The organism is Streptomyces chiangmaiensis, from assembly GCF_036281785.1.
GTDB lineage: Bacteria > Actinomycetota > Actinomycetes > Streptomycetales > Streptomycetaceae > Streptomyces > Streptomyces chiangmaiensis.
In genome coordinates this window covers 1-51868 of sequence record NZ_JAYWVC010000035.1, presented here as the reverse complement: position 1 = coordinate 51868, position 51868 = coordinate 1, and the positions used below count along the sequence as shown (strand labels likewise).

Here is a 51868-nt window from a genome sequence, read left to right as displayed (position 1 = left end):
TACGGTTCGCACGGGATCGCTTAGCTGATCAGCAGACGCTCCTCGCACCGCACGGGCCGCACCGGCTCCCGGTGGGAGTGATGCCGCGCTGTACCTCACCATGCCGGATCAGACAATGGTCAGCGTCCGGTACGTCCGCGTCATCGAACTCTTCCCCGTGTAGAGGTCGATACGGCCGCGCTCGAGGACAAAGGTCCCCGCCGGGTCGTTGGTCCAGAAGCCGAGGTCCTCCGTGCCGAGCCGGAACGTCACTGTGGTGCTTGCGCCCGGCTCCAGGGTGACCCGCTCGAAGCCGCGCAGCCGGCGCACCGGCTGTGTGATGCTCGCCGTCACGTCGTGGACGTAGAGCTGCACGACCTCGTCGCCCGTACGTGCACCGGTGTTGGTGACCGTCACCCGCACGTTGACCGTCTCGCCGCGTTCCAGCGTGTCCCGGGCGACGGTGTCGCGGCTCAGCTCCGGCTCCGAGACGGTGAACGTCGTGTAGCCGAGGCCGTGTCCGAAGGGGAAGCGCGGCCCGTGCTCGAGGTCCAGATACTTGGAGACGAACCTCTCGTCCGGCCGGGTGGGGTCGTAGGGGCGGCCCGTGTTCTCGTGGTTGTAGTAGACGGGGATCTGGCCCACGGCACGCGGAAACGTCACCGGCAGTCTGCCGCCCGGGTCGACCGCGCCGAAGAGCACGTCGGCCACCGCGTGACCGGCCTCGAGGCCGGGATGCCAGGCCTCCAGCACGGCGGCCGCGGACTCCAGCCAGTCGCCCAGCACAAGCGGCCGGCCGTTGACCAGGACCACCACAAAGGGCGTGCCGGTCGCGGCGACGGCAGCGATCAGCTCCTCCTGACCGGGCGGCAGCCCGATGTCGCTGCGCACGGCCGCCTCTCCGCTCAGTTCGGGGTCCTCGCCGACCACCACGACCGCGACGTCCGAGGTCCGCGCGGCGGCGGCCGCCTCGGCCGGGATCTGTCCGGCGTGCCTGACCTCGGCGCCGGGCGCCGCTTCGCGTACGCCGTCCAGGATGCTGACGGAGGGGAACCGGTGCGCGCCGGGACCTGCCCAAGTGCCGTGCAGGGCCGTGGAGTCGGCGAAGGGGCCGACTACGGCGATCGAGGCGACGGAGGGGCTCAGCGGCAGTAGCGAGTCCTCGTTCCGGAGCAGGACCATGGACCGGCCGGCGGTCTCTCGCGCCGTGGCGCGTGCGGGGGCGGTCGGTCCGGCGATCGCCGCCGACTCGTCGGTGTACGGGGCGTCGAACAGACCCAGGGCGAACTTCAGCCGCAGGATGCGTGCCACCGCGTCGTCGAGGCGCTCCATCGTGAGCCGGCCGTCGGCGAGCAGCGCCTCGCCGTGGTCGGCGACGTTCGTCGACACCATCTCCATGTCGAGGCCGGCGGTCAGCGCGAGCCCGCCCGCGTCAGCGCCGTCCGCCGCGAAGCCGTGCGCGATCAGCTCCTCGACGCCCGTGTAGTCGCTGACCACGAAACCCTCGAAGCCCCACTCGCCCTTGAGGATCTCGTTCATCGTGTGGGTGTTGCCGTGCGCGGGGACTCCACCAACCGTGTTGAACGAGGCCATGAAGGTGGCGACCCCGGCGTCTGCCGCCGCCTTGAACGGCGGCAGATAGAGGTTGCGCAGCCGCTGCTCGGAGACGTCGACCGTGTTGTAGTCGCGGCCGCCCTCGGCGCCCCCGTAGGCGACGAAGTGCTTGGCGCAGGCCGCGATCCGGTCGCCGCGCTGCAACTCACCGCCGTCCGGCGCGCCTTGGTAGCCACGTACCTTGGCCGCCGCGAACGCGGCGGTGAGATAAGGGTCCTCGCCGCAGCCTTCGGCGATGCGGCCCCAGCGCGGCTCGTGGCTGACGTCGACCATGGGCGAGAAGGTCCAGTGCACGCCGTTGGAACGGGCTTCCCGCGCGGACACCTCGGCGTCCCGGCGCGCCACCGACGGGTCGAAGCTCGACGCCTGAGCGAGCGGAATCGGGAAGGCGGTCCAGAAGCCGTGAATCACGTCCAGGCCGAAGAGCAGCGGGATGCCGAGGCGGGACTCCTCGACGGCGATGCGCTGCAGGTCATTGCTGTGCCGGGCGCCGTGGATGTTGAGCACCGAGCCGAGCAGTCCGGCACGGGCCGCGGCCTCCGCCCGCGCGGTCTGGCCGCCGCCCGGACCGGTTTCGCCGGTCCACGCCAACTGCTGGACCTGGCCCAGTTTCTCCCGGACCGTCATACGGCCGAGCAGGTCCTTCACCTTGTCTTCGTACGCTCGCGTCACGTCGTGACCTCTTCGTCGGTGTGTGAGGTTGCCGTTGGCCGTGTACCGGTCGCCGTATCCGCCGTCCGAGCATTCGGTGTTCTGCGCGGCCTGAATGTAAGCGCATTCAGAGGGGGTGGGCAAGGGTCTGGACCGACCTGGCTGAAACCGGTTTCCGAACCCGCCCGCGCACCGTACGCTCGCGCACGTAGCCCCTCACACCGCCCTCAGGGAAGGACCCCTGCCACGATGACGTCCACCCGCCCGGCCTCCGAGTGGCTGGCCGACGCCGTCCTCTACCAGATCTATCCGCAGAGCTTCGCCGACTCCGACGGCGACGGCATCGGCGACCTCGCCGGCATCGAGGCCAAACTGGACCATCTCGCCTGGCTCGGCGTCGACACCGTCTGGCTCAACCCGTGCTTCACCTCACCGTTTCGGGACGCGGGGTACGACGTCGCCGACTACCTCACCGTCGCCCCGCGCTACGGCACCAACGACGACCTCGCCCGGCTCGCCGACGCGGCCGGGCACCGGGGCATCCGCGTCCTGCTCGACCTGGTGGCCGGGCACACCTCCGACCGGCACCCCTGGTTCACCGCGTCGGCCGACGATCCGACCGACGACCGCTACATCTGGGCCGAGCCACATCATCTGGCCGAACCGGCCGCGGCCCCGGCCGGCTTCGTGGCCTCGCCGGGCACGCGGCCGGGCTTCTACCTGCCGAACTTCTTCGACTCCCAGCCCGCCCTCAACTTCGGCTACGCCCGGACGAACGAGGCCGAGCCCTGGCGGCTCCCCGTCGACGCCGACGGCCCGCGCGCCAACCGGCAGGCGCTGCGCAAGATCATGGACCACTGGCTGGGCCTCGGTCTGTCCGGCTTCCGCGTCGACATGGCGGCCTCCCTGGTCAAGGACGACCCCGGACAGGCGCAGACCGTGGCGCTATGGCGGGAACTGCGCACCTGGCTGGACGCCCGGCACCCGCACGCCGCCCTTCTCGCCGAGTGGGGGGACCCGGCGACCTCCGTCTCCGCGGGCTTCCACGCCGACTTCCTCCTCCAGTTCGGCCCGAAGGGCGACGGCCTCGCGCTGCGCTCGCTGTGGAACAACTCCGCGGGTACGGTGAACGAGCAGTGGGAGCCACACGCTGCCTACTTCGACGCCGACGGCAAGGGCTCCCCGCGCACATTCATCGAGGACTGGCGTGCGGCGGCCGACGCCGTGGGCGACGCGGGATTCGTCGCCGTCCCCAGCGCCAACCACGACTTCTCCCGACTGGCCTGCGGCCCGCGCACCACCGAACAACTCCCCGCCGCCTTCGTGTTCCTGCTCACCTGGCCCACGCTGCCGGCCATCTACTACGGCGACGAGATCGGCATGCGGTACGTGCCCGGCCTGCCGAACCAGGAGGGCAGCCGCCTCGGCCCCCGCTACAACCGTGCGGGCTCCCGCACCCCCATGCAGTGGGACGACACCCCGAACGCGGGCTTCTCCACCGCCCCTGCCGACCGCCTCTACCTCCCCCTCGACCCGGACCCCGGTCGCCCGACGGTCGCCGCCCAGCGCGCCGACGGCGGTTCCCTGCTGTACCTGGTGCGCCGCCTGATCGCGCTGCGCAAGGCCACCCCGGAGCTCGGCGCCGCGGGCGGCACGGAGGTCCTGCATGCCGGCTACCCGTTGGTGTACGTCCGTGGCAGGCGCTATCTCGTGGTGGTCAACCCGGGCCGGGACGGTGCCGAGGCCGGCGCCACCGTGGCCGAGGCCGTTCCCCTGGTGGCGCACGGCGTCAGCGTGGAGGGCGGACGGATCCGGGCCGAGGGTTTCGGGTACGGCGTCTTCGAACTCTGACCGGACGCGATGCCGGCGGTGGTCACCGGCCCGGCGCGGCCGCAGCTCGCGTCCGGTGTCACCGTCACCGGCAACCCCCCTCCCACAGGCGTCCGTTCACGGTCCGCCATCCGCACCTGGTCGGAACAGAGCGTCGGCTCGGGCCTGTCGACCGTCAGCGCGTCTCGGCGAGGGCGTCATGGAGTCGGGGAAGACCAGTCCGAGCACCACGGTCGCCCGGCCGGCGAGTCCGCGCGCACCGCCGCTGGGCACGTAGCAAGGCTCCCGCCCGGCGGCCAGGACCCGTTTCGGGTGGCGGCGCGCACGGCGTCCGGGTTGCGGCAGGTGCGGGAGACCGTCGCAATGGAGGCACCCGCCTGCTCGGCGACGGCGTACACCGAGGGAGCGCTCATGATGCTGCCGTGTTCCCCCTCGATCCGCCCCCCCGCAGTGCGGGTGCCCAGGACCGGAGGCTTGGTCGGAGGAAGTGAGGGGGAGGAACGTCAGCGGTCACACGGAGGGCACGGCGTCCCCGGTGAGCTCGTGCCGCTCCCACACGGCCAGCGCCGCACCGAGCAGGCCGGAGCGGTCGCCGAGCAGGGCGCGGCGCACCGGGGGTGGATCCGGGCGTGCGTGGTGTGCGGCGTAGGTGTCCTGGGCTGTGTCGTGCAACAGCCCACCGGCGGTGCCGAGTCCGCCGCCGAGCAGAACCGCGTCGGGGTCGAGCAGTGCCACCGCCCAGGCCAGTACGGTGCCGAGGGCCCGGCCGGCCGAGGTGAGCACGGCGGCCGCGGTACCGTCGCCGGCGGCGGCCCGCGACGCCACCTCGCGAGCCCCGGTGACGGGGGCACCGGTGGCGGACGCGTACCGGGCGGCGATGCCTGCGCCGGAGACGTACTCCTCCAGAGTCGGCGTACGCCCGCCGCTCGGTGCGGCGGAGAAGTCCGGGTCGACGGAGGCGGGTACCTCCCAGGCCCCCAGCGCCAGGGCCTCGCCTCGTCGCCCCGCCCACACCTGTCCGTTCTGCACGAACGCGGCGGACAGCCCGGTGCCCAGGGAGACGTACAGGAACGAGCCGAGCCCGCGCCCGGCGCCGAGCCGGGCCTCGGCCAGTGCGCCGCAGCGGACGTCCGACTCCACCGTCACCGGCCGCCCCGGGGCAAGCGGGGCGAGCAGCCGAGCGGGCTGGACCGCCCAGTCGAGGACCTCGCGGCTGGTCAAGCGGCCCGAGTCGGCGACGTATTCGGGGAACCCGGCGCCGATGGCGACGACCGGCGCGCCGAGGGTGGCGGCCGCCTCGGTCATCTCCCGCGCGACTGCGACCGTGCCGGCGAGCCCCGGATCCCGCCCGCCGTCCCCTCGCACCGCCGGGTGCGCGGCCGAGTGCAGGACGATGCCGTCCGCGGCCACCAGACCGGCGGCGAGCGTGGTGCCCCCGATGTCGAGGGCCACGACCACCGGCGCACTCACGGCTGCCAGCCGTCCGGCACTCGCCCGGCGCCCGCCCAGAAGCGGGCCCCCCGGCCGTCGACGTCCACCAGTTGGTACGCCGTGCCCTTCGGCAGATAGGCGGCGTCGTCCGGGCCGACGCGGTGCCACGCCGGGCCGTCGTGCTCGGGCAGATGCAGGTGGAGGGCGCCGTCCGTGACGTACAGGACGGTTTCGTCGGATGTGGTGTGCACCTGGCCCGAGTGCGCGGGGGACAGCCGGCCGTGGGTGACGGTCAGATACTCGGTGTCGACCGCCGTCCCCGCCAGATGGCCTCCGTCGTCCTCCGGCAGCCAGTGCAGCCGGTCCGCCTCGCGAACCACGTGGATCCGCGCGGCGGCCTCCCGGTCCGGCGCGGCGGCCGGCCACCGCCCGTCCCAACGGGCGTCTCGGTAACGGGTTTCGGCGAGCAGCGGCTTGTTGCGTGCGTACGGCGAGGCGGTGTTGCGTGACGGCGGAGGAGCGAAGAACTCCAGTACGCGGACGGGCTCATGGCGTGGGTTCACCGCGTGGTTCCAGGTGTCCCGGCGGAAAAAGCCGACCTCACCGGCCGTCAGCGGGCGGACCTCGCCGTGCTCGGGGTCGACGAGTACGAGTTCCCCTTCGAGCACGACGTAGGCCACGTCGGCCGCGAACACGGTGGGGTTCAGTGCCGAGTGCACGTACCGCCCGCGCGGGGTGAGCGTGAACTGCAGCACGTGCAGGTCTGCGGAGGACACGTACACCAGGTCGCTGACGTGCCCGGAGCCACCCGGGTCGCCCCACAGATGGCGCACCGCGTCCTGCTGCCGGATCACCGTCGGGTGGTCGTAGGTGGGGCGGGGCGTCGGCCGGCGGGCGGCTTCACTCATCGGATCTCCTCTCTCGGTCCGGTCGTCTCCCCGCTCAGAACTCCGCCACGACCTTCCCGCCCTCCAGGAAGCGGTCGACCGCGCCCTGCGGCGTGGCCGCGTCGTCCTTGGCGGTGATGATCTCCTTGGAATACTGCGCGATGTAGACGCGCCGGTGCCGGTCGGTGAGGTTCGGGCCGCTACGGTGCATCACGACGCTGGAGAAAACGACGATCGAGCCCGCCGGCGCCGTCATCGGGACGCCCGGGTCGGAACCGAAGTAGCAGACGCGGTCGTTGGTCGCGGGGTCTGTGATGTGCTTGACGTACGACTTGATGCCGGAGCGCGAGTACGGCAGCAGATAGACCGGGCCGTTGTCGAGGGTGACGTCGTCGAGCGCGATCCACACCGTCACATACGGCTCGTGGTCCTCGTGCACATAGCCCGAGTCCTGGTGCCAGGCGAAGGCGGTCTCCGGATCACCTGCCTTGATGACGTACTGCTCCCAGAACAGATACGCGTCCTCGCCGAGTGTGGCCCGGCAGATCTGGGCGGCGGTGTCGCTGAAGAGGAACTGCTGCAGCTCCGGCCGGTGCTGGTAGATCATGTTGCTGAAGTAGCGCTTGCCGCGGTGGTTGATGCCGATCCGATCCGTCCCCAACCTGTCCATCTCCGCGTCCAGGCGGTCGATCGAGTACTGCGCGCCGCCGCGCAGCAGATCCAACTGCTCGTCGGTAAGTGCCCGTTCGAGGACGAAGTAGCCCTCGTCCCGGTACTGCCGACGCAGTTCGGGCGTCACCAGATCGCTGCGTACGGCGTCGGTCGCTGCCATGGGGCCTCCTCGGGCATGAGGGCATGCGGAGATACGGGTTCGCGCTGCGTACGGGAGTGATCCCGACGCCTTCGACGCTAGGTCGGCGGGCGGCCGGCGCGGAATGTACGCGTGCGGCACGGACATGAACGTTCTGGCGCCGGTACAGTCCCCGGCATGGGTATCCGCAAGGTCGTCGCGGTCTCCGAGGGGCCCGTGACCCGGCTCGGTCAGGTGGTCCTGGCGGGCGAGGTGGAGGACGACGAACCGATCATGCCGTCGTCCCTGCGCATCATGGACCAGTACGTTCTCACCGTGCTGCTGGCCGGCGAGGGCGGCTACCGGGACGCCGAAGGGCGCGACGAGCGGCTGCTGCCCGGCGCGCACACGATCGTGCCGCCCGGTGTCCCGCACTGGTACGGAACCGACCCGGGCGAGCGCTGGACCGAGCTGTTCGTCGTGTTCGCCGGCCCGCTCTTCGACGCGGCGGCCGGGCCGATGGGGCTGTCGGTCGCCGGGCCGCGCTACCCCCGTCCCGTGCCGCCGATCGAGGCGCTGCGCGGCGTGCTGCGCACCCCGCCGCGCTCCCAGCGGGCGGCGGAGCACCAACTCCTTGCGCTCGCCGACTGGTTGCTGGACGCGGCCGACGGCGGCCAGGCCCGCTCCGGCGCCGGTTGCGACTACAGTCCCGAGGTCGCGCACGCGGTGAGCCGGCTGTCCGACGACCTCACAAGGAGTGTCGAACTGCGGGCCGTCGCTGCGGAGTCGGGGCTGACGTACGACACGTTCCGCCGCCGCTTCACCGCTGAGGTCGGCCAGACACCCTCCGCCTTCCGCAGCGCGCGCCGCCTGCAGACGGCGGCGACGCTCCTGCGGCATACGGACATGACGCACCGTGAGATCGCCCGCACCCTGGGCTTCGCCGACGAGTTCCACTTCTCCCGCCGTTTCCGCGCGCACTTCGGCATGCCGCCGCGCAAGTACCGCGCCTCCTGAGGCGGCAGCGGACGGCCTGGTTGACAGCTGACCCGCGGGTGCTGTGAGGTGATCCTGAAACCGGTTTCACGTGCCATGGCTCTCCCGACCGACCCGCCCGACGACGACGCCTGGAGGACCGATGACTATCGGCATCGAGCATCTGACCAGTAGAGCGGCCGCCGCCCCCCACCTTCCGCCGCCCGCCGGACTCACCCTCACCCCGGGTGCCGGACATGTGCTTTTACGCTGGCAGCCCGTGGACGGCGCCGTCGGCTATCTCGTGCACCGCGCCCCCGCCGGAGCGGCGCGCGAGGCACTGAGACCGGTGGACCACCTCGGCGGCGACGTCCTCGCCATCCCCGACACGTGGTACGTCGACACCACGGGCGAACCGGGCGTCCGCTACGACTACGCTGTAGCGTCGGTCCGCTCCGTAACCGACCACGGCGAACCTGGCGTCCTCGTGACGGGCGGCCCGGCCGAGCCCGACGGCGCCGTCCCCCGCGTCGAGTTGATCGTGGACACCACGGCTGACGGCCCGCCGCTGCCCCGCCCCTGGGAGCCGATGATCGGCAGCGAACGGCTCAGCCAGCTGCTGTGTACCGACACCTCCGGCGGCCGCGTGATCGGCACCGAACTGGAGGCGGCACTGCGCCGCATGCACGACGAGATCGGCGTACGGACGGTGCGCGCCCACGCGATCCTCCACGACGACCTCGGGGTCTACCGTGAGATCGACGGCGAGCCCGTGCACGACTTCACCCGCGTAGACGAGGTGTACGACCGTATCCTCGCGACGGGTCTCCGCCCCTGTGTCGAACTCGGCTTCATGCCACGGGACCTGGCGAGCGATCCCGACAGGACCGTGTTCGAGTACGGCGCGATCGTCTCGCCGCCCAGGGACTGGGGCCGCTGGTCCGACCTGATCACCGCCCTGGTGCGGCACCTGATGGACCGCTACGGCAAACAGGAGGTGCTGGGCTGGGACTTCGAGGTGTGGAACGAGGCCAACCTAGGCGTCTTCTGGTCCGGCACGCGCGAGACATGGATGCGCCTGTACGACGTGACCGCCGCCGCCGTGAAGGCAGCCGACCCGCGCCTCGCCGTGGGTGGCCCGTCCTCGGCCGCCGCCGGCTGGGTGGACGAACTCCTGGAGCACACCGCCCGTTCCGGCGCGCCGGTCGACTTCGTCACCACCCACACGTACGGCAACGCGCCTGTCGATCTGCGCCCCACGCTGCGGCGCCACGGCAGCTCGGCGCGCGTGCTGTGGACCGAGTGGGGCGTCACCCCGTCCCACTTCCATCCCGTCAACGACACCGTCTCCTCGGCCACGTTCCTGCTGCACGGGATGCGCTCGGCGGCGGGCCGCGTGGACGCCCTGTCGTACTGGGTGGCCAGCGACCACTTCGAGGAGCTCGGCCGGCCACCGCGGCTGCTGCACGGCGGGTTCGGGCTCATCACGGTGGGCGGCATCGCCAAGGCCCGCTACCACGCCCTGTCCCTGCTCTCCCGCCTCGGCGGCACGCAACTCTCCGTGACCGCGCGGGGCGACGGCGCCGACGGTCTCGTCCAGGCGTGGGCCTCACGGCACGACGACGGCTCGCTCGTCGTCCTGCTCTGGAACCACACGCTCGACCAGGGCAAGGCGGAGGGCGACGCCGCCCTGGCCCGCAGGGCCCGGCTGCGCCTCGACGGCGTCGGCGCGGACGCCACCGCGACGCTCACCCGCCTGGACGCCGAGCACGGCGACGTCACGACCCTGGCCCGTCACCTCGGCGTGGGCAACTGGCCCACCGAGGAGCAGTGGGAGCGACTGCGGGCCGCGGACCGGCTGACGGCCGAGCCCGCCGCGCTGGAACATGCCGGGGGCGCGGCTCACCTCACCTTCGAACTGCCGCAGCCGTCCGCGGTGTTGGTCGAGGTGAGCCCCTGACGCCGACCCCGCTCACACCCCGGCCGGGTCGGACCGCGAACGGCCGCCCGGCCGGGGGATGGCCGCGAGCAGCGTCCGGGTGTACGGGTCCTTCGTCTCGCCTATCACCGTGCGCGTGGGACCCCGCTCGACCATGACGCCCTCGTTGAGCACCAGCACCTCGTCGGCGAGCAGCCGCGCGCTGAGCAGGTCGTGCGTGATGTAGAGCATCGCGATGCCGCGCTCGCGCACCAGGCGGCCGAGCAGTTCGATGATCTCGGCGCGGATCGACACGTCGAGCATCGAGATCGGCTCGTCGGCGACGAGCACCTCCGGCTCGGGCGCCAACGCCCTTGCGATGACGACCCGTTGGCGCTGTCCGCCAGACAGCTGGCCGGGGAGCTTGTCCAGATACTGCTCGGCGGGGCTCATGCCCACCGTCTCAAGGAGCTCGGCGGCGCGCCGGCGGGCCTGCTCGCCGTCCAGGCCGAGATGGTTGCGCAGCGGACGGCCGAGCGCGTAGGCGACGGTCCTGGTCGGGTTGAGCGCGGCGAACGGGTCCTGGAAGACCAGCTGCACATGCCGCCGGTAGCGGCGCAGGCCGCGGCGCCGCAGGGTGTCCACGCGACCGCCCTTGAAGACCACGCTTCCGGTGGTGGGCCGTTCCACCCCGGTGACCAGCCGGGCCAGGGTGGTCTTGCCGGAGCCGCTCTGGCCGACGAGGGCGCTGACCCGCCCCGGCCGCAGCGCGAACGACACGTCGTCCACGGCCCGCACCGCCGTGGTGCGCAGCCCCTGCCGCGTGCGGTACGTCTTGCCCGCGTGCTCCACGACCAGCACCGGCTCGGCGTCGTCATCACTGCGGTCGCGCCCGGCGGAGACCGCAGAGGCGGCGGAGAACTCCGGCACCACTGGGGCCCCGAACGCCTCGTCTTGGACGCGCAGACAGCGGGCCTCGCCGCGTGCGACGGGCAGCAGCTCGGGGTGAGTGGTTCGGCAGGCGTCCACGGCGACCGGGCAGCGCGGCCGGAACAGACAGCCCTCGTGCTCGCGGGAGAGGTCCGGCGGCCGGCCGGGGATGAAGGCCACCCGCACGTCCTCGTCGCGGGGATCGGCGTACGAGCCGAGCAGACCGGTGCTGTAGGGGTGCAACTGGGTGGCCACCAGGTCGGCGGCGGGCCGGTTCTCCACGATCTCGCCCGCGTACATCACCATGACCCGGTCGGCCATCTCCATGACCGTGCCGAGGTCGTGGCTGATGAACAGGACGGCGAAGCCCAGCTCCCGCTGCAGATCCCGCAGCCGGTCCAGGATGTCGCGCTGGACGACCACGTCCAGTCCGGTCGTCGGCTCGTCGAGCAGCACGAACCGGGGGCGCAGGGCGAGGGCCAGTGCGAGGGCGACGCGCTGCTTCATGCCGCCGGACAGTTCGTGCGGATAGCGCCTGAGCACGTCGCGGTCGAGCGAGACCAGCTCCAGCAGCCGGCCCGCGCGCTCGTGCACGTCGACGTCGGGACCCGTGGCCTCGGGGTGTGCTGCGTAGGTGTCGGCGAACTGCTCGCGCACGGTGATCACCGGGTTGAGCGAGTTCATGCTGGACTGGAAGACCGTCGACAGATCCGCCCAGCGCAGCGGCCGCAGTTCGTCCTCGCCGGCGTGTGTGATGTCCCGCCCGTCGAAGACCACACGGCCGCCGGTGATCTCGGCGGGCTTCTCCAGCAGCCGCAGCAGCGCGTTGCCGAGGGTCGACTTGCCGCAGCCCGACTCGCCGAGCAGCCCGACGAACTCGCCCTCGGCGACCTGGAATCCGACCCGGTGCACGGCCCGCACGGGGGCCGAGTCCCGGGGGCTGTAGGTGACGGTGAGGTCCTCGACCTCGAGCAGGGCCATGTCAGTCCTCCCTCAGATGCGGATTGCTCAGCGCGTCGACGCCGAAGTTGATCAGCGAGAACGAGGTAACGAGGAGGGCGAGGACGAGGCCCGGGGCGATGAGCCACGCCCACTGGCCGGTCGTCATCGCGCCGCCCAGACTGGCCTGGTTGAGCATCGTGCCCCAGCTCGTCGTGGCCGGGTCGCCCAGGCCCAGGAAGGCCAGGCCCGCCTCGGCGCCGATCGCGCCGAGCGCCGACCCCATGAAGTCCACCACGATCAACGAGATCATGTTGGGCGCGATCTCGTACACGATGATCCGCGCGGTGCTGTCGCCCGCGAACTTGGCGGCGGTCACGTAGTCGCGGGTGCGCAGCGTGACGATCTGGGCGCGTTTGACACGGGCGCCGAACGCCCAGCCGGTGACGGTGATGACGATGATGATGAGCCCGAGGCCCTTGACCGGCGCGTACGCCGCCAGGGTGATCATCAGCGGCAGCACCGGTACGACCAGGCCGAGGTTGATGAAGAACGACAGCACCTCGTCCACCACGCCCTGCAGATACCCGGCCGTGAGTCCGACGGCGGTGGCGATCAGCGTGGACAGCGTGCCCGCCACCAAGCCGACGATGAGTGAGGTGCGGGCGCCGTAGACGAGCTGCGAGAACACGTCCTCGCCGCGCGCTGTGGTGCCCAGCCAGTGGGCTCCCGACGGCGCCTCGGACTGGGCGAAGGAGTCCGCGCGCGGCGCGAACGGCGCGATGGCCGGAGCGAACACCGCGACCAGCACGAACGCGGCCAGAAGCAGCAGCCCGAGCCGGCACTTGCGGTTGCGCCACAGGATGAGGAACCAGCCGGGCAGCCGGCTGGAGCGGCCCGCGGTGAGCGCGGCGACCTGGGCGCTCTCGGTGTCGCCGGCCGTGGCTGCCGCCGTGGCGCTCGGGGTGTTGGCGATGGTCATCCCGCCTCCGTCCGCCGGACCCGGGGATCCAGGAGCCCGTACGTGATGTCGGCGAGGAAGTTGGCGACCAGCACCCCGACGGTGGTGAACAGGAACAGGGCTTGCATGAGCGGAAAGTCCTTGTTGCCGACCGCCTCCAGCAGCAGGCGTCCGAGACCTGGATAGTTGAAGATGCTCTCCACCAGCACCGTGCCGCCGAGAATGCCGCCGAGCGCGATGGCGAAGCCCGTCACGTTCGGCAGGATCGCGATCCGCGCACCGTACGTCAGCGCGATCCGGCGCCGCGACAGGCCCTTGGCCCGTGCCAGCCGCGCGTAGTCCTCGCCGAGGGTCTGCACCATGTTGTTGCGCATGCCGATGATCCAGCCGATCGGCCCGGTGATGAGCAGCGACAGGGCGGGCAGCACGCTGTGCTGGAAGGCGTCCGAGAAGAACAGCCAGCTCCATCCCGGGCTGGAACCGCCACCGTAACCGCCGCCCTCGGGAAACCAGTTGAGGGTGATGGCGAAGACGAAGATGAGCAGCAGCGCGATCCAGAAGAACGGCAGCGTCCCAACGAACGTCGACCCCAGCGTGATCACTGAGTCGACCCGGCTGTTGCGCCGGAACGCCGCCCACGCTCCGAGCAGGGTGCCGACGACGAACGACAGGATCTGCGTCACGCCGACCAGGACCAGGGTCCAGGGCACGGCCTGCTCGATGACATGCCCCACGCTGTAGGGGTAGTAGGTGTAGGAGATGCCGAACTGCCCGTGGAAGAGCGCGACGAGGTAGTCCCCGTACTGCGACAGGAGGTTGCCGTCCGGCGCGCCGAGCATCTTGCGGACGGCGGCCAGCTGCGCCGGGTCGATGGCCTGGGTCTTGCCGCCGAGGCGGGACAGCAGCGCCTGCGCCGGGTCCCCCGGCTGCAGCCGGGGGATGAGGAAGTTCAGTGTCACGGCGGCCCAGAGCGTGGCCAGCAGGAAGCCGGCCCGCCGGATGAAGTAGGCCATTCCCCGTCAGTCCTTCGCCGGGCGCAGATGCGTGAGCAGGATGAGGTTGTCACCGCCCGCGGCGTACGGGTCCTTCTCGTTCGGCCAGCCGACGGCCCTGGAGGTGTCGTACTGGAACCACTTGGCGCCGTACCAGATCGGGATCATCGGGACCTGCTCGTCCATGATCTTGACCAGGCCCGCGACGGCCGTCTTCTGCTCCTCCTTGGACGTCGCGACCCGCAGCCGGTCGATGAGGTCGTCGGTCGCCTTGTCCTTCCAGCGGATCTCGTTGCTGAAGGCGCGCTTGCCGATCGGAGCGGTGCCGGCGCTGCCGAGCGGGTAGGCGAAGTCGGTGTAGATGTTGCAGTCGCCGCCGTGCACGCCGAAGATCATGTCGTAGTGGCCGATGGAGCGGTCCTGGTCGTGGGACTCGGGCGTCGTCCGGTCCAGGTCGACCTGCAGGCCGAGGTCCTTGAGGTCCTTCACGAGGATCTCGGCGGCGGCCACCCAGTCGGTGTACGTGGACGGGACCTTGAACTTGAAGGTGATCGGCTCGCCGTCCTTGCCGAGCCGGCGCCCCTGGGCGTCCTTGGCGTACCCGGCCGCTGTGAGCGCCGCGTCGGCCGCCTTCGGGTCGTAGCCGATGCGGTCCTCGTCCTTGGTGCCAGGCGGCAGCCATTGGCTCTGCCCGGGCACCACGAGGCCGCTCTGGCTGGCGGTCTTGACGTATCCGAGCTGCGCCCGGTCCGCGACCTTCTGCCGGTCGAAGGCGGTGGTCAGCGCGCGCCGGAACGCCGAGTCCGTGAACGGGGCTTTGGTGAGGTTCATGTAGATGCTGATGACGCCGCCCGGTGCGTACCAGTAGTGGTGGTGTGCCGGGTCGCGGTCGACGTAGGACTTCTTGACGTCCGGGATGAACATCCCATTGGTGTCGTACTCGCCGCGGCTCATCTTGAGCTGTTCGATCTCCGGGGTGCCGTTGTTCGCCTTGAACCGGATCTCCTTGACCTTCACCTTGTCCGCCTGCCAGTAGCGCGGGTTGCGCTCGACCACCAGTTGCTGGGGGTTGAAGGACTTGACCGTCATCGGGCCGGTGCCCACCGGCTTTTCGGCGTTGGCGAACTTGGCGGGGTCGGCGACCTTGGACCAGATGTGCTCCGGTATGATCGGGACGGCGGCGATGCGGGTGAACGCCGAGGCGCCGGGCTGCTTGAAAGTGAAGGTGACCTTGTCGCCGCCGGTGGCCGCGACCGACTCGAGGTCAGGCCAGACCGCGCGGGTGTCCAGGACGTCGTACTTCTTGATCATGTTGAAGGTGAACGCGACGTCCTCGGCGGTGAAGGGCTTGCTGTCGTTCCACTGCACGCCCTCGCGTATGTCGAAGACCAGCGTCCTGGAGTCCTGCCAGGTGTAGGACTTCGCCAGCCACGGGACCTCGTGGCAGCTGTTGTTCTCGACCTGGTAGAGGGACTCGTAGACGAAGTCTGTCGCCCGCAGCCTGGAGGCGTCCAGGTACGGGTTGTAGTTGGCCTGGGGAGCGCTGCCGCCGCCGATGCCGGGGTAGTTGAGGTAGGCGATCATGCCGTCCTTGTTCGCCCCGCTGCCGGTGTCCTCGGTGCCGGTGCACCCGGCGAGGACCAGGGTCGAGGTCATCAGGGCCGCGAGGACAGCGGTGTTGATGCGCGGTCGTCTCATCATTGAGATACCTCCGTCGGTGGTGTCCGGTGTCCGTGCCGGATGCCCGCTCCGCCTCAGCCCCCCGGGCGGCAGCCGCACGATCCGCGCAGCACCAGCTCGGTGGGCAGGACGAGATCACCGGCCGGCCGGGTGTCCGGGTCGGTGAGCAGACGGGCGGTGGTCGTGGCCAGCTCGCGGACGGGCTGGCGTACGGTGGTCAGGCCGGGCCGCACCATCGCGGCCATGTTCATGTCGTCGAAGCCCGTGACGGCGAGATCGTCGGGCACCCGCAGGCCCCGGCCGAGCACACAGAGCATCAGGCCCAGCGCGGTCTCGTCGTTGGCGCACACCACCGCGTCGGGCAGGGTCCCCTCGGCGAGGATCCGCTCGGCGGCGATGACCCCATCGGACTGCTGGAGTCCGACCCGGACCGGCTGTACGGGCGGGGCCACGCCCACCTCGTGGTGCGCGGCCAGGAACGCGTCCCAGCGGGAGGTCACGTCGGGCGATCCCTCCGGATGCCCGACGAAGGCCAGCCGGCGGTAGCCGTGTTCGACCAGCAGATGCCGGGTGAGGGCGCCGCTGGTGGTGTTGTCGGTGCTGACCGAGGCGTTCCAACGGTTCGCGGTGCCGCACATCATCACCACCCGCACCTGCTGCGAGACCTCTTCCACCACCGCGTCCGAGACTGTCCCGGCGTGGATCGCCATGCCGTCGACACGGCCGGCGAGGTCGATCACCTTGGCGTCGGTGTCGGCGCGGTAGTGCGAGGCCAGCAGCAGCACGCTGTCGCCGGTCTCCAGCGCCTCGGCCTCGAATCCCTGGAGCAGTTCGGTGAAGTAGGGCCCGGACAGGCCGGGGAAGACAAGGCCCAGCGCGCCGTGCCGCACCTCGGCCAGCGCACGCCCCAGATGGTTCGGGCGGTAGCCCGACTCCTCGATGACCCGCAGCACCCGGTCACGCAGCTCGGGGGAGACCTGGGCGGACCCTCGCGACACACGTGACACGGTGGCCGGTGAGACACCCGCCTGCTCGGCCACCCAGCGCAGACTCACCCGCCTGTTGCTCATCAGCCCTCCTCCCGATATGTTCGTGAAACCGGTTTCACTGAAACCGGTTTCACGGCGATTTCACGACCCTAGCCAGGGCCCGGCGCGCATGGCAATACCCGTGCAGCCCGCCCGCAGTTCAGACCTGAGAGCCACCGACGATCACCGGTGAGGACGTTCCCGTGAACACATCAGACGCATCGTCACACACCCCGCAGATCCGTCCCGCACCGCAGGACACCTCCCGCATCCTCGAACGGCGCCGTGTAGCCGTCGAGTTGACCCGTCGTCGCCTCCTGGTGGGCGGCCTCCCGAGGATCGTGATGTCCGGCGAGGTGCACTACTTCCGGCTGCACCGCGGCGACTGGGCCGACCGGCTCGACAAGCTCGTGGCCGCCGGATGCACCGCCGTGTCCAGCTACATGCCGTGGCTGATCCACGAGACCGCCGACGGCTCGATCGACCTGACAGGAACCACGAGCCCGTACCGCGACCTGGTCGGTTTCCTCGAACTCGCGGCCGAACGGGACCTGTTGGTGATCGCACGCCCCGGACCGTTCGTCATGGCCGAGCTCAAGAACGAAGGCATCCCGTTCGGGATCTACCGCGACCACCCGGAGGCGATCCCGCGCGGCTGGGACGGCGCCCCGGCCCCCACCCGCACCCTCGACTACCTGGACCCCGGCTATCTCGCCGAGGCCGACCGCTGGTTCGCCACGATCCTGCCCCTGCTCGCCGAGCGCCAGATCACCCGCGGCGGCCCCGTCGCCGCCGTGCAGCTCGACAACGAGGTCGGGATGCTGTCCTGGATCAGCGGCGCCCCGGAACTCACCGACCGCACCCTGACCGCCCTGGCGGACCGCGCCCTCGCGCGCTGGGGCCGCGAGGAGGCGAGCGAGCGCTACGGCGCTGACCCGCAGGACCCGACCGCATGGGCGGCCCAGTGGCGCGCCGGAGGCACCGACGGCGGTACGACGACACAGCAGTTGGCGCTCCACCACGACCTGGGCGACCACCACCGCGACCGCTACGCGGACTATCTGCGGCACCTGCGCGAGACCGCCGTACAGCACGGCATCGACGTGCCGTTCCTGGTCAACCTGCACGGCACCGCCGCCGAACGCGGTCGTACGTTCCCCATCGGCATCAGCCAACTGTCCCGCTCCTACGCGGGCGTCCCGCAGACCACGTCCGGCTCCGACCACTACCTCCACGACCTGACCGTGGAGAACGTCCCGGACCTGTACGTCATGAACGCGTTCATGGCCGCCGTCCACGATGCCGACCAGCCCCTGACCTCACTGGAGTTCGAGGCGGGCGACGGAGACCACGGCGAGGACCTGACCCGTCGCACGAGCCCGCAGTCCCTGGATCTCAAGACCCGGCTCTGCGTCGCCCAGGGCAACCGCCTCATCAGCTACTACCTCTTCAGCGGCGGCCACAACCCGCCGCTGGACGCCCCCGCCGGTGACGGCAACGATCGCATCGCGTTCACCGGCGAACGGCACGGCTTCGCGGCCCCCGTCGACCCCGAGGGCCGGACCAACGAGTCCTATCCGGCACTGCGGGACGCCGTACGCGCCGTACGCGGCAGCGAACACCTCCTGGCCGACATGGACGAGGAACACGACGACCTCCTCCTCGGCTACGTTCCCGACCACTACCTGACCGAATACGCCCACCCGGCCGCCGCACGCCGACGCGAACTGGTCCGCGATATCGAGCGGATGCGGGGCATGGGTCCGCGCGACATCCTCGCCCGCGCCCTGCTGCTCGGCGGCCACTCCTTCGCCGCCGTCGATCTGTCCGGCGCGCCGACCTCGGCCGGTGCCGCGCTCGACCCCGCCGGCCCTGCGCTGGCGCTCGCCACCCCCGCCGTCCTTGGCCGCGCCGTCCAGGAGCGGCTCGCCGCGTTTCTGAAAGACGGCGGCCGGCTGCTGCTGCACGGAAGGCTGCCGGTCCTCGACGACGACGGCACCGCCTGCACGGTGCTCGCCGATACCCTCGGACTCGCCGTCGACGCGGGCGTCGAGAGCACGGACCACTACTTCGCCTCGGTACGCGCCACCGGCTGGGCCGGAGCACAGCCCGAGGTCCGGGTCGGCCACCTGGAACGCCTGCGGACCACGGACACACCCGGCACCAAGACCGAAACCCTCGTCCAGGACGTCGCCGACGGCTCCCCGGCCGCCGTCGAGGTCACCCTGGACGGCGGGGGACGGGCGATCGTCATGGCCTGCGACTACCCGTGCCACCTCGACTTCTGGCGCGCGCTGGTGGCCCGCCTCGGGGTGCGTCGCCGCATCGTCGCGCACGGTGCGGCACCCGGCCTGGTCGCCACGACCACGGCCGACGGCACCGGGCAGCGCCTGCTGCACCTGGTCAACGTGGCCGCCGTACCGCAGACGTTCACCCTGGACGTGGCAGGAGAGCCGTTCGCCCCCGGCACGCCCCTCGAACTGCCCGCGCGCAGCGGGCTGATGGTGCCCGCGGGCATTCGCCTCGACGGTGCCGTACTGCACTGGGCCACCGCCGAACTCGACGGCCCCGGTGACGGCTCGACCCTGCTCCTGCGGCGCGGCGCGGGCCCCGGCAGGGCGCTCCTGTCCACCGTCCGGGACGTCGTCGCCGACGCGGACGCCCAGGTGACCCGCACCGGCGACAAGGTCCTGGTCACCTGGCCCGCGGGTACGAACGGTGACCGGCTCCGCCTGCGCCTCGTCTGACCCACACCCTTCGCACCTCACTCCCGGAAGGAACCCGAATGGCACTGAGCATCGGCGTCCTGGGACTCGGAAGCGTCTTCTCCGGCCCCTATGCCACCCTGATCACCAGGCTCGCCCAGGAAGGACGCGTCCGGCTGATCGCGGGATACGACCCCGACCCCGGCAAGCGGGAGGTGGCCGCGCGGCGGTTCGGGATCGACACGTCCGCCGAGCGTCCCCAGGACCTGATCGACCGTGCCGAGGTCGACATCGTGCTCGTGCTCACCAGCATGAACCAGCACGGTTCGCTGGCCCGCGCCGCCCTCGAAGCAGGGAAGCACGTGCTCGTCGAGAAGCCGATGGCGACCTCTGTCGAGGAGGCGACCGCACTCCTGGAGGCGGCTGCCGCTGCGCCGGGGCAGTTGGTGTGCGCACCGCACGTCGCGCTGTCGCCGACGTACCGGGAGATGCACCGCCGGGTGCGCGACGGCGAGATCGGCGAACTCCACCTGGCCCGGGCCCGTTACGGCTGGTCGGGCCCCTGGTGGGGCCGCTGGTTCTACGAGCAGGGCGGCGGCGCCCTGTTCGACCTCGGCGTCTACAACCTCACCAGCCTGTGCGGCTTCTTCGGCTCTGTGCGGCGGGTCACCGCGCTCGTCGGCACCGCCGTCCCCAAGCGCGAGGCGGAGGGCGAGCGGGTCACGGTCCGCGCCGACGACAACGCGCACATCCTGCTCGACTTCGGCGACTCCCGCTTCGCGTCCATAGCCACGGGGTTCACGATGCAGAAGTACCGTTCGCCCGCGGTCGAGCTGTACGGAAGCACGGGCACCCTCCAGATGCTGGGCGACGACTGGGCGCCCGAAGGCTTCGAGCAGTGGACCAATGAGCGGGGGAGCTGGGAGGTTTTCGGCGAGACCGACCCCAACTGGCCCTGGACGGACGGCCTGCGGCACCTCATCGAGTGCGTCGAGACCGGCGATCGCACCGTCACCCGCCCCGAACACGCCTTCCATGCCCTCGAAGTGATGCTGGCCGCCAAGCGATCGGCGGAGGAGGGCCGGGTCGTGGAGATCCACAGCACCTTCCCCGACTTCGAGTACGCCGCCCCGGACACGCCGGACGGCGACGGCCGGAGGGAGCACGACCCGCGCTCGGCGTGAGAGGGCCGACGCGCGGATGCGGGAAGACCGCCGCCTCGCGGGAGGCGGCGGTCATGCTCAGTGCGCACCCGTCGAGTTCTGCCCGGCGCGGCGTGACGTTGCGGCTGTTGCCGTAGTCGATCAGTCGTATCGACCCGGCTTCCCGAAGGACGCGGAAATGGTGGGTGAGCGTCGGCTTCGACGCCTTGAGGCCGAACGACGCGCATTGATGCTCGACCTCCTCGTTCTTCGCGCAGAGATGCTCGACCACACGTCGTCGGTGAGGGTCTGCCAACGCTCCTCGCAGCGCCTCACCGTAGTTCGCGCTTCGGATCGGCCCCGGCCTGCCGTCGGATACGCCCTGGTGCCGCTCATGCCGTCCCGGACTCCCCGCGCGGGGCAAGTCCCTCGATCAACTCGTGATTCCCGCCGCGCGTACGATGTTCCCCGCCTCGGCGGGGCCGACGACCTGCTTGAGCAGGCCGTCCTGGAAGTTGTCGATCGTGCATCAGCGGAGAAATCCTTCATAGTTGAGCTGCCGGAGTCGGCTCTCGATCTGCCTCACCGTTTCGAGACCGACACCCACCATGATCAGAATGCTGGTCCCGCCGAGCGGGGAGTCATGGCCTGCCCCGAAGCCGGCCAACGCCACCGTCGGTACGAGAGCGATCAGACCCAGGTACAGCGAACCCGGCCAGGTGATCCGGTTGACCACGTACGAGAGGTACCCAGCGGTGGGTCGACCGGCCCGGATGCCCGGAATGAAGCCGCCAAAGGTCTTCATGTTGTCTGCGACTTCCGTGGGGTTGAAGGAGATCGTCACATAGAAGAAGGCAAAGAAGACGATCAGCAGGAAGTACAGGGTGATGTAAATCGGGCTATCGCCATGGACGAAGTTGGCCTGGATCCACGTCTCCCACTCGGACGTTCCGCCGGAGAACTGCGCGACCAGCGGGGGGATGTAGAGCAGCGATGACGCGAAGATGACGGGTACGACGCCGGCCTGGTTGACCTTCAGCGGGATGTAGGTGGACGTACCACCATAGGAGCGGCGGCCGATCATGCGCTTCGCGTACTGGACGGGGATGCGCCGCTGGGCCTGCTCGACGAAGACCACCAGGCCAACCATGACCAGGCCGACGAGGACGACGATGCCGAACTCGATCCAGCCGTCGGCCAGGCCGCCCCGCTCCTTGATGGCCCACAGCCCGACGGGGAAGGTCGCGGCGATGGAGACGAACATCAGGATGGACATGCCGTTGCCGATGCCGCGGTCGGTGATCAGCTCGCCGAGCCACATGACGACGGCGGTACCGGCGGTCATGCAGATGACCATGGTGATGGCGATGAAGATCGACTTGTCCGGGACGACACGGGTCGACATGGGGCTTCCGGCGAACAGGTCGCCGCTGCGGGCGGCGGCCACCACACCGGTGCCCTGCAGGACGGCGAGCGCCACCGTCAGGTAGCGAGTGTACTGCGTGATCTTCGCCGTGCCGGCCTGGCCCTCCTTCTTCAGGGTTTCCAGCCGCGGGATGACCACGGTCAGCAGCTGGAGAATGATGCTCGCCGTGATGTACGGCGTGATGCCGAGCGCGAAGACCGTGACCTGGAGCAGCGCGCCGCCACTGAGCATGTTGACCAGACCGAGCAGACCCTGGTCGCCAGAGGCCTGTTGTTGGACGTACGTGTAGTTGACGCCTGGGATCGGGATGTGGGTACCGACCCGATAGACCGCGATGATGCCGAGCGTGAAGAGCAGCTTCTTGCGCAGGTCGGGCGTCGTGAACGCCCGGGCGAACGCGGTGAGCATGGTGCCTCCTGCGCCCCCCGCGCAACCGGGCCATGGGGACGATATTGGGTATCGACGAATGTGGAACTGATGCCGGAAGGGCAGGTGCCGGTCGCCAGGGCGGCTTGGGGGTATCTCCCGTTCGTCGCGCGCCTCGCCCCACCACTCAGACCGCGGTTACGCAGTCCGCTGCAGCGAGGTGCCCGTGGCCCCTGGGACGGCGGCTGCACAGGTGGTGTCCTGCACCTGTGCAGCCACTGCCTCATGACCTCGCCGCCGGAAGCCGACCACGTGGTCTGACGCGTCCGACAGGAACGACACGATCACCCCTGCCCCTCACGGCATGCGGAGATCGCAACGTCGGTCAACGTGCCTCCACATTGATGAGTCTAATGGTAAAAGTCAAGAGTATCCATTTGACGTCAGTGGAGTGCCGTGGCATCTTTCTCATGGAACGGTGCTGGTTCACGCATTTCTGGATGGGGTCTCGTCATGAGGAGGAGACCGCCATGCCGCTGCCCCGGATCGTCTCCGACGTCAAGCGACCCCCAAGCTTCCGGAACAGCGCAGCACCCTCTCGCCGGATGGGTACGCCGCGCCCGGGGCTCTGTCGGCCTGACCGGCCGACATCCTTCAGACCGGGCTGTGTGCAGCCCGGTGACCACCATCGTGTACAAGGAGATTTTCGTGACTCACTCCACCGTGACAGTGACCGTCGCCGACTTCGAAGAGACAGTCATGCAGGGAGACAAGCCCGTCCTGGTGGAATTCTGGGCGGCATGGTGCGGCCCCTGCCGCACCGTGGCCCCTGTGCTCGAGGAGATCGCTTCTGAATACGGCGCCAGTCTCACCGTTGCGAAGCTCAACGTGGACGAGAACCCCGCCGTCGCGGCCCGCTATGGGGTCCTGTCCATCCCCACCATGAAGCTCTTCAAGGGCGGCAAGGTGATCAAGACCATCGCGGGCGCCAGGCCGAAGGCCGACCTCGAGAAGGAACTCGGTTCGCTCGCCGACTGACCCGCGGGCGGTGAACACGGACACGGCCGCGGTCGGGTTTCCTGCGGCCACACGCCCGAGGGGGCTCGGCGGCGCGGCAACCCCATCGGTCGACTTCCGAGCTTGTTCCGGACGTCCGGGCAGCTGTCCGCACTGCGCGCCGGCGAGCTCGACGTGGGACTGCTGCGGGAGCGCCCTCGCGGGCAGGAGTGCGACGCGATGCTGGTCAACCGGGAGCCGTTGGGCGTGCTGCTGTCAGCCAACAGGCAGCGGAGCTCGCCCGAACTGGTCCCAGCCCATTCCTGAAGGTGTGGCATGGTCCCCGTTGGTCGGCGATCCCGTCATCCGTCGGACGTGGGCAGTGTGGCCGGCCGACTCGAAGCGGCAGGAGTTGGGCCGCCTCATTGCCGCGTTCGAACAGCCCTCAGAGAGCTGATTCAGAGCAGTCGGACAGGGCCGTGCCGGAGCGGATGCGGTGCGGGCCAGGCATGGCACCGCTGCGTTGCGTGGCATCACGCCGAGGATTGCTCACATACTGCCTGGACCGCAGCCGCCGGCTCGATCGCGTCGTCGCTCATGTCTTCCCGCTTTGCCGGCCTGGCGCTCTGGCAGGAACGTACCCGTTGCGGCATGAAGTGAGAGTCGTTTCACGGTGATTGCCGTGGTTGGCGACGTGTCGAGCGTGGCCGGGCGGCTGCCGCCGCAGCGGCAGCGTGTGCCCCGGCCGTGTCGGCTATTCGGCCTGCTCGGGCTGTGACTCGTCCTCGGCGGGTGCGGCGGCCTGTCCGGCCGGGGCGGGGGCGGTGTAGTAGACGGAGGTGCCCTGCTTGGTGCGCTGGGCGTGGTTCCTGGCCACGAGGTTTTCGAGGGTGGTGCGCACGACGGTGGTCTTGATGCCGCGTTCGGGGTGGGCCTCGCCGAGTGTGGTGGCCACTTCCGCGGCGGAACGCGGTTCGCTCTGTTCGGTCAGGTGGCGGCGGATGAGTTCGACCAGCGTGGGCTGGGCCGCCTTTGCGGCAGAGGACGTGGCCGTGGTGGTGGGCTTGCTCGCGGGCTTCTCGGCGGCCGCCTTCTTGGTCGTCGAGCTGTCGGCGGACTTCTTCGCCCGCGTCCGCTTTCCGGTGCCGGGCTCGGCAGGGGCCTTCTCGCGAGGAGCGGGCACCGTGGTGTGGTCCGGTGTGGCCGCAGGCCGGACGGGGGCCGGCGTGACGCCCAGCGCCTGCTGCACGTTGACCAGCACGGAGTGGTCGCGCTGCAGGGATGCCAACTCCTCCTGCAGGGAAGCGATGTCCGTGCTGATGCGCTCCTGCTCCTTGACGTTGTGCTCGAGGTCGCTGGATACCTGGGCGGCGTACTGCGACGTCAGCCCGGTGGCGGCGGTTGTGCTCTGCGACATGATGTTTCCCTTTCCAGTTCCCTGGCCGGTTGAGCCAGATCTTCCAGCGCCGGCGTAGGCAGCCACGCGCCTGTGTGCTCGGGCTGGTGCACAAGCGGCAGCGGCGGCAAGTGCCGCGAACAGCCCGGAATAGAGATAGTACGGATGAGTGGAGCGTAGATTACCGAGTGAATCACCCTGGTGCGCGGTGCGGCCGATGACGGCCTTGGCCTGAGGGGCCGGGCCACGGGTCGCGACACGGCGCCAAGGGGAGCCAAGACCGTACGAAGCCCTGTCGACCGGGGCGGGACGGGCGGCAAACTGTACTTGATCTCGGACCTCGAGGGCATCCCGCCCACCGTCAACTCGACCGGTGGCAACCGCGTCGACGTCACCCGGTTGATACCCTCCTCAGGGCCGGGCCTCCGGAGTGAAGCCGCAGAACGCCCGTGGCGGAGCACAACGGAGCACGACTGGGGCCAGGGTGCCCAACGCTGAGCAGTGGAGCGCGAGTTTCGCCACCCCGCACTGTTTCCGCCGCCTGCGGATCCGCCGGGGGATACACGACGCCATCCACGAAGCCCCTCGTCCCAGCCTCACACGTAGGGAGTTGACTGGCACGATCACTGTTGCTGCCGTCCGGCTGTGGCTCCGCTCATGACGTGTGAGCGGGAACCCCTCCACAGCCGGCCTGTACGCTGCCGGCGATCCATGACCAACTGGCTGGAAGGCATGATGACGCGCAGCTCCAGACCGTCGATCGAGGCGACACTCGCCGCGCTTCCCGGGCTCGCTCCCTACGCGCGCGACGCCGTGGTGTTCCATCCCGAGCGGGGAGAGCCGGACCGCGGGAACAGCTCGATCGGCGGCCCGCTCCTTTGGCCGAGTGACGAACCGTGGCCGGAGTGCTCCTTGCCCGACGTGGACAGCCCTGATGGTGTACCTGCCACGGCCATGGTGCCGGTCGCCCAGATCTTCCGGCGGGACGCGCCGGGACCGTGGTGGCCTGCCGACATCGATCTCTTGCAGATCCTTTGGTGCCCCAATGAGCACTGGGATCCTCCGGCCCGGCAGGCCGATGTCAGCCCCGTGATCGAGATGCGATGGCGTCGGGCAGCTGACGTGACGAGCCGCTTGACGACCCCGCCGTCGCCCTCGAGGTGCGACGAGGACGGCTACCTGCCCCAGGCATGCGTCATCACCGCTGAGCATCTGGCCGACTTCCCCTACCGGGAAGAGCTACCTCCAGAACTCCGTCCGCAGCTGGAGGAGCTGGTCCGTGAGACCGGTGACGGTCGTGATGTCATCACTCGCCTCGCGGGCTGGAAGCTGGGCGGCTGGCCGACTTGGCACCTGACGTACCCGACAGTGTTCGGCTGCGGTGACTGCGGCACAGACATGACGCTGCTGTTCACCGTGACCAGCGATGCTGAGACAGGAGTTGTCGTCGGCCGGTGGGGAGACCTGCGGATCTTCACCTGCCCTGCCGACCGCAGGCACGCCTTCCAGGTGGACCTGCACTGACTCAGGGCAGCATGCGCCGCGACCCATCAGACTCGTTGTAGTGGCGCCGCGGCCCAGGCCATTGCGTTGGTGTGACACTGCCGAACGTGGCGGTCATCGGGCCGGCGCTTCGCAGCCACGAGACGGCCCTGCCTTCTGTGCCCTCAGCGACGCAGGAACTGGAACTCGGCCCAGGCTTCACGCAGGGTGTCGATGAGCTCTGGAGCGGCCCCCCGGCTCTCCAGATAGGCCCTGCATGTGTCAATGTCCGCCGCCGCGGGCCATTGGGGGTCGTTCGCAATGGAACGGGCAAGGCTCCCCAAGGGGTTGAGCTCCTCGACGTGGCCCTTGAGCCACCGCGTGAAGTCGCCTGTGTCATTCATCGCGCGTCCTCTCGGGGGAAGGAACGCCTGCGAGTCGTCGCTGCGCCGCACATGGTCAGTGACACCAAAAAGTGGTGAGCGGTGAGCTTCGTCAGCCTCAGCCAGGTCGGCCGGGCCCGGCCGTATGCGGTGCTCGCCCTGCCGGTTCACATGACTCCAGCGTCCCACGGGCGCACGGCAAGTCAAACCGGTGTCCGGACGTCGACCGGACAAGCGCTCTCCGGTCTCTCCGAGCGTCTGCGGTCAGGTCCCGCACTCGGATCGGCGCATGCCGGACGCCGGCATGTGTGTCCGATGCCTGCCGATTGATGAAAGCATTCACCCTTGTCATGCATCGGTGGGTTCGGCGATGGCTCGACCGGCCGTGCCTGTCGGGGACACATGAGGGTTGTGCCCGTCACGAGCCGATCGCGATCGATGCGCGATCGTCGGCCGTCGCGTTCAGCGCGTGCTCCATGAATCGCCGGGGCGCCGGTGGCAGGGTGCGGGATGCCACGGACAGCGGCGGCCAGTGCGGCCTCGGTCCGGGTGTTGGCGCGGCCGGCGGCGGAGCCGGGCCAGACGGCGAAGTGGAGGACGAGGACGATGGCGGCGGCGAGCGCGGTGTCCAGGATGCGCGGCCCGTACAGGGCCCTGTGGTCACCGAGCAGGTCGACGAGGACGAACACGACGGCGGTCAGGCCCGTCGTGGCGAGTGCGTAGTGGTGGCGCACGCCGACGGCCATGAGTGCGCCGAAGAGCGCCACGACACCGATGAGCGCGTACGTGCTGTGCGTCAGCAGCGACACCGCTCCGATGGAGGCCACGCCGACCACCGTGCCGACACAGCGGTGGAGCGCGCGGCGGAACACGGGGCCGAAGTCCGGCTTGTAGACGAAGGCCACGGTCATGGGCAGCCAGTAGCTGCGCGGGCCGTGCAGGGCCTCGGCACACAGCTGCGCGACCAGCACACAGACGGCCAGCAGGGCGGCGTACCGGAGGTGCGCCGCCGGGCCGGGGCGTGACGGGGCCGGGACAGGCAGGGCCACGTCGTCGGTCCGCTCCGCTTCGGCCGTCGCGCACAGATGCGCCAGTGCGCGCAGGCCAGGTGAGCTTGGCTCGAAGTCCGGCAGCACGGGTACGGTCCCGTCCTTGCGGCCCGGCAGCAGACGTGCGCCCATCAGCACAGGCACACCGGTCACGGCGGCCGGGAGCGGGCGCGCCTCCCACTGGAGCGTGGTCACCGCCTCGGCCAGCCCGATGGCGAGCCGGAACGCGCGGAGCAGACCACCGATCTGCGTATCCGGCCGTGGTTGCTGCCCGGCCGTCAGGTAACGGTCCATCGCCTGGTGGGCGTTGTCGAGGGTGTCCGTGAGCCGCCGTCGGGCTTCGACGGCGCCAGGGGTACCCGCCGTGGCCAGCGCCGCGGACGCGGCGCGGTACACGGCGAGCAGGGCGGCACACTCGACATGGTGGCGCCGCCACAGCCACGGGGTCGCGGACAGGACGAGGACGAGGCCGACACCGGCAAGGAGGGCGAGCGGCGCGTGCCACCAGGGTCCCGGCACCGGGATGCCGCTGCCGATCGTGGCGCCGAGCAGGAGGTGCATCCCGCCCACCGACGCCACTGGTCCCCGCAGGCTGATCGCACCGGCGAGCAGCGCGGCCACGACCAGGCAGGCCGTCACGGTCGTCGACTGCCCGCTGCGCAGGGCGAGTTCACCGGCCGTCAGCCCGAGGGCGGCCGACAGGCCCAGCGAGACGAACCGCCGGACGCGCGAGCGGTAGGGGTCGGAGCCGTCCTGCCCTACGCCCCACAGGGCGCCGATCGCCGCGATCACGGAAGGGAGTACGTGTTCCGTGAGCAGGCCGGCGACCAGCGGCACAGTGAGCGCGACGGCCCCTCGCGCCGCCGCGGCGAGGGGCAGCGAGGCGGACAGACGGCCGACTGCGTGACGCAGCCGTGCCGGTGCACGCGTCCCCGATACACGGTCCCGGTGCGTGCGCACATCCGGTGTCATGGGAGGACTGTCCTGCCTTTCACGGTGTGATGACGAGGAAGGGCGGGCCGGGGTTTCGGTTGCGGTCGGGTGCCGCAGAGATCGTGTCCGGACCCGAGCGGGTCCGGCTGTCGTGGTCGACCGCCGACAGATCGGGTGCTTCTCGCCCCTTCGGCCGCCCTGTCGGGCCGACCTGGGGGAAGAGGTCGTTCAGACGGCCTTGATCGGCGGGTAGACCGGCTGCCACACGGCGGCGCGCACGCGCTGTTCGACGGTGTCGTCGACGGTGCGGTGGGCGACGCCGTCGGCGGCGGCTGCCCGGGCCACGGCGACCGCGACGGCGACGGAGGTCTCGTGCAACGCGTCGATGAGGGGCAGGATCGGGGCGCCCGGGGCGGTGGCGTCGGTCTGCCGGGCGACGGCGTCGGCGGCGGCGGCGAGCATGCGGTCGGTGACGCGGTCGGCGCCGGCGACGATGGCGCCCAGGCCGAGACCGGGGAAGACGAGGGCGTTGTTGGCCTGGCCGATCCGGTACGTGACGCCGTCGCGCTCGACGGGGTCGAAGGGACTGCCGGTGGCGATCAGGGCGCGGCCCTCGGTCCAGGCGAGGAGGTCGCCGGGGACGGCCTCGGCCAGCCGGGTCGGGTTGGACATGGGAAGGATGATCGGGCGTTCGGCGTACATGGCCATGGTGCGGACGATGTCCTCGGTGAAGGCGCCGCCCTGGCCGGAGGTGCCGATCAGGACGGTCGGGCGCACCTGCTTGACGACTTCGGCGAGCGGGATGCCGCCGAGGTGTTCGTCCCGCTGCCAGCCGGCCACCTCGTCAGTGCGGCGGGCGTAGCGGATCTGAAAGTCACGCATGCCGTCCTGGCCCTGTGTGAGCAGGCCGTAGCGGTCGACGGACCAGATGCGGGCGGTGGCCTGCTGCGTCGACAGGCCTCCGGCGATGAGGGCGTCGCGGAGCTGGTCGGCGATTCCGATGCCGGCGGTGCCGGCGCCGAAGACGACGATGCGGTGGTCGGACAGGGGGACGCCACTGGCCTTGACGCCGGCGAGCAGAGCGGCGAGATTGACGGCACCCGTGCCCTGGATGTCGTCGTTGAAAGTGAAGACCGTCTCCCGGTAGCGGTCCAGGATGCGGCGGGCGTTGGCCGGACCGAAGTCCTCCCAGTGCAGCAGGGCGCCGGGGAAGAGCTTCGTCGCCGCGGTGACGTAGGCGTCGATGAAAGCGTCGTAGGCGGCCTGGTCGACGCGTTCGTGCCGGTTGCCCAGGTACAGCGGGTCCTCGAGGAGTTCTTCACGGTTGGTGCCGACGTCGAGCATGACGGCCAGGGTGCGCTTCGGGTCGATGCCGGCGGCGGCGGTGTAGACGGCGAGCTTGCCGACCGCGATGTCGATACCGCCCACGCCCCAGTCGCCGATGCCGAGAATGGCCTCGCCGTCGGTGGCCACGATCAGGTCCACGTCGTCCGGGCCCAGCCCCGTGGCCCTCAGCGAGCGCTCGATGTCCTCAGGCGTGTCGACCGACAAGTAGACGCCGGCGGGGCGACGGTACTCGTAGCTGTAGCGCTCGATGGCGGTGCCGACGGTGGGGGTGTAGACGATGGGCAGCATCTCGGCGAGGTGATCGCCGAGCAGCCGGTGGAACAGCACCTCGTTACGGTCGTGCAGGGCCGTCAGGAAGACGTTCTTCGCCAGGTCGGTCGGCTGTGCCCGGTACTGCAGGTAGGCGCGGGCCGCCTGCTGGTCCTGGGTGAGCACCTGCGGCGGCACCAGCCCCACCAGGTCCAACTCCCGCCGCTCCTCCGGCGTGAAGGCGGTGCCGCGGTTCAGGCTGGGATCGGTCAGGACGGCACGCCCCCGGGCTCTTGTCTCCAGACGCCCTTTTGTGCTGTTCCACTTCGACTTCATGGTCGACTTCCTGTCGGGTCTCCGTGATCGGATGCGACCAGGGTGCTGAGCAATGACACATGCGTCCAATGCCTCAAAGCCCCATGATCCATGATCGTAAGGAATTGATTGCCGTTGACGTGCGCACTTTGGCAGGACCAAAGCTTGTCATGGGTGCGTTTCGTGACGGAAGGCACAGATCATTCGGTCAACTCATGAGAAATATGCATGGATGTATGTCCGGTGAGGCATGGGATACATGACTGTCGGACGAGTACTCGGCCGAGAGCGCAGCGCTGAGGTTCCGTGCCGTTGCCGCGCGCGACGGTTCAGGCCGCCGTTCCGGTGCCGAGCTCGAGATCCTGTTCGGCCCACACGGTCTTGCCGCCGCTCGTCAGGTATCTGGCCCCGTGGCGCCGGCAGAGCTGAGCGACGATGTAGAGGCCGCGACCGCCTTCGTCGTTGGTGCAGGCGTGGCGCAGTCGGGGGAGGGTGTCGCTGGTGTCGGACACTTCGCAGGTCAGGACCTGGTGCCGGATCAGGCGGAGGTGGATCGGGCCCGTGGCGTGGCGCACGGCGTTGGTGACCAGTTCGCTGATGATCAGCTCGGTGGAGGCCTCCAGACGTTCCAGTCCCCACTGGGTCAGTCGCCGGGTGACCAGGGTGCGGGCGTGGTGGACGACGGCCGGGTCGCTGGGCAGTTCCCAGCACGTGGTCTGGCACGGGCTCAGAGCATGGGTGCGTGCCAGGAGCAGGGTGACATCGTCGCACAATGACTGAGTCGGCAATGTCTCGATCACCGAGGAGCAGAGATCATCCAGGGACCGGCTGGGATGGGCCAGGGCACCACCCAGGTCTTTCATGCCGAGGCCGACGTCGTGCTGGGGATTCTCTAGCAGCCCGTCGGTGTACAGGGCGAGCCGGCTCCCCTCGGCCAGTTCCAGCTCGACGGCTTCGAAGGGGACCCCCAACCCGACGCCGAGCGGCGTTCCACTGGGCATGTCGGGGAAGGTGACCTCGCCGTCGGGATCGATGATCGCGGGCGGGGGATGCCCTGCCCGTGCCATGGTGCACTGCCGGCTGACCGGGTCGTAGACGGCGTACAGGCACGTCGCACCGGTGACGCGGGTCGGGTCTTGGGAGTCGGCGTCTTCCTCGGCCAGCCGCCGGACGGTGTCGTCGAGGTGGGTCAGCAGCTCATCCGGGGGCAGATCGAGGTCGGCGAGCGTGTGTACCGCGGTGCGGAGCCTGCCCATGGTCGCCGCGGCGTTGATGCCGTGTCCTACGACATCGCCCACCACGAGCGCCGTCCGGGCGCCGGACAGCGGGATGACGTCGAACCAGTCGCCGCCGACGCCGTTGTCCACATCGGCCGGGAGATAGCGCGAGGCCGTCTCGATGGCCGTGCTCTCCATCAAACGCGGGGGGAGCAGGCTGCGTTGGAGAGTGAGGGCCGCGCTGCGTTCCCGTGCGTACTGGCGAGCGTTGTCCAGGGAAAGCGCCGTCCGGCTGACGAGTTCCTCGGCGAGGAGCAGGTCGTCCTCCTGAAACGGCATGGGTTCCTCGGTGCGGATGAACACCGCCGTACCCAGGAAGGCGTGCTGCGTGCGGATGGGGACGACCATCAAGGAATGCATGCCGTTCTCACGCATGCTCCGCGCCCGGTCGGGGTCATGGTCGAACCATGTGCCCGCAGAGCCGTTCAGGACCGGTTCCAAATAGGAGCAGCCGGAAGAAAGAACCTTGGTGAAGGGCGAGTTCGGGGGCACGGCGACCAACTCCCCGCGCGCCCACGGAGACTCAGGGGTCCCGGGGTGGATCGAGGCCATCCCGGCACGTCGGAGGGCGGGCCGGCGGTCGTCCATCGGGCCGATGCGGGCGAAGGGCGCCTCGCCGAACTGGATCGACTCGGCCAGGTCGACGTTGACGTAGTCGGCCAGGAGAGGCACGGCGATGTCGGCCAGCTCCTGACCGATCTGCATCACGTCCAGGCTGTTGCCTATGCGCGTGATGGCCTCGCTGAGGATGGCCAGGCGCTCGCGCGCCCGCTGGCTGCCGGTGACGTCCACACTCATGCAGCACACACCCATGATCCGGCCGTCGGCGTCATGGAGGCAGAAGTACGAGACCGCGAACGCATGCTCACGGCGTGGATCCGTCGGCGGCCACGTTCGACACTCGTGGACCGTGGTGGTGCCGCTCTTCAGAACCTGTTGCATCACCGCCTCGAGCGTCTCGGCCTCGATGCCGCGCAGCGAAGTGGCGAGACGGCGTCCCAGCCGCTCGTCACGAGGAATGCCGTCCTGGTGCTCCATCGCGTCGTTGACCCAGGCACAGAGCAGGTCGGGGTCACGAACGACGATGCCTATCGGGGTGCGGGTGAGAAGTGAGTCCCGCACCGCTCCGGTGGTAGATGCCGAGGAGAGCGCGGCGATGTCGGTGCCGGAGACGAGCCAATGGATCTCCCCGTCCTGGCCCCACAGCAGCGAGATCCGCAGGGTCGTCTTGAGGGCACGACCGTCGCGGTGGCGTACGGTCGCGGTGCCGGACCAGCCACCTCTGGCAAGGCACTGCTCGGTCGACGACCAGTCCCGCAGCATGTGGCGGGACACGGACAGGACGGTGGACACGGGCCGGCCCACGACTTCCTCGGCCCGGTAGCCGACAAGCCGCTGCGCCGTGCTGGTCCATCCCACGACCGTCCCATCGGCATCGATCATCGCTATGGCGGCGTCGGGCGCCTCCTGGGAGCCCAGTCGCCCACAGAGGCTGCCTTGAAGGATGTCGGTCACCGGATGTCTCCCATCATGTGGATTCCGAAGAGCGGGCCGCAGACAGGGGTGACGGCGTGGCGCCGGCCCATGGTCGAGCCGTCCCCCCGACGGTCCGGTTCGCTGATGTGGATCGCGATCCGGCGGCTGACGGCTGATGCGAGGCGGCCCCGCTCCTGCGGGTCCGCGGAGGGCGGGGTCGCGTCGGTGAGGACAAGGTTAGAAGTGGAGAGTGGGGCAGCCACTGGGCGCAGGACACCACCTTCCGGTTGAAATTGATGGTAAAGGGACAAATAGCACAATACTGCGGCAGTGCCGGACCTGCGGCGGGCATCTGCAGGTATGCCCTCGCGGGTGGACTGTCCGCCATCCGCGGGAGTGGGTCGAGCCACGCCCTGCGTGGGTTCAGGCGGCCTCGGATGCTATGCCCGATTTGCACCCTCCTTGTAGCATTTGGGCATGGGTACGGAGGGCCCGGAGCCGGCAAAGGAACTGTCCGTGATCGCGACCCACGTGGAGTCACGGCTCACGGAGGTCGGCCGCGACATCTGGGAATACCTGACCGCGGAAATGCCGCAGCTCACGGGGGACGACATCGTCGGAAGAATCCTGCGGGCGAGCGTCGAGGAAAACGTCGCCACGTTGCTGCACATTTTTGAGCACGACATTCCCCTGGAGGATCTCGAGGGGCCGACCGCGGCCAGTGAGTACGCCAGAAGACTGGCTCAGAGGGATGTTCCTCTGAGCATGTTGATACGGGCCTACAGGGTCGGGCACTGGCGTTTCCTGCAATGGTGCCTGGACGAGGCCGACCGTCGGGACGCCGACGACCGTCTCTCTGCCGCCGTCAACCGGCGCATGCTGAGGGTGAGTTTCGGTTATATCGACCGCATCACCGAGCGTGTCGTCGAAGTGCACCAACTGGAGCGGGATCGCTGGCTGCTGAGCCGGACCGCTGTGCGTGCCGCGCGGGTCAGGGACATCCTCGACGAGGAGCAGATCGGCCTCGACTCGGCGGAAACGGCGCTCGGCTACCGACTGCGGCAGAATCACCTGGGGCTGGTGGCCTGGCTGCCCGCGCTGACACGCGGGGGCACGGGACTGGCCCGGCTCGACCGGCACATCCATGAGATCGCGGAAGAACTCGACTGTCCCGCGGGGCCGTTGTTCGTTCCCCGAGACGAAGTGGTGGCATGGGCGTGGCTGCCCTTCGGTTCACACAACGAGGTCTCCTGGGGACAGTTGTCGCGTGCGGTCGAGGACGGCGACCCCTCCGTCCGGGTGTGCGCGGGAAGCGTGCAGCGCGGCGTCGAGGGATTTCGCCGCACGAACAGGGAGGCGCTGCGCGCACAGGAGCTTGCGACGGCCGCGAGTCCGGGCCACCGGTTCACCGCGTATCCCCAGGTTGCTCCGGTCGCGTTGATGTGCAAGAACCTCACGGATCTGCGCGCCTGGGTAGGGAGCGTCCTCGGCCCGCTGGCAGTCGACGACGAGCACAGCGCCCGGCTGCGCGAGACCATGCAGACCTTCCTGGCGACCGGGTGCAGTTACACCGCCACGGCGAGCAGTCAGATCCTGCACAAGAACACCGTGCAGTACCGCATCCGGAAGGCCGAGGAGGCCATGGGCCACTCGATCCACGAAGGACGTACCGACCTGGAGGTCGCGCTGCTCGCCGTCCGATACCTCGGCCCCACGGTCTTGCAGGGATGGGGCTAGTGCTGTGGCCGGGCAGCGCCTCCGAAGATCGCCTGCGCCTGCTCTCCAGTGTGAACGCTGCCGACCACGTCAGCGGTACACGGGCTGCGGCCGACCACCGGACCCGGACGCCCGGACGCAGCGAGCCGTGACACGCTCCCCGGGGAGATCAGCGGCCTCGAGTGCCGTCAGCCGGCGTCCGTTCCCGCGCGACCACGGCCGTACGGGCGCTGATCGAGGCCCGCGCCCCGGCCACCGGGGACGGGTGCTGCTCAGAGTCCGCCGACCAGCCGGCGAAGGGTACGCGCAGCAGGCTCGGTCCTGGCCTGGCGGTGACCTGTACCCGCCCATAGATGAATCAGTCGGGTGTCCCCGGATGCGGTGGCGGCTTTGCGCAGAGGGCTGGTCAGGTGATGCAGGGCCGGGTACCCGGCGGGGGCGATGGGGTCGTAGCGGTCGATGAAATAGTTGCGCAGTCCACGTGCGGGCCGCCCGGTGAAGGCGCGGGTGACCACAGTGGTATCGAAGGCGGGATCGGCCAGGGCGGCCTTGTGCGGTGCGGAGGCGCCGCTCTCGTCGGTGCGCAGCAGGACGGTGCCGACCATGGCGGCTTCCGCCCCGGCGCCGAGGGCGTCGGACACGCCGGATGGGTCGGCGAGTCCGCCCGCGGCGATGACCGGCAGCGGGACGGCGTGCCGCACCTGGGCGATCAGTTCGGGCAGCGGAGTGGGCGGGGGCAGGTGCGCAGGGGTGAAGGTGGCGGAGTGCCCGCCGGCGGCCCGCGCCTGGACGATGACTGCGTCCACCCCGATCTCCGCGGCGCCGCGGGCCTCGTCGATGGAGGTGACCGTCTGCACGACGGTGGTTCCGGCCTTGCGCAGGTCCGCGACGACCGATCGACCGGGAAGACCGAAGGTGAAGGACACCAGGGGGACGGGACTGGTCACCAACAGGTCGATCTTGTCCTTCCAGGGGTCGTCGTCCTCGACCGGTTCGCCCTCCGGCAGCTGCAGTCCGAAGCGGGTGGCCTCGGCCCGGATCGCTCGGACGTAGGCGCGGTAGTCCTCGTCGGATACCGGGACCGGGTTGGGGACGAAGACGTTGACGCCGAACGGCACGCTTTCCGCACGCACAGTCCGGATCTGCTCTGCGAGCGCCTGCGGGGTCTTGTATCCGGCCGCGAGGAAGCCCAGGCCGCCCGCGCGTGCCGCTGCGGTCACGAGCGCGGGGGTGCTCGGTCCCCCGGACATGGGGGCGGCGAGGATCGGCAGACCGAGTCCGAGGTGTGACAGGAGTCGACTCATGGCGGCTTCTCTTCCGTTGTTCGGCCACCCCCACCCTGGACACCGCGTCGAAGCGCTGTGAAATGCCGATCAGGCTGCTTCCGTGAGCGGCAGGCATGGATGCGGTGGAAGGGACGGGTCCGGCATGGACGTCGAACTCCGCCACAGCCGGTACGGCCGGCGCCACACCCGCCCTACGAAGGAAGCAGCCGTCGTCGTCGCGGTCCAAGTCCACAACGGTGACTTCTTCGCCCGGGGGCCGACATGGGCCGTGGTCGGCGTCCAACCCACGTTCGCCCCGTCGCGGCGGTAGCGTTGCGGGTGGAAGGTGATCTCCTACCGGCACACGGGGGCGGTTGATGAACCAGCAATTGAGCCTGGTGACCTTGGGCGTTGAGGACCTGAAGGTCAGCCGCCGGTTCTACAGCCATGGCCTGGGCTGGACTCCGCTGCTCGATCTGGACGAGATCGTTTTCTATCAGGTCGGCAAGGGGCTGGCCCTGGCGCTCTTTCCCCTGGCCGACCTCGGCGCCGACACCGGACATGTGGCGACGGCAGGGACCCCGTTCACCCTCGCACAGAACCTCGACTCACCCGCCGCAGTGGACATGGTCGTGCAGCGGGCCCGTGCGGCAGGGGCGACGGTCCTCAAGGAGCCGCAGCGTGCGGCGTTCGGCGGCTACCACGGTTACTTCGCCGACCCCGATGGCCACCGCTGGGAGGTGTGCCACAACCCCGGTTGGTCGGTCGCTGACGACGGCACCGTCACATTGACGGCTGTCGAGGCAGCGGACGCGGGGGATTGACGCCGCTTCAACTCCTCCGAGTGTGGAACTGCGTGGATGACCGAATGCAGGTTTTCCACGCAACGCAACTCCCGGCCTGGGCGCCCGAGTGGCCGAGGGCCCAGGCCCGGGGACTCCGTAACCGGGCAGTGCCGACGGAGACCCCCAGGTGTGCAGCGCGAGGAAAGGCACGGGGTGGGCCCGCCCCTACGGTGTGGTCACTTCGGCATCATCCGAGCGATCGTGCGTCGGCGGGTGCGTGCCCTTGGCCGAGTCGACGCTCCGACACACGGGTCGGGTGCCGCGCCCAGGGCCGCCTTGCGCGGTCAGCCCTCCGTACGGGCGGGCAGCCGCCATCCCGGGCGCGGGAAGTGGCAGGTGTAGCCGTTGGGGTAACGCTCCAGGTAGTCCTGGTGCTCGGGCTCGGCCTCCCAGAAGGGGCCGACCGGCTCGACCTCGGTGACGACCTTGCCCGGCCACAGTCCGGAGGCGTCCACATCCGCGATGGTGTCCTCGGCGATCCGCTTCTGCTCGTCATCCACGTAGTAGATCGCCGAGCGGTAGCTGAGACCGATGTCGTTGCCCTGGCGGTTCTTGGTGCTCGGGTCGTGGATCTGGAAGAAGAGCTCCAAGACCGAACGGAAGTCGGTCTTCTCGGGGTTGAAAAGGATCTCAATGGCCTCCGCGTGGGTGCCGTGGTTACGGTACGTCGCGTTCGGCACGTCACCCCCGGTGTATCCGACCCTGGTCGCCGTCACGCCCGGTTGCTTGCGGATCAGGTCCTGCATCCCCCAGAAGCATCCGCCCGCAAGCACGGCCCTCTGTGTCTGCGCTGCCATTTCGGCCCTCCAATATGTGTCGGCTCGGTCACTCGGGCTGCTCGGCCGGCATGCAGCCGGCATCTCATGCCCTCTGGCTTCATCAGCGCGTGAGCGTGCCAAACAATTCCGTGCCCGCCCAGCCGGCCTCGCGGTCGCCCGCCGCACGCACGGCCGGTCGGCGGGCCCCTCTGCCGTGCCCGGCCGCCGAGCGCCCCGGCGCAGGACCTGGACGGGGCGGCCCGACCGTGTGGCGCTCCGTCCGTGACTTTACCCTGCCGAGAACGTCGTCCGTGCAGGTCAGACCTGTGGTCCGCCCGGCCCGAGCCCGACGGCGCGGTTCACAGCTGGACGGCCAGGTGGCGGGGCCCGCGGAGCATGGCGTTCTGCCGGTAGGGAGGCGGGTCCTGGACCAGGCCTGCCGCGCCGAGGTAGGGGATCAGGGCGCCCAGCGCGGTCTGGGCCTCGATGCGGGCGAGTGGAGCGCCGTAGCACAGATGGATGCCGCTGCCGAAGCCGAAATGCTCGTTGTCCGGGCGGGTGGGGTCGAACCGGTCGGGATCGTCGAACCGCTTGGGGTCACGACTGCCCGAGGCCAGGGCCAGTACGACCGATGTGCCCTTGGGGACGGTGGTGCCGGCGACGTCGACGTCTGCGAGGGGAGTGCGCTCACGCAAGTGGACCGGGGGTTCGTAGCGCAGCAACTCCTCGATCGCCCTCGGCAGCAGTTCGGGTTCGCGACGCAGCCGGTCGAGTTGGTCGGGGTGACGCAGCAGTGTGAGTACCCCGTTGGTGATCAGATTGACCGTGGTCTCGTGACCGGCGATGAGCAGCAGTACGGCGGTTTCCGCGAGTTCCTCGCGGCTGAGCCGCAGGGCAGGATCCGGCTCGTTGACGAAGTCGGACAGCATGTCGTCAGTGGGCTGGCCACGGCGTTGCTCGGCGAGGTCCACCAGGTACTGGCCCATCTCGGCCCGCGCCTGTCGGCCTTCGCGGTCACGCTCGGTGGTGTCCTCGGCGGGCCTGACATCGGCGGAGGCGACCACCGTGTCGGTCCACCCGCGGAACAGTGGCTCGTCCTGCCGCGGCACGCCGAGCAGCCGGCAGATCACCGAGACGGGCAACGGGTAGGCGAAATCGTCGACGACATCGATCTGCCGGCCGGCCTGGAGGCCCTCGAGCAGTTCCTCGGTGATCCGGGCGATCTCGCCACGCATGGCGTCGACCCGGCCCGGGCTGTGCGGCGGACCGAACGGCCGCATGGCCAGGGTGCGCAGCCGGTGGTGCTCGGGGTCGTCGAGCCGCAGGAACGGCGGCTTCGCCTCCCCGGACGGACCGGGGTCGGTGCGGCTGCGCGGGTCGGCGCTGATCCGCGGGTCATGCAGCAGGGCGGCGACCTCGTGGTAGGTGCCGATCAGGTAGCTGCCGTCCGTCTGCCGCACCACGGGACCGGCCTCGCGGAGCTCCGCGTACAGCGGGTAGGGGTCGGGGCGGTTGCCGTAGTCGGTGATCCGCTCCAGCAGGGTGTCGGCGGTCATTCGTATCGGCTCCTTGTCGAGGGGCGGGTCAGCCGGTGGGCCGCACCACGGTCAGCCTGCGGTCCGGCAGATGACCGGTCAGCGCCACGGTGGGGCCGTGGTAGAGCCCCTTCGGGTCCGGCACAGCGGAGGGAATCGGCACCTCGGCCGCCATCGGACGGTCGGCCGCGCCGACTGCGGGCGGGAACGGTGCGGCGGTCTCGATCAGGCGCTGGTAGTACTCGAGCGATTTGGCCATGTTGACCGTGACCGCGGCGGTGACCCGGCCTCGGTAGCCGTACACCATCGCCAGTCGGCGCTCCTCCAGCGAGCCTTGGGCGATCACCACCTCGTCGGAGAAGGTGGGTACACCCACCGACTTGATGTTGAGTCCGAACTGACACGACCAGAACGTCGGTACCGTGAGGTGCGGGCGCCGCATCGGTCCCGGATGGACCATGTTGTGTGCCGCCACCTCGGCTTGGGTGACCGCGTTGCCCCAGTGCTCCAGGGACAGCATCTGGTAGTCGAACAGCGGGTGCGGGAAGCGCGAGACGTCACCCGCCACGAAGACGTCGTCGGTGACGATCCCGTACATGTTGAAGGCCCGGCACCCCGCGTCACAGGCGATGCCGCGCGGGCCGGCCGCCAGTCCGCTGTCCGCGAGCCACTCGACGTTGCGCATCGCCCCCAACGCCACGACGCACACGTCTGCGTCGACGCGGCTGCCGTCGGACAGGTCCGCACCGGTGAACCGGCCGCTGCCGTCCCCGCGCAGGCCGGTGACCGTCACCCCGCAGCGCAGGTCCACGCCATGGGCCCGATGCATTGCGGCGGCAAGCTTCGACAGAGTCCCGCCGAGCGCGCCCACCAGGGGACCGGGGCCACGTTCGGCCACCGTCACCTCCAAGCCCCGTTCCCTGCAGGCCGAGGCGATCTCCGAGCCGGTGAAACCGCCGCCGATCACCAGCACCCGCCGCGGCCCGGCAGCCAGCCGCTCGGCCAGCCCTCCGCCGTCGTCACGGGTGCGCAGCGTGAACACCCCGTCCAGCGCGGCCTCCTCGGGGTTGGGCCAGGGCCGCGCCCGCGTCCCGGTGGCGATCAGCAGCCGATCGAACGGCAGCGTGTCCCCATCGGCCAGCAGCACCTGCTTCTCCATCGGGTCCAGACCGGTGGCAGCCACCCCCAGCCGCCACTCGGCGTCCGGGTCCCGGCGCATCGGCAGCCCGGTGGTGGACGCGGCCGCCTGGCCGAGCAGCACCTGTTTGGACAGCGGCGGCCTGTCGTAGGGCGGATGGGGCTCGTCCCCCACCACGGTCAGAGAGCCGGTGAAGCCCTCCTGACGTAATGTCTCGGCGGCCCTCAACCCGGCCAGCGACGCTCCGACGATGACGATCCGGCCCTGCCACAGATCACCGGCCACCGGCGCTCACCTCCTCACCGACGAGGATGGCCTGGACCGGGCATGCCGCCGCGGCCTGACGCACGCGCTCCACCTGGTCACCGGGAACGGCCGGGGTGTACAGCAGCGCCTCGTCCCCGTGCAGCTGGAAAACCTCGGGAGCGAGGAACACGCACTGCGCATAGCCCTGGCAGCGCGTGAGGTCCACAACGATCTGCATCCCCATCACTCCCTCCGTCGCCTCACCCCCTTGCTTCCAGAATGGGGGAAGGAGCGGAGCCTCGCCCGACCACAGCGACGGGCCCTGGTGAGCCCAGCGGTCTTCCGGCACGGGCGCAGCCGGCACATCCGGTGGTCGCAGTGAGCCTCGGGACAGCCGGGTGGATGCCCGGTGCCGCCGGTCCTTGGGCACCGTGACGGCGAGGGATCCGGTCCCCTCCTCCGACAGCCGGGCAGTGCTGTCGGAGGAGGGGACCGGCGGCAGGCAAGCGCAGGGCCAAGAGAGCGACATCGTCCGGGTACGGGGCGACCAGGAGGCGCGCAAGCAGTTCGTCGCACATGACGGGCAGGGGTTCGCGGGCCAGGGCTGCGGCGCGCCGGCGCCGCCCCGCAGCGGCAAGCCCGCGTCGGCCGGACGGATCGCCGAGACGCTGTACGACCATGTCGTCCCCGCCCTGCGCCGGTCCGGCTACCACGACCGGGTCGCCGAGGGCCTGCACAGGGTGCTCGACGGCGGCATGGGAGCAGACCGGCAGCGCGCGGCCGCCCGTGGGGGCGGCCTCGACGCGCTCGTGGATCTGGTCACCGAACGCACCGCCGGACCGGCCACCGACCAGGACCGACGATGCGGCCGTCCCTTCCCGTCGCGCCGCTCCTGGAGGAACCCTCCAGCCGACCGGACCGTGTTCCCACAGCCGCCACGCCGTGTGAACCGGCGCCAAGGCGGTACCCGCCACCATAACGGCACCACCGCACGGGCCCAGAAGGTGAACCTGATGACGTCGCTGCCGTCCCGGTCGCGCGAAGACTCTCTGGCAGGACTCTCGGCCGTGATCATGGGCGGACCGCGCGGGCTCGGGCTGCTGCTCGCCGAGCGGTTGCTGATCCGCGGATGCGCGGCGAGGACGGCGGCGGCGGTTTTGGCGCAGGAGTACGGCAGTAGGTGCGGCACCGCGAGCAGTCCCCAGACCGAGCCGATCTCTGCCAGCCGGCCGCCGCCCCGGCTGCGCCGCAGCCAGGGCAGGGTTTCGAGGGGGGTGTGCCGGTGATCCGCCCGAGACCGGCCGACTGCTCCCGGGGACCACCGTCGCGGGAAGACGGAGACGAGTCCATGCCCGAACTCCCGGATGTCGAGGCCTTCCGCCAGGTACTCATGACCTGCGGTCGTCATCGGCGGGTCACGGACATCGAGGTGCGGGACGCCGGGGTTCTGCGGGGTGTCACGGAGACACGGCTGCGGAGAGAGTTGAAGGGAAGGCATCTTGGGAAGGCGTGGCGTCATGGCAAGTGGTTGTTCGTGCCGACCGATGGTGACTCCACACTGGTCTGCCATTTCGGCATGACGGGATCGCTGAGATGCTGTTGCCCGGACGAACCGATCGAACCGCATGACCGCATCGTCCTGACGCTCGACGATGCCCAGGATCTACGCTATCGCGATCAACGCAAGCTGCAGGGCGTGCGGTTGGCCGACGAGTACGCCGTCGACCGGATCCTGGACGGGCTGGGTCCCGACGCCTTGACCGTGGACCGAGCGGAGTTCCGGGAACTGCTGTCGGGGCGACGAGGCGCCGTCAAGAGTGCGCTGATGGACCAGTCCATGATCGCCGGTCTCGGAAATCTTTTGTGCGACGAGATCCTCTGGCGGGCTCGTGTCCATCCTCGGTTCCCGGCGCGCGAGCTGAGCGAGACGGCACTTCGCCGTATCCACTCCGCGATGGGCCGGGTGCTCGAGACGTCCGTGCGTGCTGGCTGCGTGCCGCCGCGACGTTCCTGGCTCACCGGGCGCAGGGACGACAGCGAGCCGCTGTGTCCCCGCTGCGGCCGACCTCTGTACTCGAGTCGTGTCGCCGGGCGCCGCACCGTGTGGTGCCCGGGCTGCCAGCCCTCGGCGGCGGGAGCCAGGTGAACCGGACGGTCCGCACACCTGTCGCCCCGGGTGACGGCCGTGCTGCGGACTTCCACTCACAGTCGGCCGGATGAGCATGTCGCGTGGACCAAGGGTGTCTCATTCCGGCTCGGCTGCCGCGCGCACCTCGGCGGCAAAGGGCTTGTCGAGGGCCACATGGACAAGGCCGTCCGCCAGCCGCGGCATCTCGCGGTCGGCGACGAGGCCGCCCAGTTCCTCGGGCGACGTGGGCAACCCCAGCCGTCGGGCGCCGTCCATGGCCTTGCCGTCGATGTACGGCGCGAACTCCGGCCAGACACCCTGCACGTCGCGCAGGAAGATGTCGACCCCCGTAGGCCCGATCCCGGGCACGTCCAACAGAGCCGCCTTCGGATCGGGTTCCCCGCGCAGCCGGCGTAGATCACCGCCGTAGCGTTCGAGCAACAGTTCGGCTCCCTTGCCGAGCATCGTCGAGGTGCGCTCGTCGTAGCGCCGGTAGCCGCCCTCCCCGAGCGCGTCGACGCGTTCCTGCCAGGTCGCATCCGCCATCGACCGCGGATCGCGGAGACCTGCGTCGAACAGCGCCCGGGCCGCCCGCACCCCGATGTCGGCCTTGATGCGGGCGCTGAGGAGTATGGCCAGGACGAGCATCTGGTAGAGCGGCGCCGGGGTGTTGCGCAGCCGGATACCGGCCTTGGCGGCGTAGGTGTGCGGCTGTCGGTCGAGGAGGGCGAGGACCACGGCTGTGTCTGTCGCTTCGGCCGTCTTGCTGCCGGACTTCCCGGATTTCGATGTCTTACTGTCGGTCTTCGTAGTCATGGTCGGTCATCGATTCAACGTTTCATCGATTTAAACGCCTCACGGCCCTTTCACCGTGTGTCGTCGTTGCGCCCGATCCGGGTACCCGGCCGAGTCGTATCCGATGCGGCCGTGTATCGGCGAGGGTTCGGGGAACCGGGTGGTGGGGACGGATAACCACTTGGCGAGATCAAGCGTGGTGGGAAGGCAGCGCGGCGGGGATCCGCTCCAGGACTCCGCCCGCGAACACGTCGTACAGGGGCAGTGCCTCCAAGTGGACGTAACCGATGTGGCAGTCGCAGACGGCCAGAGGACAGGAGCGCGGACGCAGCGCCCGCCGGTAGGAACCGTCGTACAGGTTGCCCAGTTCGGACCGGACGAAGTGACACCGGCGCACCGTGCCCTCGCCGTCCACCGATATGACGGACTCTCCCGTACGACAGGGCAGGCCCGCGCTGCGGTGGGGGTGGCGGCTGAACGGGAAGAGCGGGTCGAGCGCGGTCCACCGGTCGGCTTCGGCGTCGGTGTAGGTGCGACCTTCGGCGGCGTTGACCCACAGGTATACGTGCGAGGGAAGATCGGCACGAAGGCGGCGCGCATGCTCCAGGTGTTCGGGGAGACCGACGACTCCGACGCTGTGGCGTACTCCTCGGGCGGCCAGATCACGGCATTTGGTCAGGAAACGGTCGTAGGGCGTCTGCCCGGGGTGGAAGGTGCACCACAGAGCGATGGTGTCCAAGTCGGCCTCGTCCAGCCAGTTCGTACGGCAACTGAGATTGGTCTGGATCGCCACCCGGCGGACATGCGGCAACCGGCTCAGCTCCGCGAGCGTGTGCCGGTACCAGGAACGCACCAGGCCCTCACCCCACGGCGTGAACAGAAGGGAGAGCCGGTCCTCCTGCTGCGCGGCCGCCCAGTGGGCGAAGCGCTCGAGCGCGGCGCGGTCCGCGGTCAGCTGGGAGGGGCTGTCGCGGCGCTTGGCGAAGGGGCAGTACGGGCAGTCGTAGTCGCACGACGCCAGCGGGCCGCGGTAGAGGATCGTCAGGTCCATCCGGGCTCCGTCACTTCGGTTCGTACGCGGTCATGCGCTCCCGCACGGCGGGGGAGAACAACTCGGGGCCCAGCGCGTCGGAGTGGGCCAGGCCCTCGGGGGAGAGCCGCAGCAGCCCAGGGCCTGTGGAGTCGTCCAGCCAGCCCCGGTCGCGGAACCGGTCGAGCTCGGCGGTGAAATCGTCACCCGGCGAGGTGCCGAAGCGGGCCCGGTAGTCCGCGACGGGCATGCCCTCGGCCTGCAGCAGCGACTGCAGCAGATGACGGCGTCGGGCGTCGTCCCCGTTCATCTTCCAGCCGTAGTCCGCATGGTGGAAGTCGGCGGCGGAACGGGCGGTGTAGTCGTCGATGATCGCGCGTATGCGGTGCATGTCCACGGCGTAGTCGAAGGAGTAGTGCAGCGTCGTGGTGTACGAGCGGGCGCCGCACCCGAGGCCGACCATGCCATCGGTCTGGCACGCGTAGTCCTCACCGCCGGTGGCCGGGGCGTCCGTACGGCGGAACATGCGCATCGACACCTGCTCGTAGCCCCGCGCGAGCAGGTGGTCGCGCCCGTGGCGGTACAGCCGCAGCCGCTGTTCGTCCCGATCGGCTTCGTCGGTGGGCCGGCCGCGATGCCGCCCCAGGCCCGTGAGCGGGCGCACGTAGAGGGGATAGAGGTACAGTTCCTCGGGCTGCCAGGCGAGGGCGGCGTCCAGGGAATGACGCCAGGACGCCTCGGTCTGGCCCTCGATGCCGTAGATCAGGTCGATGTTGAGCACGGGGATGCCGGCGTTGCGGATCCGGGCGAGGGCCGCCTCGACGTCCGCCCGGCGCTGGGGGCGTACGGCCGCCCGGGCCTCGGCCTCGATGAAGCTCTGCACACCCAGGCTCAGCCGCGTGGTGCCGCGGGCGGCCAGCACGGCCAAGCGATCGGCGGTCGCGGTGGCCGGCGAGGCCTCCACGGACAGCGGGACGGCGGTCAGGTCGGCGCCCAGGCCATGCTCGGCAAGATCGCACAGCCGCTCCAGCTCCGCGGCTTCCAGGAACGTCGGAGTGCCGCCGCCGAAAGCCGCGTTGGTGAACCGCGCCCCATCGCCCAGGGCCTCGCGCAGCGCCGCCGCCTGACGCTCCAGCGCGTCCAGGTAGGCGGTCGTCAGGCCGTCCGGTGCCCCGATCCGGGTGAAGAGATTGCAGAAGCCGCAGCGCACTTCGCAGAAGGGGATGTGGAAGTAGAGGGAGAGGGCGTTCTTCGGCTCGTCGGCCCACAGTTCGCGCAGGGAGGCGCGCTCCCGGGGCAGGGGCCGGTACGCGGTCTTGTGCGGATACGCGTAGACATAGTGCTGGTACGGGCGGACGGCGGGCAGGGCCGACGTTTCGTCGCTTGACAACAGCATCAGGCAGCCTCATCGAGGAAGAAGTGGGCATAGGGCACGGTCCAGACGACGTCATGGCCGATGCGATGGCCGATGTAGCCGTCCTCGCCGTACGCGGTGCCGTGGTCGGAGCAGACGATGACGAAGCACGGACGGCGGCTGCTCGCGGCCGCCAAGAGCCGTCCCATGTGCCGGTCCACGTACTCCAGTGCCGCGGCGTGCGTGGCCCGCGTGTCGCCCGCCTCGCGGGTGGCGCCGTGCAGATGGAACCAGTTGGGCTGGTGCAGGGCCGCCACGTTCACGAAGAGGAGCAGGCGCTGTTTCCAGGGGAGTTTGGCGACGACCTTCTCGGCGCAGGCCACCTGGGCCTCGAAGGACGTGGGGGACGCCACCCCGAACTCCGGCTCCCAGTGGCTCTCGTGGAACATCCCGGGCAGAACGGAGCCCAGTGGTCCCTGCTTGTTGAAGAAGCCCACGCCGCCGATGCAGACGGTGCGATAGCCGGCGGCGGCCAGCCCTGACACCAAGTCGGGGGTGTCGTAGACGAAGGTGCCCTCTGCCGTGGTCTCGCTGCCTGCGAAGCGGGCGGCGAAGAGCCGCGAGTGCGGTCCCGGTGTGGCCGGTGTCGGCAGAAAGCCCGCGAACATTGCCTGGTGGGAGGCATAGGTGAAGCTGCCGGGAGCGTGCCGGCGTTCCCAGACGCCGCCGGGCAGATGGCGCGCCAGATTCGGTATGCGTCCGGCCGCGGCCAGCTCCTGGGCCACGTCGTAGCGGAGTGTGTCCAGCGTGACCAGCAGGAGGTCGTGGCTGCCCACGATGTCGTTCATGTCAAGCGGTGGTGTCATGGTGGTGCTCCTCGCGTTCCGCTCGCCGTGCGGCGGCGGGTGCCGCGGCGACCTGCGCGGCGTAGGTGTCCAGGCCCTCGGCGCCGCTGCCGGGCAGGCCGGTCAGGCGGGGCAGCAGATCACCGAAGGCGTTCACCTCTCCGACGGTGAAGCGGCGCCACCCCACGGCCGGCAGGATGTCCACGCCGACGCACAGCGTGCCCGGGAAGCACGCGGCTGCCCGCTCGGCCGTCGCCAGCACATCGGCGAACCTCCCTCCCGCCGCCCGGATCGCCGCCCGCGCAGCCTCCAGGTCGCCGCGCGAGCCGCCCAGATGCAGATTGGTCATGGGGTGCCGACTGGTCCGTACGACGGCGTGCGTGGCGCGTCCCGCGACCACGACCACCCGCAGATCGGCGGCCCGGCCGCCCTGCGAGGCCTTGGGCAGCCACCGTTCGACGTGGAGGCCGTCCGGGGCCAGCGCGTCGACGAGGCCGGCGATCTCCGGCTCCGAGGCGTAGTGACGCACCCGGAGGGAGTTGTACAGGCGGCCGTCGGGCGTGGTCTCCACGGAGGTCGTCGCCTTGACCCGGCCTGGACCCGCCATCTCCAGCGCCACGACACCGGAGGCCGACGAGCCGTGCGCCGGCTTCACGAACGCCCGCGCGATGCGGGTGACCCTCAGCTGGTCCTTGAGCTCGTCCCAGCCGCCGATCGGACCCGTCAGGGCCGGGGGGACCGGCACGCCCGCGGCGGCGAGCCGGGCGTGGCAGCGCCGCTTGTCGAACATGACCGCGACGTCCTCCGGGTCGGCGGACGTCACCGCGCACGCACGGTGCGCCGCACGCGTCACGTCCCGGACCGCAGCGGTGAACCGGCAGTGCCACAGAGCCGTTCCCTCCACCCGTGCGGGATCGTCGGTGCCTCGCAGCAACCGGTCGACCTCGGCGTTCTCGCCGGGCGAGTCGATCCGCACCAACTCGCCCGGGGTGAAGGCGTACCGCCCGCGCAGCACATCCCGCCACGCGAGCACACGCGGCGCCGCATGACCCGCCGCCCGGACGGCATCGGCGAACATCGTCGTCCGCCGGTTCTCTGGATTGCCGACGACGGCGAACCGAGGACCGATATCGCGCAGCGCCCTACTCGGAGACAGCGACATAGCGCCACTCCTCGTCCCGCCAGCGGTGCGGGGCGCGATGGTCCGACAGATCCACCTCGGTGCCGGTGGCCCCGAAGGCCGTACGCATCCGGTCGGCCACGGACTCGCTCAGGAAGTGGTGGTGCAGGTCCAGCCGCTTGAGACGGGACAGCGGCTGACCGCGGAGCAGGGCTTCGGCACCGGTGTCGGTGAGGGTGCCCATGGACAGGCTCAGCGATTCCAGCTGTGCCACGACCGGCGCCGAGGCCACCGCCGCCGCGATCTCGTCCTGCAACTCGCTGTCCTGGACGCCGAGATGACGCAGCGCGGGGAAGCGACCCCCGGCCAGGATCGGGGCGAGGTCGGCGACCGTCGCGTCACCGCCGTACTGGGAGACGCCGAGCCACATTTCCAGACGTTCCAGAGCAGGCAGTTCGCTCGCCCCGACCGCGCGTACCACCTGCCCGGGCAGGCCGCCCGACTCGAATCGCAGTACCCGCAGAGCTTCATGGCGCACCGGGCGCAGCGACAGAGGTTCCTCGCCGAGCCCCTGCGAGTCACCGCCTCGGACGCCCAACTCCTCCAGCAGCGGGAAGGCCTCCAGCACGGGAGTGACATCGGTGAGCTGCAGCCAGGAGATCTCGCACTCCTCGCCGGTGACGTCGGCGAGGAACAGGGCCCGCAGCGCGGGGAAACGTGTCGCGTCGGCGAGGATCAGCTCCAGCGCCGGACGCAGGTCGTTGTACTCGTCGTCCCACCAGGGCCCGATGACGAGGGCGCGTACCTCGGCACTCGGCACCCGGTCCACAAAGCTCCGCCACAGGTCGGCGAACGGCATGTCCCCGGCCGCATAGCAGTCCAGTCGCCAGGCCACGCCGCCCGCGGCCGGAAGCGCCTCTTCACGGGGCTCGGGAAGGGTGTGGACGGGCAGCCCGTAGAAGGTCTCGAAGTGATCAGCGAACGTCATCACGACCTCATTCCGCGACGGCGGTGAAGCGGTGGACGACGCCGTCGTCCTCCCACGAGTCGCCGGGCTCGGACAGGTCGATCTCGACGCCGGCCGGCTCCAGCGCCGCTCGAATCCGGTCGGCCACTTGCTCGGTGACGAAGTTGTGGTGGAGGTCCAGCCGGGTCAGGTGGGTCAGCGGCTGGCCGCCGAGCAGCGCCGTGACGCCCTCGTCGGTGAGCACTCCGAGGGACAGGTCGAGCGATGTCAGCTGGGCGACGACCGGGGACCCGGCGACGGCCGCGGCGATCTCGTCCTGTATCTCGCTGTTGCGCAGGCCCAGACGGCGCAGTGCCGGGAAGCGTCCCCCGGCCAGGATCGGAGCGAGGTCGGCGACCGTCGCGTCGCCGCCGTACTCCTCCACACCGAGCCACATGTCGAGGCCTTCCAGCGCGGGGAGTTCGCTGGCGGTGACACCGCGTACGACCTCGCCCGGCAGGCCGCCGGCCTCGAACCGGAGCGTGCGCAGATGCTTGTGCCGGACGGCCGGGAAGCGCAGTCCGGTGCCACCGCGGACCCCGAACTCCTCCAGCAGCGGATAGGCCTCGAGGACCGGCGTGACATCGGACTGCTCGATCCAGGAGATCTCCGCCTCCTCCATCTCCAGGTCCCCGATGAACACGGCCCGAAGGGCGGTCAGCCGGTCCCTGGCATCCACGAGGCGCTGCAGGACGACGCCGGAGTCGTTGTCGTACGCCTCGCCCCACTGACCGACGATGATCGCGCGGACACCCGTGGGGTCCACAGAGCCGAGGAAACGGTCCCACAGGTCGCCGAACCCCTCCTCCGAGGAGTCCCCGTAGGCATCGACGGCCAGCCGCCAGGCCACCGCGTCCGCGGCCGGCAGCTCGCGCCGCGTCTGCGGATCGGGGAAGTCGAAGGCCGGGAGGCCGTGCAGTTCCTGCAGATGTTCGACGGCGGACATGTCGCTGGCCTCCTGAGATGCGAACACGGTGCGTTGCTTGCGAAGAGTTCTACCAAGCGACACTGACACCGTGGCCAACGGGCGCTGTTCGCGGGTGCCGGTCGGGCCCGGAGCCGGACGCCGGGCGATGCCGTCCGCAACCTCACTGTCAGACCCCCCGCGTAGCGTCGTGGACATCGGTCGGCGAGGTGCTGACGGGGAAGGGAGACACGTATGTACCGGCAGGGGGACGTCCTGATCATGCCCGTGGCGGAGGCGGCGTTGCCACCGGGTACGGACCGGCTGCCGCAGCAGCCGCGGGACGCGCGGGGCAGGCTCGTGCTCGCTCTCGGTGAGGTCACCGGACACGCGCACGCGGTGGTCGGTCCGGGCACGCTGGTCCGCGAGACCGGTCCGTTCGCGGTCTCCTATCTCCATGTCCCCGACGGCGGACGCGTGGTGCACGAGGAACACGCGGCCATACCGCTGCCCAAGGGCTGGTATCGCGTGGTGCGACAGCGTGAGTACGTGCCTGGCGCAGTGCGCGTCGTGGCGGACTGAGACGGCGGGAGAGCGGAAGGTGAGCACGCCGATGGAAACCGTTCAGACGGACCAGATGGTGACATGGCGTCAGGTGGCGGCGGCGACCGGACCGGCAGACCGTGGGGCCGCGGAGGAGGGAGTGCGTCTGGCCTACCGGCTGGCGGGCCTGGAGGAGCCGGAGAACATCCTGTGGGCGGGTTCGCCCCGCGAAGGAGCGGCGCTGGCGGCACGTCTCACGGCGGAGGGCACGGCCGGTCGCAGTGTGCGCGAGGCGGTGCGTACCCGGCCCTGGGCCGCCGCTCGGGAACATGTCCTCGACCGGCTCGGCCCGGCCGGGTGGGCCGAGCACTGGGCCCTGACAGGCGCTCAGCTGTGGGACGGCACGGTCATGCTGACCGAGCGCATACGGACCGGAGTGATCGAGGCCTTGGCCGGTGCGGCGGGGGACGAGCAGTCCGTCCGACTCGTGCTGCTCGACGCCGTCCTGGGTCAGCACGACGCGGCATGGCTCGCGGCCTTCGACGGTCAGGACGGTGGGCGGACGCTCGACGGGACCGCTGCGGTCGCCCGCGCCGCCGGCTGGTGGTGGCCGTACGAGCGGGCCGTGATCGTCTGCGAACGCCCGACAGAGCTGCACCGGGACGAGGCGGGCAGGCTCGACCGCGGCGACGGGCCGGCGCTCGCCTTCCCGGACGGATTCGCGCTGCACGCCTGGCGCGGCATGCCCGTCCCCGCCGAATTCCTCAGCGGGCTCGTCGGGTTGACCCCGCGGCGGATACGCGAGGAGGAGAACGCCGAGCTGCGCCGCGTGATGCTGGAGTACTACGGCTACGACCGGTATCTGGAGGAGTCGGGGGCCGAACCCGTCCAGCGGGACGAGACAGGCGTGCTGTGGCGCATCGAACTGGAGGGGGACGAGCCGCTGGTGATGGTCGAGGTGGTCAACTCCACCCCGGAGCCCGACGGTACCCACCGCACGTACTGGCTGCGGGTGCCGCCCCGCATCCGGACGGCCCGGGAAGGCGTTGCCTGGACGTTCGGACTGGAGGAGGCCGAGTACGTGCCGGAGAGGCAGACGTGAGACGACTCGTGCGTGTCCGGGTGGCTGCGGTTGCGGTCCGACGGCGTGATGCACGCGGGAGAGGCGACACGCATCCGCTCCTCGATTCGGCTGCGACGCCAGAAGCGTCGACATGTGGTGGACGCCCTCCGTTCCCTGTTCCGAAACTCGGGCACTTGTTCGGCATTGCACGCTCGTGAGGCGATCAGCAAGTCGCCTTTGCATGCCCTCGACCGCCGTCGATTCCTCGCCCTCGCCAGCGGCACCTTCGGCTTCCTGGCCGCCGGTCAGCTCACAAAGGCGCTCTCCGCGCCGGCCGCAGAACTGGACCCGGCTCCCTTCACGCTAGTGCGGCGACCGGACAGGTTCACCGGCTCGCGACGGCCGGCACGGCACCTCGCCGCGTTGTCGC

At 70.2% G+C, this 51868-nt stretch carries 43 protein-coding genes and 1 pseudogene; 16 read left to right on the top strand and 28 right to left on the bottom strand.

The window, feature by feature from the left end; all coding sequences use genetic code 11:
* Positions 1 to 108: 108 nt before the first annotated feature.
* The gene (locus tag VXC91_RS14020; protein WP_329507495.1) at positions 109 to 2220 is read right to left on the bottom strand and encodes a glycoside hydrolase family 3 N-terminal domain-containing protein; all 2112 of its coding nucleotides are present in this window, start codon (positions 2218 to 2220) and stop codon (positions 109 to 111) included.
* Positions 2221 to 2493: 273 nt separating this feature from the next.
* On the opposite strand from VXC91_RS14020, the gene VXC91_RS14015 reads away from it, so the two are divergent.
* Complete coding sequence (locus VXC91_RS14015; RefSeq protein ID WP_329507493.1) at positions 2494 to 4095, top strand: alpha-amylase family glycosyl hydrolase; 1602 nt, start codon at positions 2494 to 2496, stop codon at positions 4093 to 4095.
* 153 nt (positions 4096 to 4248) lie between these two features.
* On the opposite strand, the pseudogene VXC91_RS14010 reads toward VXC91_RS14015, so the two are convergent.
* The 4 genes and pseudogenes from VXC91_RS14010 to VXC91_RS13995 all read right to left on the bottom strand — a co-directional run.
* Positions 4249 to 4487 (bottom strand): annotated as a pseudogene (locus VXC91_RS14010) (LacI family DNA-binding transcriptional regulator); the annotation flags it as partial.
* Positions 4488 to 4584: 97 nt separating this feature from the next.
* Positions 4585 to 5544 carry an ROK family protein gene (locus VXC91_RS14005; protein ID WP_329507492.1) on the bottom strand — a complete coding sequence of 320 codons (960 nt, stop codon included), beginning with the start codon at positions 5542 to 5544 and terminating at the stop codon, positions 4585 to 4587.
* On the bottom strand, positions 5541 to 6413 hold the full coding sequence (locus VXC91_RS14000; protein ID WP_329507491.1) for a hypothetical protein: 873 nt from the start codon (positions 6411 to 6413) through the stop codon (positions 5541 to 5543). Before VXC91_RS14000 ends, VXC91_RS14005 begins: the two co-directional genes overlap by 4 nt.
* Before the next feature lie 34 nt (positions 6414 to 6447).
* A complete protein-coding gene (locus VXC91_RS13995) occupies positions 6448 to 7224 on the bottom strand; it encodes a phytanoyl-CoA dioxygenase family protein (RefSeq protein WP_329507490.1) in 777 nt (258 codons plus the stop codon).
* Between the two features lie 156 nt (positions 7225 to 7380).
* Here VXC91_RS13995 and VXC91_RS13990 point away from each other — a divergent pair, with 156 nt between their 5' ends.
* Both VXC91_RS13990 and VXC91_RS13985 read left to right on the top strand, forming a co-directional pair.
* Positions 7381 to 8199, top strand: a complete 819-nt coding sequence (locus VXC91_RS13990; protein WP_329507489.1) for a helix-turn-helix transcriptional regulator — start codon at positions 7381 to 7383, stop codon at positions 8197 to 8199.
* Positions 8200 to 8320: 121 nt separating this feature from the next.
* Complete coding sequence (locus tag VXC91_RS13985) at positions 8321 to 10117, top strand: GH39 family glycosyl hydrolase (RefSeq protein WP_329507488.1); 1797 nt, start codon at positions 8321 to 8323, stop codon at positions 10115 to 10117.
* 12 nt (positions 10118 to 10129) lie between these two features.
* On the opposite strand, the gene VXC91_RS13980 is transcribed toward VXC91_RS13985, so the two are convergent.
* Genes VXC91_RS13980 through VXC91_RS13960 form a run of 5 tightly spaced genes read right to left on the bottom strand, consistent with a single transcriptional unit; the run spans position 10130 to position 16647 of the window.
* Complete coding sequence (locus VXC91_RS13980; protein ID WP_329507487.1) at positions 10130 to 11986, bottom strand: ABC transporter ATP-binding protein; 1857 nt, start codon at positions 11984 to 11986, stop codon at positions 10130 to 10132.
* A 1-nt stretch (position 11987) separates the two neighbouring features.
* Positions 11988 to 12926 (bottom strand): ABC transporter permease, encoded by a 939-nt coding sequence (locus tag VXC91_RS13975; RefSeq protein ID WP_329507486.1) that lies wholly within the window; start codon positions 12924 to 12926, stop codon positions 11988 to 11990.
* Positions 12923 to 13918: an ABC transporter permease gene (locus VXC91_RS13970; RefSeq protein WP_329507485.1), complete on the bottom strand. Its 996-nt coding sequence runs from the start codon at positions 13916 to 13918 to the stop codon at positions 12923 to 12925. The genes VXC91_RS13975 and VXC91_RS13970 overlap by 4 nt, the downstream gene beginning before the upstream one ends.
* Before the next feature lie 6 nt (positions 13919 to 13924).
* Complete coding sequence (locus VXC91_RS13965; protein ID WP_329507484.1) at positions 13925 to 15598, bottom strand: ABC transporter substrate-binding protein; 1674 nt, start codon at positions 15596 to 15598, stop codon at positions 13925 to 13927.
* Positions 15599 to 15651: 53 nt separating this feature from the next.
* Positions 15652 to 16647: a LacI family DNA-binding transcriptional regulator gene (locus VXC91_RS13960; RefSeq protein WP_329507483.1), complete on the bottom strand. Its 996-nt coding sequence runs from the start codon at positions 16645 to 16647 to the stop codon at positions 15652 to 15654.
* A gap of 161 nt (positions 16648 to 16808) precedes the next feature.
* Here VXC91_RS13960 and VXC91_RS13955 point away from each other — a divergent pair, with 161 nt between their 5' ends.
* Both VXC91_RS13955 and VXC91_RS13950 read left to right on the top strand, forming a co-directional pair.
* Positions 16809 to 19352, top strand: coding sequence for a beta-galactosidase (locus VXC91_RS13955; protein ID WP_329507482.1), 2544 nt, complete (start codon positions 16809 to 16811; stop codon positions 19350 to 19352).
* 38 nt (positions 19353 to 19390) lie between these two features.
* Positions 19391 to 20494: a Gfo/Idh/MocA family protein gene (locus VXC91_RS13950; protein ID WP_329507481.1), complete on the top strand. Its 1104-nt coding sequence runs from the start codon at positions 19391 to 19393 to the stop codon at positions 20492 to 20494.
* A 487-nt stretch (positions 20495 to 20981) separates the two neighbouring features.
* Here the strand turns inward: VXC91_RS13950 and secY are convergent, their stop codons facing one another.
* The gene (secY, locus tag VXC91_RS13940) at positions 20982 to 22286 is read right to left on the bottom strand and encodes a preprotein translocase subunit SecY (RefSeq protein WP_329507480.1); all 1305 of its coding nucleotides are present in this window, start codon (positions 22284 to 22286) and stop codon (positions 20982 to 20984) included.
* A 666-nt stretch (positions 22287 to 22952) separates the two neighbouring features.
* On the opposite strand from secY, the gene trxA reads away from it, so the two are divergent.
* Both trxA and VXC91_RS13930 read left to right on the top strand, forming a co-directional pair.
* Positions 22953 to 23282, top strand: coding sequence for a thioredoxin (trxA, locus tag VXC91_RS13935; protein ID WP_329507479.1), 330 nt, complete (start codon positions 22953 to 22955; stop codon positions 23280 to 23282).
* Between the two features lie 102 nt (positions 23283 to 23384).
* Positions 23385 to 23567, top strand: coding sequence for a hypothetical protein (locus VXC91_RS13930; protein ID WP_329507478.1), 183 nt, complete (start codon positions 23385 to 23387; stop codon positions 23565 to 23567).
* A 427-nt stretch (positions 23568 to 23994) separates the two neighbouring features.
* On the opposite strand, the gene VXC91_RS13925 is transcribed toward VXC91_RS13930, so the two are convergent.
* On the bottom strand, positions 23995 to 24657 hold the full coding sequence (locus VXC91_RS13925) for a hypothetical protein (RefSeq protein ID WP_329507477.1): 663 nt from the start codon (positions 24655 to 24657) through the stop codon (positions 23995 to 23997).
* A gap of 690 nt (positions 24658 to 25347) precedes the next feature.
* Here VXC91_RS13925 and VXC91_RS13915 point away from each other — a divergent pair.
* On the top strand, positions 25348 to 26160 hold the full coding sequence (locus VXC91_RS13915; RefSeq protein WP_329507476.1) for a hypothetical protein: 813 nt from the start codon (positions 25348 to 25350) through the stop codon (positions 26158 to 26160).
* A 143-nt stretch (positions 26161 to 26303) separates the two neighbouring features.
* On the opposite strand, the gene VXC91_RS13910 is transcribed toward VXC91_RS13915, so the two are convergent.
* The 4 genes from VXC91_RS13910 to VXC91_RS13895 form a co-directional block, all read right to left on the bottom strand.
* Positions 26304 to 26522 carry a YozE family protein gene (locus tag VXC91_RS13910; protein ID WP_329507475.1) on the bottom strand — a complete coding sequence of 73 codons (219 nt, stop codon included), beginning with the start codon at positions 26520 to 26522 and terminating at the stop codon, positions 26304 to 26306.
* 182 nt (positions 26523 to 26704) lie between these two features.
* Positions 26705 to 28522 carry an FUSC family protein gene (locus VXC91_RS13905; protein ID WP_329507474.1) on the bottom strand — a complete coding sequence of 606 codons (1818 nt, stop codon included), beginning with the start codon at positions 28520 to 28522 and terminating at the stop codon, positions 26705 to 26707.
* 189 nt (positions 28523 to 28711) lie between these two features.
* Positions 28712 to 30415: an NAD-dependent malic enzyme gene (locus VXC91_RS13900; RefSeq protein ID WP_329507473.1), complete on the bottom strand. Its 1704-nt coding sequence runs from the start codon at positions 30413 to 30415 to the stop codon at positions 28712 to 28714.
* Positions 30416 to 30723: 308 nt separating this feature from the next.
* The gene (locus tag VXC91_RS13895; RefSeq protein ID WP_329507472.1) at positions 30724 to 33186 is read right to left on the bottom strand and encodes a SpoIIE family protein phosphatase; all 2463 of its coding nucleotides are present in this window, start codon (positions 33184 to 33186) and stop codon (positions 30724 to 30726) included.
* A 438-nt stretch (positions 33187 to 33624) separates the two neighbouring features.
* Between VXC91_RS13895 and VXC91_RS13890 the strand changes: the two genes are divergently transcribed.
* On the top strand, positions 33625 to 34884 hold the full coding sequence (locus VXC91_RS13890; protein ID WP_329507471.1) for a PucR family transcriptional regulator: 1260 nt from the start codon (positions 33625 to 33627) through the stop codon (positions 34882 to 34884).
* A gap of 251 nt (positions 34885 to 35135) precedes the next feature.
* Here VXC91_RS13890 and VXC91_RS13885 read toward each other — a convergent pair whose 3' ends face one another.
* Positions 35136 to 36167: an NAD(P)H-dependent flavin oxidoreductase gene (locus tag VXC91_RS13885; protein WP_329507470.1), complete on the bottom strand. Its 1032-nt coding sequence runs from the start codon at positions 36165 to 36167 to the stop codon at positions 35136 to 35138.
* A 124-nt stretch (positions 36168 to 36291) separates the two neighbouring features.
* Here VXC91_RS13885 and VXC91_RS13880 point away from each other — a divergent pair, with 124 nt between their 5' ends.
* Together VXC91_RS13880 and VXC91_RS13875 are read left to right on the top strand one after the other, a co-directional pair.
* Entirely contained in the window at positions 36292 to 36459 is a 168-nt protein-coding gene (locus tag VXC91_RS13880) for a hypothetical protein (protein ID WP_329507469.1), read from the top strand.
* Positions 36460 to 36505: 46 nt separating this feature from the next.
* The gene (locus VXC91_RS13875; RefSeq protein ID WP_329507468.1) at positions 36506 to 36952 is read left to right on the top strand and encodes a VOC family protein; all 447 of its coding nucleotides are present in this window, start codon (positions 36506 to 36508) and stop codon (positions 36950 to 36952) included.
* 305 nt (positions 36953 to 37257) lie between these two features.
* On the opposite strand, the gene msrA is transcribed toward VXC91_RS13875, so the two are convergent.
* The 4 genes from msrA to VXC91_RS13855 all read right to left on the bottom strand — a co-directional run bounded on the left by msrA (position 37258) and on the right by VXC91_RS13855 (position 40888).
* A complete protein-coding gene (gene msrA / locus VXC91_RS13870) occupies positions 37258 to 37770 on the bottom strand; it encodes a peptide-methionine (S)-S-oxide reductase MsrA (RefSeq protein ID WP_329507467.1) in 513 nt (170 codons plus the stop codon).
* A gap of 320 nt (positions 37771 to 38090) precedes the next feature.
* The gene (locus VXC91_RS13865) at positions 38091 to 39287 is read right to left on the bottom strand and encodes a cytochrome P450 (RefSeq protein ID WP_329507466.1); all 1197 of its coding nucleotides are present in this window, start codon (positions 39285 to 39287) and stop codon (positions 38091 to 38093) included.
* Between the two features lie 28 nt (positions 39288 to 39315).
* The gene (locus VXC91_RS13860; protein ID WP_329507465.1) at positions 39316 to 40689 is read right to left on the bottom strand and encodes an NAD(P)/FAD-dependent oxidoreductase; all 1374 of its coding nucleotides are present in this window, start codon (positions 40687 to 40689) and stop codon (positions 39316 to 39318) included.
* Positions 40679 to 40888, bottom strand: coding sequence for a ferredoxin (locus VXC91_RS13855; protein ID WP_329507464.1), 210 nt, complete (start codon positions 40886 to 40888; stop codon positions 40679 to 40681). The genes VXC91_RS13860 and VXC91_RS13855 overlap by 11 nt, the downstream gene beginning before the upstream one ends.
* Before the next feature lie 235 nt (positions 40889 to 41123).
* On the opposite strand from VXC91_RS13855, the gene VXC91_RS46980 reads away from it, so the two are divergent.
* Together VXC91_RS46980 and VXC91_RS13845 are read left to right on the top strand one after the other, a co-directional pair.
* Complete coding sequence (locus VXC91_RS46980) at positions 41124 to 41936, top strand: hypothetical protein (RefSeq protein ID WP_408057384.1); 813 nt, start codon at positions 41124 to 41126, stop codon at positions 41934 to 41936.
* Between the two features lie 62 nt (positions 41937 to 41998).
* Positions 41999 to 42796 carry an Fpg/Nei family DNA glycosylase gene (locus VXC91_RS13845; RefSeq protein ID WP_329507463.1) on the top strand — a complete coding sequence of 266 codons (798 nt, stop codon included), beginning with the start codon at positions 41999 to 42001 and terminating at the stop codon, positions 42794 to 42796.
* 99 nt (positions 42797 to 42895) lie between these two features.
* Here VXC91_RS13845 and VXC91_RS13840 read toward each other — a convergent pair whose 3' ends face one another.
* The 7 genes from VXC91_RS13840 to VXC91_RS13810 form a co-directional block, all read right to left on the bottom strand.
* A complete protein-coding gene (locus VXC91_RS13840) occupies positions 42896 to 43594 on the bottom strand; it encodes an HhH-GDP family DNA glycosylase (protein WP_329507462.1) in 699 nt (232 codons plus the stop codon).
* Positions 43595 to 43763: 169 nt separating this feature from the next.
* On the bottom strand, positions 43764 to 44624 hold the full coding sequence (locus VXC91_RS13835; protein WP_329507461.1) for an STM4011 family radical SAM protein: 861 nt from the start codon (positions 44622 to 44624) through the stop codon (positions 43764 to 43766).
* A gap of 10 nt (positions 44625 to 44634) precedes the next feature.
* Complete coding sequence (locus tag VXC91_RS13830; protein ID WP_329507460.1) at positions 44635 to 45999, bottom strand: STM4012 family radical SAM protein; 1365 nt, start codon at positions 45997 to 45999, stop codon at positions 44635 to 44637.
* A complete protein-coding gene (locus VXC91_RS13825; protein ID WP_329507494.1) occupies positions 45999 to 46805 on the bottom strand; it encodes an STM4013/SEN3800 family hydrolase in 807 nt (268 codons plus the stop codon). The genes VXC91_RS13830 and VXC91_RS13825 overlap by 1 nt, the downstream gene beginning before the upstream one ends.
* A 1-nt stretch (position 46806) precedes the next feature.
* Entirely contained in the window at positions 46807 to 47964 is a 1158-nt protein-coding gene (locus VXC91_RS13820) for an STM4014 family protein (protein WP_329507459.1), read from the bottom strand.
* Positions 47945 to 48910, bottom strand: a complete 966-nt coding sequence (locus VXC91_RS13815; protein ID WP_329507458.1) for an STM4015 family protein — start codon at positions 48908 to 48910, stop codon at positions 47945 to 47947. Before VXC91_RS13815 ends, VXC91_RS13820 begins: the two co-directional genes overlap by 20 nt.
* Before the next feature lie 7 nt (positions 48911 to 48917).
* Positions 48918 to 49874, bottom strand: coding sequence for an STM4015 family protein (locus VXC91_RS13810; RefSeq protein WP_329507457.1), 957 nt, complete (start codon positions 49872 to 49874; stop codon positions 48918 to 48920).
* Positions 49875 to 50087: 213 nt separating this feature from the next.
* Here VXC91_RS13810 and VXC91_RS13805 point away from each other — a divergent pair, with 213 nt between their 5' ends.
* From VXC91_RS13805 to VXC91_RS13795, 3 genes are all read left to right on the top strand, one after another.
* Complete coding sequence (locus tag VXC91_RS13805; protein ID WP_329507456.1) at positions 50088 to 50414, top strand: hypothetical protein; 327 nt, start codon at positions 50088 to 50090, stop codon at positions 50412 to 50414.
* Between the two features lie 31 nt (positions 50415 to 50445).
* Positions 50446 to 51477, top strand: coding sequence for a DUF6745 domain-containing protein (locus VXC91_RS13800; RefSeq protein WP_329507455.1), 1032 nt, complete (start codon positions 50446 to 50448; stop codon positions 51475 to 51477).
* A 198-nt stretch (positions 51478 to 51675) separates the two neighbouring features.
* The coding region (locus VXC91_RS13795) for a hypothetical protein (RefSeq protein WP_329507454.1) at positions 51676 to 51868 on the top strand (193 nt) is incomplete at its 3' end.

Excerpts from the sequence above, each read along its gene's own strand:
- VXC91_RS14020 (WP_329507495.1), bottom strand. The coding sequence starts at position 2,220 with ATGACGGTCCGGGAGAAACTGGGCCAGGTCCAGCAGTTGGCGTGGACC.
- VXC91_RS14015 (WP_329507493.1), top strand. The coding sequence starts at position 2,494 with ATGACGTCCACCCGCCCGGCCTCCGAGTGGCTGGCCGACGCCGTCCTC.
- VXC91_RS14000 (WP_329507491.1), bottom strand. The coding sequence starts at position 6,413 with ATGAGTGAAGCCGCCCGCCGGCCGACGCCCCGCCCCACCTACGACCAC.
- VXC91_RS13995 (WP_329507490.1), bottom strand. The coding sequence starts at position 7,224 with ATGGCAGCGACCGACGCCGTACGCAGCGATCTGGTGACGCCCGAACTG.
- VXC91_RS13990 (WP_329507489.1), top strand. The coding sequence starts at position 7,381 with ATGGGTATCCGCAAGGTCGTCGCGGTCTCCGAGGGGCCCGTGACCCGG.
- VXC91_RS13985 (WP_329507488.1), top strand. The coding sequence starts at position 8,321 with ATGACTATCGGCATCGAGCATCTGACCAGTAGAGCGGCCGCCGCCCCC.
- VXC91_RS13980 (WP_329507487.1), bottom strand. The coding sequence starts at position 11,986 with ATGGCCCTGCTCGAGGTCGAGGACCTCACCGTCACCTACAGCCCCCGG.
- VXC91_RS13975 (WP_329507486.1), bottom strand. The coding sequence starts at position 12,926 with ATGACCATCGCCAACACCCCGAGCGCCACGGCGGCAGCCACGGCCGGC.
- VXC91_RS13970 (WP_329507485.1), bottom strand. The coding sequence starts at position 13,918 with ATGGCCTACTTCATCCGGCGGGCCGGCTTCCTGCTGGCCACGCTCTGG.
- VXC91_RS13965 (WP_329507484.1), bottom strand. The coding sequence starts at position 15,598 with ATGATGAGACGACCGCGCATCAACACCGCTGTCCTCGCGGCCCTGATG.
- VXC91_RS13960 (WP_329507483.1), bottom strand. The coding sequence starts at position 16,647 with ATGAGCAACAGGCGGGTGAGTCTGCGCTGGGTGGCCGAGCAGGCGGGT.
- VXC91_RS13950 (WP_329507481.1), top strand. The coding sequence starts at position 19,391 with ATGGCACTGAGCATCGGCGTCCTGGGACTCGGAAGCGTCTTCTCCGGC.
- secY (WP_329507480.1), bottom strand. The coding sequence starts at position 22,286 with ATGCTCACCGCGTTCGCCCGGGCGTTCACGACGCCCGACCTGCGCAAG.
- VXC91_RS13925 (WP_329507477.1), bottom strand. The coding sequence starts at position 24,657 with ATGTCGCAGAGCACAACCGCCGCCACCGGGCTGACGTCGCAGTACGCC.
- VXC91_RS13915 (WP_329507476.1), top strand. The coding sequence starts at position 25,348 with ATGACCAACTGGCTGGAAGGCATGATGACGCGCAGCTCCAGACCGTCG.
- VXC91_RS13910 (WP_329507475.1), bottom strand. The coding sequence starts at position 26,522 with ATGAATGACACAGGCGACTTCACGCGGTGGCTCAAGGGCCACGTCGAG.
- VXC91_RS13905 (WP_329507474.1), bottom strand. The coding sequence starts at position 28,522 with ATGACACCGGATGTGCGCACGCACCGGGACCGTGTATCGGGGACGCGT.
- VXC91_RS13900 (WP_329507473.1), bottom strand. The coding sequence starts at position 30,415 with ATGAAGTCGAAGTGGAACAGCACAAAAGGGCGTCTGGAGACAAGAGCC.
- VXC91_RS13890 (WP_329507471.1), top strand. The coding sequence starts at position 33,625 with ATGGGTACGGAGGGCCCGGAGCCGGCAAAGGAACTGTCCGTGATCGCG.
- VXC91_RS13885 (WP_329507470.1), bottom strand. The coding sequence starts at position 36,167 with ATGAGTCGACTCCTGTCACACCTCGGACTCGGTCTGCCGATCCTCGCC.
- VXC91_RS13880 (WP_329507469.1), top strand. The coding sequence starts at position 36,292 with ATGGACGTCGAACTCCGCCACAGCCGGTACGGCCGGCGCCACACCCGC.
- VXC91_RS13875 (WP_329507468.1), top strand. The coding sequence starts at position 36,506 with ATGAACCAGCAATTGAGCCTGGTGACCTTGGGCGTTGAGGACCTGAAG.
- msrA (WP_329507467.1), bottom strand. The coding sequence starts at position 37,770 with ATGGCAGCGCAGACACAGAGGGCCGTGCTTGCGGGCGGATGCTTCTGG.
- VXC91_RS13865 (WP_329507466.1), bottom strand. The coding sequence starts at position 39,287 with ATGACCGCCGACACCCTGCTGGAGCGGATCACCGACTACGGCAACCGC.
- VXC91_RS13855 (WP_329507464.1), bottom strand. The coding sequence starts at position 40,888 with ATGCAGATCGTTGTGGACCTCACGCGCTGCCAGGGCTATGCGCAGTGC.
- VXC91_RS13845 (WP_329507463.1), top strand. The coding sequence starts at position 41,999 with ATGCCCGAACTCCCGGATGTCGAGGCCTTCCGCCAGGTACTCATGACC.
- VXC91_RS13840 (WP_329507462.1), bottom strand. The coding sequence starts at position 43,594 with ATGACTACGAAGACCGACAGTAAGACATCGAAATCCGGGAAGTCCGGC.
- VXC91_RS13835 (WP_329507461.1), bottom strand. The coding sequence starts at position 44,624 with ATGGACCTGACGATCCTCTACCGCGGCCCGCTGGCGTCGTGCGACTAC.
- VXC91_RS13830 (WP_329507460.1), bottom strand. The coding sequence starts at position 45,999 with ATGCTGTTGTCAAGCGACGAAACGTCGGCCCTGCCCGCCGTCCGCCCG.
- VXC91_RS13825 (WP_329507494.1), bottom strand. The coding sequence starts at position 46,805 with ATGAACGACATCGTGGGCAGCCACGACCTCCTGCTGGTCACGCTGGAC.
- VXC91_RS13820 (WP_329507459.1), bottom strand. The coding sequence starts at position 47,964 with ATGTCGCTGTCTCCGAGTAGGGCGCTGCGCGATATCGGTCCTCGGTTC.
- VXC91_RS13815 (WP_329507458.1), bottom strand. The coding sequence starts at position 48,910 with ATGACGTTCGCTGATCACTTCGAGACCTTCTACGGGCTGCCCGTCCAC.
- VXC91_RS13810 (WP_329507457.1), bottom strand. The coding sequence starts at position 49,874 with ATGTCCGCCGTCGAACATCTGCAGGAACTGCACGGCCTCCCGGCCTTC.
- VXC91_RS13805 (WP_329507456.1), top strand. The coding sequence starts at position 50,088 with ATGTACCGGCAGGGGGACGTCCTGATCATGCCCGTGGCGGAGGCGGCG.
- VXC91_RS13800 (WP_329507455.1), top strand. The coding sequence starts at position 50,446 with ATGGAAACCGTTCAGACGGACCAGATGGTGACATGGCGTCAGGTGGCG.